We start from the raw sequence: 57671 nt of genomic DNA on the forward strand, positions 1-57671 counted from the left end.
ATAGGCAAATCCGTCACACATTGAGTCTGAGACCTGATGCCGAGCCGATTGTGGTGAAGTGGATGATCCTATGCTGTCGAGAAAAGCCTCTAGCGAGTTTCATGGCGGCCCGTACCCTAAACCGACTCAGGTGGTCAGGTAGAGAATACCGAGGCGTTCGGGTGAACTATGGTTAAGGAACTCGGCAAAATGCCCCCGTAACTTCGGGAGAAGGGGGGCCATCTTAGGTGATCACTCTTGCAGTGTGAGCTTGGGGTGGCCGCAGAGACCAGCGAGAAGCGACTGTTTACTAAAAACACAGGTCCGTGCGAAGCCGTAAGGCGATGTATACGGACTGACGCCTGCCCGGTGCTGGAACGTTAAGGGGACCGGTTAGTCACATTTCGGTGTGGCGAAGCTGAGAACTTAAGCGCCAGTAAACGGCGGTGGTAACTATAACCATCCTAAGGTAGCGAAATTCCTTGTCGGGTAAGTTCCGACCTGCACGAATGGCGTAACGACTTCTCGACTGTCTCAACCATAGGCCCGGTGAAATTGCACTACGAGTAAAGATGCTCGTTTCGCGCAGCAGGACGGAAAGACCCCGGGACCTTTACTATAGTTTGATATTGGTGTTCGGTTCGGCTTGTGTAGGATAGGTGGGAGACTGTGAAGCTTGGACGCCAGTTCAGGTGGAGTCGTCGTTGAAATACCACTCTGGTCGTGCTGGATGTCTAACCTGGGTCCGTGATCCGGATCAGGGACAGTGTCTGATGGGTAGTTTAACTGGGGCGGTTGCCTCCTAAAGAGTAACGGAGGCGCCCAAAGGTTCCCTCAGCCTGGTTGGTAATCAGGTGTTGAGTGTAAGTGCACAAGGGAGCTTGACTGTGAGACCGACGGGTCGAGCAGGGACGAAAGTCGGGACTAGTGATCCGGCGGTGGCTTGTGGAAGCGCCGTCGCTCAACGGATAAAAGGTACCCCGGGGATAACAGGCTGATCTTCCCCAAGAGTCCATATCGACGGGATGGTTTGGCACCTCGATGTCGGCTCGTCGCATCCTGGGGCTGGAGTCGGTCCCAAGGGTTGGGCTGTTCGCCCATTAAAGCGGTACGCGAGCTGGGTTTAGAACGTCGTGAGACAGTTCGGTCCCTATCCGCTGTGCGCGTAGGAGTTTTGAGAAGGGCTGTCCCTAGTACGAGAGGACCGGGACGGACGAACCTCTGGTGTGCCAGTTGTTCTGCCAAGGGCATGGCTGGTTGGCTACGTTCGGGAGGGATAACCGCTGAAAGCATCTAAGCGGGAAGCCTGCTTCGAGATGAGAACTCCCACCCCCATGAGGGGTTAAGGCTCCCAGTAGACGACTGGGTTGATAGGCCAGATGTGGAAGACCGGTAACGGTTGAAGCTGACTGGTACTAATAGGCCGAGGGCTTGTCCTCAGTTGCTCGCGTCCACTGTGTTAGTTCTGAAGTAACGAAGAGCCGTGTTGTCATCCAGCTTTTCTGTTGTCTTCATAGTGTTTCGGTGGTCATTGCGCGAGGGAAACGCCCGGTTACATTCCGAACCCGGAAGCTAAGCCTCGTAGCGCCGATGGTACTGCAGGGGGGACCCTGTGGGAGAGTAGGACGCCGCCGAACAATCTTTGATCGTGAGAATGCCCTGTACCTTTTGGTACAGGGCATTCTTGCGTTCCGGGCCAATATGATCGGTGCATGAACGACGTGATACGAGCGGTACGGGCCGACGAATGGGCCGAGGTCAGGGAACTGCGGCTGGTCGCGCTCCAGGATCCTGCGGCGTCGATCGCCTTCCTGGACACGTACGAGGAGGCCTCTCAGCGCCCCGACTCCTTCTGGCAGGAGCGCGCGGCGGGAGTGGTCGCGGGGAGCGGGGCCCAGATGTTCGTCGCCGAGGCGCCTGACGGATCCTGGTCGGGGAATGTGGCGCTGCTGGTCGAGCCCGCCGGCACGGCCGATTTCCACGGCACCGCCATCGAGCGGGCCCAGGGGCACCTCGTCGGGGTCTTCGTGCGTCCCGGGCAGCGCGGCGGCGGGCTCATCGACGGGCTGGTCGAAGCGGCGCTCGACTGGGCCTGGGCACTGGAGGAACCGCGGCTGGAACGCGTCAGGCTCCATGTCCACGAGAGCAACAGCCGGGCGCGTGCGGTGTACCGGCGGCTGGGCTTCGAACCGACCGGCGTGCTGGTGCCGTTCGCGCCCGATCCGTCCGCGAAGGAGCTGGAGATGGCGGTGGGCCGTCCCGCCGCCGGCTGACGCCGGCGCCGTACGGTCAGGCGGGAAGGTCCTGGTGCGGCCAGCGGTCCCGCGCCTGTTCCCTGGAGCGCAGGAGCGCGAGCGTCGGCAGGCCCCGGTCCTGGCCCGTGGAGAGCAGCTCGGGCAGCAGTGGCAGGGGCGCGACCGCCGCCACGTCGTCCAGGACCAGCGACATTGGTGGGTCGAGCCGACCGTCAGATGACCGTGCGGCCATGCGGCGGCCGTGCTCGACCACGTGTGTGGTGAGTGCGGTGAGCAGAGGCATCGCGCCCGGGCGGGAGCGGGGGTCCTCGATGGGCTCACCCACCACGTAGAGCGTGCCCCCCTCGTCGGCGAAGGAATCCAACGTGAGGGAATCGGTTCGGTTGGGTGTGCAGGCCTCGCGGATGTGGACCGAGGAGAGGGCCGCGAGCGTACGGGCCGTCAGCTGCTGGGCCATCTCGCGGCGTTCGGGGTGCGAGGTGAGGGCGGACTCCAGCAGTCCCGCGAGGCCGGAAGCCGCTTTGGGGTGCGTACGGAGGATGCGTACGGCCTCGTGGGCGCCGGTGCCCTGGGCCCAGCGGTGCACCTGCTTGAACGGCCGGTTGTCCACGGCCGCGGCGTGCAGCCAGCAGCGCAGGAGGGTCTCGGCGGTGTCCGCCATGGCGGTGTCGAGGAGGGCGCGGGGGCGGACGGGGGCGAGGAGGGCGGCCGCGCGGGCGGTGGCGGTGTCGGCGTTCTCGCAGCCGGCCGCCGGGGACCAGTGGAGGCGGGCCGGGGTGTCGCAGACGTGGCCGGGGTCGTAGACGAGGACGGGGCCGAGCTTGGCGCGCGCGTCCTTGGTCTCGGCCCAGACGTTGGGGTCGGAGGTGACCACGAGCGCGGGGCCCTCGGCGTCGAGGACGGCCTGGACGGCGGTGGGGCGGCGGGTGCGGGAGGTGCCGTACACGACCCGCGGTGATGTGCCGGGCACGGGGACAGGGACGGACAGGGACCCCGGCGCGGGCACCGGTACGGACCCTGAGGTGGGAGCAGGCACCGATTCCGTCGGCGTGAGCGGGCGCGTGTCCTCGACCGCCTGCGCGGGTGGTTGGGGGTGATGGGCCCCGGCGGGGCCGTACATCGCCGCTACAGGCGCTTCCGCGTTCCTGCCCGGCCCGTACGGCGCCCCGTTCCCGGGGAGCGGCTGGTGCGGCAGCGGGGGGTGTTCGCGCCCCTGTGCCGCCGCGGTCTGCGCCGCCTCCCGCTCGTACCGCAGCTGTTCGCGGCGCCGGGACCGTACCGCCCGCCAGCGGGTCACGACGCCCAGCACGAACACCGTCAGGACGGTCAGGACCATCAGCTGGCTGATCAACAGGCCCCAGAACAGCCCGTATCCGGAGAGCTGGCCCGGCGGGGTGTCGGGCCAGGCCGCCGGCAGGTCGTGCGGCGCGGTCGCCAACTGCCGTAGGGCCAGGGGCGTACGGGCGAAGGTGACGTGGTCCGGCCAGCCGCCGTGGGCGAACAGCCCGGCGAAGCCGGTCGCCGACCAGGTCAGCAGCGAGAAGCCGAGCAGGAAGGCCAGCAGGCCCACCAACAGCCCGTCGGGGACGCCTCCTTGGCGGCCGCCCCCCTGCCTGTCCTGGCCCTGGTGGCGCTCCATGTCACGCCACCGTCGACTCGGAGGACTCGTTCAACCGCCGTTGCCGCTCCAGGAGTGCCGCGCGCTGTTCCGCCTCCCAGTCCGCGGCCCGTACGTCCTCGGGCAGTCCGGCCGCCTCCAGGGCGTCGGCGGCGTCCGAGGCCTGGGAGTTCTCCGTCATCGCGCGGTCGGTGAAGACGAGGGGCCGTTCGGCCTCCGTCACCAGGTGCTTGACGACCTGGACGTTGCCGTTCACGTCCCAGACCGCGATGCCGGGGGTGAGGGTGGGGATGATCTCCACCGCCCACCGCGGCAGTCCGAGGACCCGGCCCGTCGCTCTCGCCTCGTCGGCCTTCTGTGCGTAGATCGTGCGGGTGGAGGCCATCTTGAGGATGGCGGCCGCCTCGCGGGCCGCCGCGCCGTCCACGACGTCCGAGAGGTGGTGGACCACCGCCACGAACGACAGGCCGAGCCGGCGGCCGAACTTCAGGAGGCGCTGGAACAGCTGAGCCACGAAGGGCGAGTTGATGATGTGCCAGGCCTCCTCGACCAGGAAGATGCGCTTCCTGCGGTCGGGGCGGATCCAGGTGTGCTCCAGCCAGACGCCGACGATCGCCATCAGGATGGGCATGGCGATCGAGTTGCGGTCGATGTGCGAGAGGTCGAAGACGATCAGGGGCGCGTCGAGGTCGATGCCGATGGACGTCGGGCCGTCGAACATGCCGCGCAGGTCACCGTCGACCAGCCGGTCGAGGACCAGGGCGACGTCCAGGCCCCAGGCCCGTACGTCGTCTATGTCGACGTTCATCGCCTCCGCCGACTCCGGTTCGGGGTGGCGCAGCTGCTCGACGATGTCCATCAGGACGGGCTGGCGGTCGGTGATCGTCTCGTTGACGTAGGCGTGGGCGACCTTGAGGGCGAAGCCGGAGCGTTCGTCCAGGCCGTGGCCCATGGCGACTTCGATGATCGTGCGGAGCAGGGCGAGCTGCCCGGTCGTGGTGATGGCCGGGTCGAGCGGGTTGAGGCGGATGCCGTCGTCGAGGGCCGCCATCGCGTCAAGACGGATGGGGGTTATGCCCAGCTCCTGGGCGATGAGGTTCCATTCGCCGGCGCCGTCCTCGCCCTGGGCGTCGAGGACGACGACCTGGCGGTCGCGGAAGCGCAGCTGGCGCAGGACGTACGTCTTCTCCAGGGCGGACTTGCCGTTGCCGGACTCGCCGAGGACCAGCCAGTGGGGGGCGGGGAGCTGTTGCCCGTACAGCTGGAAGGGGTCGTAGATGTAGCCCTTGCCGCTGTAGACCTCGCGGCCGATGATCACGCCGGAGTCGCCGAGGCCGGGGGCGGCGGTGGGCAGGTAGACGGCCTGGGCCTGGCCCGTCGAGGTGCGGACCGGCAAGCGGGTCGTCTCCACCGCCCCGAAGAGGAAACTGGTGAAGGCTTCCGTGAGGATGGACAGCGGATCTCGCACCACAGGCCCCTTTCTGTTCGGCGGCTACGGGCTTACGGGTGGTACGGCGGGAGGGCTTGCGGCCCGGCGCCGGTCAGCGGCGGATGCCGGTCGCGAACGGGAGGGTGTTCACGAAGGCACGGTGGTGCTCGCGGTCGCACCACTCCAGCTTGAGGTACGACTTGCCGGCCGAGGCCCTGATGGTCCGCTTGTCCCTGGCCAGGGCCTCGGGCGACCTGGACGACACTGTGATGTACCCGACGAGGTTCACCCCGGCCGCACCGCTGGCGAGATCTTCACCCCGCTGGTCGAGCCGGCCGTGCGCGGCGATGTCGCGCGGGTCGACGGTGCGGTTCATCTTGGCGGCGCGGCTGGCCTCCGCGTCGTCGTTGGTCTTCTCCGTCAGCATCCGCTCGATGGCGATCTCGGTCGGTTCGAGGTCCATGGTCACCGAGACGGTGCGGATGACGTCCGGGGTGTGGACGAGGAGCGGGGCGAGGAAGTTCACGCCGACCGGGGTCATGGGCCATTCCTTCACCCAGGCGGTGGAGTGGCACCAAGGGGCGCGGGTGGAGGACTCGCGGGTCTTGGCCTGGAGGTACGTCGGCTCCATCGCGTCGAGCTCGGCCGGCCAGGCGTTGCGCTTGGTCATGGCCTGGATGTGGTCGATGGGGTGGTCGGGGTCGTACATGGAGTGCACGAGGGAGGCGAGCCGGCCCTGGCCGAGGGGCTGGCGTACCCGGATGTCGGCCTCGGCGAGGCGGGCGCAGATGTCGGTGAGCTCGCGGGCCATGACCACGGCGAGGCCGGCGTCCTTGTCGAGCTTCCTCGTGCCGGAGGCGTGGCGGGCGGCGCGGGCCATGGCCTGGGCCTCGGCGGCCAGTTCGCGGGTGAAGTGCATGCAGGCGACGAGGTAGGCGCGGTGCTGCTCGCTGGAGGTGGAGACCATGGACTGGAGCTGGTCGTACGACTCCTGGAGCCAGCCGGGGGACGCGTGGTCGCCGCGCTGGGCGACGTCCTTGGCGTGGGCGTCGGGGTCGGCGGGGAGCGTACGGGCGAGCATCTGGATGCGGGTGACGAAGCCGTCGCCGTTGGCGACGTGCTTGAGGAGGGTGCCGAAGCGGTCGACGAGGGCTTCCTGGTCCTCGCTGTCGCGCAGGCCGACGCCGGGGCCCTCGATCTCGATGGCGGCGGTGACCGTACGGCGGTCGGCGTGGAGGAGGACGGCGATCTCGTCGGGGCCGAAGGGGGCGGCGAGCCAGTTGATGCGGCCGATGCCGGGGGGCGGGCCGATCTCGACCTCGCGGCCGTCGAGGCTCGTACCGGACTCCATGGCGCCCGAGCGGTAGGTGGTGCCGTTGCGCAGGGTGCGTTTGAAGCTGCGGTTGATCTCGAACCACTTGTAGAACGTACGGTGCTTGTACGGCACGTAGACGGCGGCCAGGGCGATGAGCGGGAAGCCCATGAGCGTCACGATCCGCAGGGACAGGACCGGGACGAGCAGGCCGCACATCATGCCGAGGAACGCGCCGCCGATGATGAGCGCGATCTCGCCTGTCTCGCGGTTCTTGCCGACGATCGCGTTGGGCCGGGCGCGGCCGATGAGATACGTGCGGCGCGGTGCGATCGGGTGGGCCTGGGTCGTCAACGCCCTCCCCCTCCAGTGCTGTTGTTACCGGTATTGCGTGAGCTGTGCGGGGTGCCGGTGGTGGGGCCGCCGGTACGGGGCGGGGGTGCGGCGGAGGGGACATGTCCGCCGCCGCCCCCGCCGCCGCCCCCGCCTCCGCCGCCGCCTCCGGAGGAGGGGCGGGTGCTGTGCGCGGCGACGCCGCCGGAGATGGAGCTCTGCGACCTGCCGCCGCCTCCGCCCCCTCCTCCGCCGCCTTCTCCGTTGTTGCGGCTGCTGTGGGTCTTGATGCCCTGGGAGACGAGGGCGGCGGGGGAGCTGATGGCGGCGGCGGCGCGGGAGCCGTCGGTGGCCTGCTTGCGGCTGTCGCGGGAGGCGGCGATCTCGTCGCCGAAGCCGGGGACGAAGCGGTAGATCATGGCGGACGCGAAGATCGCGAGCAGGATGATCGCCAGGCCGGTGACGACGGCGGAGAAGGAGTCGGGGCCGCTCTCGGAGGAGAGGGCGCCGGCGAGGCTGAGGACGATCACGATGACGGGTTTGACGAGGATGACGGCGATCATGATGCCGGCCCAGCGGCGGACGTGGCCCCACATGTTCTTGTCGACGAGTCCGGCGTAGACGATGACGCCGAGGAGGGCGCCGACGTAGAGCAGGACGGCGCGGATGAACAGCTCCATGAAGAGGACGCCGGCGGCGAGGATCGTCACGAGGGAGACGACGATGAGCATGATGGGGCCGCCGCCGATGTCGGTGCCCTTGGTGAGGGCCTCGGAGAACGAGCCGAAGAACACGTCGGTCTGCTTGCCGGTGCCGGCGGCGATGACCTCGGTGACGCCGTCGGTCGCGGAGACGACGGTGTAGAGGATCAGGGGTGTGAAGGCGGAGGCGAGGACGGCGAGCCAGAGGAAGCCGACGGCCTCGGAGATGGCGGTGGTGAAGGGCACGCCCCGGATGGCGCGTTTGGCGACGGCGAAGAGCCACAGGACGAGCGTGAGGACGCTGGCGGCGGCGAAGACGATGGCGTAGCGGGCGAGGAAGGCCGGGTTGGTGAAGTCGACGTTGGCGGTTTCCTCGACGGCTTGGGAGAGCTTCTCGACGACCCAGGCGGCGGATTCGGCGCAGCCGTGGGCCAGGGAGGAGAGGGGGTCTAGGGCGTCGGCGGGGTTGTTGGGCAGTCCTCCGGAACGGGCGGAGTCGCCGGACTCGCAGTAGCTCTTGGACAGGCCCTTGAGCAGACTGCAATCGACCTTGTCGCTGCTCGGGGAGGGCGTGGGCGTCGGGGTGGGCGCCGCGGTGGCACGCGCGGCGAAGAGGAACAGCGAGGCGGGGACGCCCGCCAGTACGGCGCCGATCCACCGGCCTCGGACGAGGGGGCGGGAGTGGGGTCGGGAGCTACCTGGCATACGTGAAGCCTCCGTACTGCTCGACAGCCTTGCTGATCTCGTCCGCACCGGAGGTCGCGACATCGCCGGGGACAGGGGCCGGCCCGGTCTTCTGGGTGTCGGTCACGATCTTCCAGTCGTCGCCCTGCCACCGGAGATCGAAGGTTCCGGTCTGCCAGGTCGTCTTGACGGGGTCGGTGGAGCCGGGTCCGGCCATTCCGATCAGGCCCGTGTACCAGACGGAGACCCGGGCGGTGTCGCCGCTGATGCTCTCGACCTTCGTACCCACGGGGATCGCCCGGGAGACGAAGAGACTGTCGGGAGGGGGGTTCCCCTCGGCGTCGAGGCCGAGCCTCTGCAACTCGGCCGGAGCGTAGGCGGGGTCGAGCGCGGTCTTGAGCTTGGTCGCCGACGCGGGCACGTAGATGGCGTCCAGGATGGCGTACCGGCTCACGCGGTTGAACATCCCGTCCGAGCCCAGGGCCACCGCGTAGTTCGTTGCCGCGCTTGCCGCGCCCTGTTCGTCTTTTGCGAAGCCTGACGGGATGGTGCCGTTCTTGCCCGTCACCGGCTTCACGCCCGACGCCGCCGTCGGGTTTCCCGCGCCGTCGGGGGCGTTCGCGCCGGTGGCCGGGTCGTCGTTGCCGCCGCGGTTCGCGAAGGCGATGGCGGCGAGCAGGAGGACCACGACGCCCACCACCATGATGAGGGAGCGGGAACCGCGCGCGGGGCGTCTGCCGCCGCCGTACCCGTCGCCGCCGCGTGCGTCGGGCAGCCGGGTGCGGGTCTGGCCCGTACCGCCGAAGCCGTCGTCGTTACGGGCGGGACGCGCGGGGTCGCCGTAACCGTGCTCGTCACCGAAGCTCATGCCGCGAAAGCCCCCTCAGCCGTGCGCGGGTCCGCGTGGTCCGCGTAGTACGACGGTAGCCGTGCTGGTTCCCGCGCGGGCGCGGTGTGGTGACTCGACATCAGGGAGACGCAACCTCAGCCGGTGGGTGCGACGGACGGGTGGTGTTGAGGGCGTACCGGGCGCGCGCCCGGGTACGGACCGGGAGGGAAGGGCGGGAACAGGTCCGTCGGAACGGCCGAACGGGTGGGACCGAGCGCGCTCGGCCGTCCGGGTCGGCCGGCGGGAGCGCCGGCCGGGACAACGGCCGGGATCAGACGGCCATCCCGTACACGATCGTGAAGAGCGTGCCCAGCGACCCGATGATGAAGACGCCGGTCAACCCCGCGACGATCAGGCCCTTGCCCTGTTCCGCGCTGAACGTGTCCCTGAGCGCCGTCGCCCCGATGCGCTGCTTGGCCGCGCCCCAGATCGCGATGCCGAGACAGAGCAGGATGGCCACCGCCATCACGACCTCGATCATCACCCGGGCCTCGTTCCCGAGTGTCCCGAAGGGTCCCCAGTCGGGGGCGATACCACCGATGATGGTGGTGATGTCGCCCTTTTCAGCCGCCAGGTACATGTAAGTCACCGCCCCTGTTGGGTTGTTCGGCGCCCGGGCCCCATGGCACGGGTCACGCTCTATCTTCGCTGATGGAACCGCCCTCGTATGCCGGTTGGCGGCTCTCTTTACCCGATGCCCGCACATATGACCGGTCCGGGTCGCCTGACCTGGACCGGACCGGTTGTGCGCGTATGCATTTGGTTACTCTGTGTATCACGGGGCGTGACTCCGGGCAATGACTGTCGTTGGTACACCTTTGCGGGACGCGGGGCCGTGAAAGGCCTGTGCGGGAGCTGTGGGGAGATGCGGGGAGCTGAGGCGGGCTCAGGGCTGTTGCGCGGGCACCCGGTTGGACTAGGAAGACCTGTGTGACCCAAGACGAATCGCGCACCGACGCCGGCTCCTCCCTGTCCGCCTCCGACGGCGACTCCTCCTCGGCGTCGCTCGCCGACACCCAGCGAATTCTGGCCAGGATCGACACGACCCGGCCCCATACCGCCCGTATCTGGAACTACTGGACCGGCGGCAAGGACAACTACATCGTCGACCGTGAGGCCGGCGACCAGATCAGGAAGCTGCACCCGGGCATCGGGGACTACGCGCTGGCGGACCGCCAGTTCCTCGGGCGTTCCGTCGAACATCTGACCAGGGACGTGGGCATCAGGCAGTTCCTGGACGTCGGCACCGGCCTGCCGAGCGCCGACAACACCCACGAGGTCGCCCAGCGCGTGGCCCCGGAGTCCCGGATCGTGTACGTCGACAACGACCCGCTCGTCCTCGCCCACGCGCGGGCGCTGCTGACCAGCTCGCCGGAAGGGCGGACGGACTACCTCGACGCCGATCTCCGGGACGTCGACGCCATCCTGGAGCGCGCCGCGCGGACCCTCGACTTCAGCGAGCCCGTCGCGCTGATGCTGCTGGGCGTCGTCATCTTCATCGAGGACGACGAGGAGTCGTACGGCCTGGTGCGCCGCCTCATGGACGCGCTGCCCGCCGGGAGCCACCTGGTGCTGTCCCACACCATCACGAGCCCGTCGATGCCGGACGTGGACAAGGCGGTCGCCTTCTGGAACGAGAACGGCACGCCCCGGCTGACGCAGCGCACGCCCGAGCAGCTGCTGCGGTACTTCGACGGGCTGGAGATGCTGGAGCCGGGAGTGGTGTCGTGCTCGCGGTGGCGGCCGGTGGCGGGGGCTGCGGGCGGGGCCGGGGCCGGTGCGGGTGACGGGCTGCCGGACGAGGTGGCGATGTTCGGGGGAGTGGGGCGGAAGGGGTAGGCGCGCGCGTCGCCTTCTTGGCGCTGCTTGTTCCGTACGGGTGAACTTGGCCGGGCTGTCGGGGTGTCCGTCCGCCCGGCCGATGCCCGTGCCCGCAGGCGCCTCCGCCGTACGTACGGGTCCCCCGCCGCCGTCCTGACGGGCGGTTGCCCCGCGTCCCGCTTTGGGAAAGTGCCGTCGATATCCCTCGATATCCGCCTGCTTCCCGGACCTGGGGCGGGCGCGGGAAGCGGCACTGCGGGACAGGGGCGAGCGGGATGGCGGGGACGGCGGGGGCTGGTGGGGGTGCGGGCGTCGGCGGGGGCGTCGGGGTCGGCGGGGGTGCTGGTGCTGGCGGGGGCGCCGGTAGCGGTGGTGCGGCGGATGTACGGCACAGCGCGGGGCCCTGGAGCAGGGCGGCGGGCGCGGCCGAGGCGCTGCGTACGCACCTGGGGCAGGTCCGCCCGGAACTCGCCTCGGCGCACGCGGGGTTGGCGGGCGGTACGGAGGGGCTGGCGGTCGCGGAGGTGCTGCGGACGGTCCGTACCTCGTGGGAGCGGCGGATCGACGCGGCAGCGGGGGAGTGCGGGAGCCTCGCGGGGAGCTTGCGGGCGGTCGCGAAGGACCTGGGCGAGAGCGATACGGCGGTGAGGTCGGCGCTCGCGCGGGTGGGGGCGGGGACGGGCGCGGGCCCGGGAGCGGAGGCGGGTCCGGGCTTCGGCTCGGGACTCGGCTCGGGACTCGGTGGGGGGTCCGGCCCAGCTCTTGGTCCCGCTGTCGGTGGTGGTCGGTGAGTGGGGGGCTGACCTGGGGGCAGTTACGGGCCGTGCGGTGTTCCGGGTGGGAGGACGCCGCCGACGGCTGGGGGCGGGCGAGCAATCGTGCCGACGCGGCGCGCGACAGGATCGACCGCCAACTGCTCCCCGGCATCGAGGACTCACAGCGGGGCGAGGCGGCGCGGGCGGCGGTCGTACGGCTGCGGGACCTGAGCCGGGACTTCCAGTACGTCTACGCCGAGTGCGGCCTTGTCCGGACGACGCTCAACAGCCTGGCCCACGAACTGCGCGCTTCGCAGGGGGCGTTGCGGGAGGCGTTGGAGGACGCGCGGGCGCTGGGGTTCACGGTGCACCCGGACGGCGGGGTGAGCTTTCCCCCGGCGGGCGAGAGCTGGACGACGGGCAGGCCGTTGCCGGGCGGGCGGATCGCGGGGAGCGGGGCGGAGCCGGTCCCGGTGGTGCCGGCGGCGTACGGGAACGTGAACCCGAACGAGGCGAAGGCCCAGGACGTCGTGGACCGCATCGCGCGGGCGCTGCGGGAGGCGCGGGGCATCGACGAGCGGTACGCGGCCACGCTGCGCAGGCTGACGGCGCCCGAGGGCGTCAAGGTCTCGGGGGCGATGTGGACGGACGCGTACGGCGACGCGACGGCGGTACGGGGCGCCGCGGACGGCTACCTCCGGGACGCGATCCCGCTGGACGCGTCGCCGGCGGAACGCAAGGCGTGGTGGGACGGCCTGACGCGGGAGCGGCAGGAGGAGTACCTGGCGGTCTACCCGGACGTGATCGGGAACCTGGACGGGATCCCGGCGGTGGTGCGGGACGCGGCGAACCGGGACAACCTGCGGTTGCTGATCGGGAAGTTGGAGGGGGTGGAGGGGGAGGGGGTGGGGGCTCGGTTGGCGGGGTTGCGGGAGATCGAGCGGCAGTTGCGGTTTCCCGATCCCGATCGGCCCCCGATGTATTTGCTCGGCATCGGCGACGAGGGGAACGGCCGGGCCGTCGTCGCGTACGGGAATCCGGACACGGCGCGGAACGTGTCGGCGTATGTGCCGGGACTCGGGGCCGCGTTGGACGAGGATTTCGCGACGAACGATCTGCGGCGTGCGGCGGACACGGCCTTGGCGGCCCGCGAGTACGACTCGTCGAGCGCGGCGATCGTATGGCTCGGCTATGACGCGCCGCAGTTGTCCGGGGACGACATCGCGGGGAACACGGACGTCATGTTCGCCGACCGGGCGGAGGCCGGGGCCGTCGCGTACAACTCGTTCATGGCCGGTGTCTCGGCGACGAACGAACACGAGAATCCGCACGTGACCGCGATCGGCCATTCGTACGGTTCGCTGACCGTGGGACAGGCCGCGCAGCGGCCGGGAGGGGTGCCGGGCGCCGAGGACATCGTGCTGCTCGGCAGCCCCGGGACCGGTGCGCGGTCCGCCGACGAGCTGGGTGTGGGCAGGGACCACGTGTACGTCGGCGCGGCCGAGAACGACCCGGTGACGGCCATGCCCGCCAAGATCGAGGCGCGCGGGATGGCGACGGGGGCGATGAGCGGGGCCGTCGTGGGCGGGGCGGTGGGTGGCCCGGTGGGGGCGGTGGTCGGGGGCGTCGGGGGTGGTGCGGCGGCGTACTTCGCGCAGGACGCCCAGGCGGACGACCGGGAGATCTGGTACGGCACGGACCCGGCCCACGAGGCGTTCGGCGCGCGGCGGTTCCGGGTGGCGGACGGGCCGCGGCCGATCGCGGACATGGGCGGAGTGGACGCGCATACGCGGTACTTCAACGACGGGGAGGAGTCGGCCCAGAACATCGCGAAGGTGGTTGCGGGTCAAGGTCACAAGATCAGTGTTCAGGAGCCCCGGTGAAATCTGTGCGTCTATGGACGACATTACTTCTGGCCGTCGTCACGGCCGGATGCGGTTCTTCGGCGGAGGACCGCAAGCCCGAAAGGAAACCGTCCGACGTGAACATGCGGCAAGCGGCCGAGAAGGCCGATGCGGTGATGCAGCAGACGTTGTCCGATGTCACGCCGCGACTGCGGTGGAATCATGGGCCGTCGAACGACCACATCTGCGCGGACTTCAAGTACGACGCGACCGGTACGGGCAGGGTGCGGCGTCGGATCGCGATCATGACCGTGGTCTCCGCGGAGCGGCGGGGAAGTCTGCTCGGTGTGGTGGAGCGCAGCTGGAAAGCGCGCGGATACCGGATCACGAGCGTCGACACCGACCCCGACCTCCCCGCGATCTTCGCCTCCACCCCCGACAACTTCCAGATGCGCGTCGCCGTCGGGAACGCCGGGCAGTTCTTCCTCTCCATCACCACCCCCTGCTTCCCCGAATCCCCCGTCCCCGCCCCGGCCCCCGTGCCGAACACGCCGCACCGCGCCGGGGGCTACCCCCAGCCCCCCGACATCCACGACCACTTCTGGTCATCCCGAGATCCTCTTCCGGCCCCTTCGCCGTCCACCCCCTGATCCGGCCCCTCCCCGCCTACACTGGTCCGGACAGCGGCCCTGACGCGAAGGGTGTTTTGACGGTGCGTAAGGCATGGCTCGTCGCGTCGGCCGTCGGGGGGTCCGGGATGGCCTTCGTCGCGTTGGTCGTCGTCGGGACCTACTCCGCCGCCGCCGGGCTCGCCGGGGGGAAGGGTGGGGCTGTCGGGCTCGCCAAGGGGGCCGTGCCCGCCGCGTACAAGCCGCTCGTCGAGCAGTGGGGCAACCTCTGCCCCGCCATCAATCCCGCCCTCCTCGCCGCGCAGCTCTACCAGGAGAGCGGCTGGAACCCGTCCGCCCAGAGTCCGGCCGACGCCCGGGGCATCGGGCAGTTCATCCCCGGTACGTGGGCCGCGCACGGCATCGACGGGGACAAGGACGGGGATCGGGACATCTGGGACCCGAAGGACGCGATTCCGTCCGCCGCCTCGTACGACTGTGAATTGGCCGAATACGTCAAGGACGTGCCCGGCGACGCGACCAACAACATGCTTGCCTCGTACAACGCGGGCGCGTACGCCGTCATCCGGTACAAGGGCGTGCCGCCGTACCGGGAGACGCAGAACTACGTCAAGATCATCCGGACTCTGGAGAAGAGCTTCGCGGCGCCCGTGGGGCGGGTCGCGCCGTCCCGGCAGGCCGCCGCGGCGATCTACTTCGCCCAGCAGAAGCTGGGTACGCCCTACCTCTGGGGCGGGAACGGGACGGCCGCCCAGGGAGGGCGCTTCGACTGCTCCGGGTTGACGCAGGCCGCGTACCGGACGGTCGGGATCGAGCTGCCGCGGGTGGCCAACGACCAGTACAACGCGGGGGAGCACCCCGCCCGCAACGAGCTGCTCCCCGGGGATCTGGTCTTCTTCTCCGAGGATCTGACCAACTCGCGGGCCATTCACCACGTCGGGCTGTACGTCGGCGGCGGTTACATGATCAACGCGCCGTACACCGGGGCCGTGATCCGGTTCGACAAGATCGACAAGCCCGACTACTTCGGCGCGACCCGGGTCACCGAGGACGGCGCCAAGTCCCTGCCCCTCGATCTGCCGCCCGACCGACCCTCCGTCTGAGGGGCGGGTTCCGCGGCGGACGAGGGGGACGGTCCGGGGGAGCCGAGGACGTTCCGGCGGTCCCGGCGGAATGCCCCGCAGGGCCATTCGGCGGTCGCCGAATGGCCGGAACTATCCGTCCCGTCACCCTCCTGAACTGCGACGACGTGTCACTCTTCGATAACGTCATGGTGATCGTTCGGTGGAGAGTGGAACGTACTGCCTGCACAGGCCGTTCCATGGGCGACAGCTGCGCAGTTGATCACGCAGCATGTTCCTTACCGACCACGGGGACCGACCACGGAGGTCGGTGGAGTCGGCGCGCGGTCTGGCGCGCCGCGGCAGGTATCACGGCGAACAAGGCAAGGGGCCGCAGCAGATGGCTGGACTCGTACTGGATGGGTCGAACCCAGACGTCAGCCTGCTCTACGACATCAACGGACTGGCCAAGGACGCCCCGTCGTGGTTCGACCGCGTCATGGAGTTCGTCGGCGAGTACGGGATCATGCTCGCCCTCGTCCTGGTGGTCGTCGCCTGCTGGTGGAGCGTCCGCAAGCGCGGCTCCGCCGAGGACTCGGTGACCGCGGTCGCCGGGCTGGTCTGGGCGCCGCTCGCGGCCGGCTTCGCGCTGCTCGTCAACATCCCGATCCGGGGGTTCGTCGAACGGCCGCGCCCGTTCCTCGACCACAAGGGCCTGGACGTCCTGGTCGCCGGCAAGACCGACTACTCGTTCGTCAGCGACCACGCCACCATGGCGATGGCCATCGGCGCGGCCGTCTTCGTCGCCCACCGGGGCTTCGGGTTCGCCGCGCTCGGCCTCGCGCTGCTCGAAGGCTTCTGCCGGGTCTACATGGGGGTCCACTACCCCACGGACGTCATCGGCGGTTTCGCGCTCGGTACGGCTGTCGCGCTCCTGCTCACCCCCCTCGCCCTCGCGCTGCTGACCCCGCTCCTGTCGGCGGTCTCGCGCTCCCGGCACGTCGGTTGGGTGGTACGGGCGCGCTCCGCGCGGGAGGCCGACCTGATCTCCGGCGCGGGCACCGTCGGCGGGACCCGGCCGCTCGGGATGCCCGAGCCGCGGCCCGACGACAACAACCTGGCGGCCTGACGCCCAGGTCTTCGGCCCACGGGGGTCAGCGCGCCGCCACCGCGCTGACCACCACGTTCGAGTCCCAGTGGCCGTTCGCGTCGATGACGCCCCCGCAGGTGATCAGCCGCAGCTCGGGGCCCGGCACCGGGCCGTAGACGCGGGCGGTCGGGAACTTCGCCGTCCGGTACGTGTCCACCGCCGTCACCCGGAACCGCACCCGCCGCCCGTCGCCCAACTCCGCCTCCACCCGGTCTCCGGCGCGCAGCCGCCCCAGCTTGGCGAAGACGGCGTTACGGATGTTGTCGCGGCCGTTGCGTACCGGGACGGTCCCGGGGTTCGCCGGGGCGTCCCGGTGGCCCACCAGCACGGCCGGGCCGCGTTCGCCGGGGCGCGGGCCCAGCGCGTACCAGCCGACCTTCATCGCGTGGCGGAAGCTCGGCGCGTCCAGCGTCCTGCCCTCGTCGAGGGAGAGCGGCATGACCGCCGCGCTGACCCGCAGCGCCGGGATGCGCAGCCGTACGGGAGCCGAGTGCGGGTCCGCGACCCGGACCGCGCGCGGTTCCGCGGCCGCCACCGGGGGCCGGCGGGCGGGCGCCTGGCGCGGGGGCAGGACCGTCAGCACGACGGCGGCCACCGCGCCCAGGGCCGCCACCCCGAACAGCACCTTGACCGTCACGTCCGCCGCCCGCCCCGGCGCGGCGGTCCGGCCGGTCCCGTTTCCGGTCAGTGCCGGCCGTCCCTCGACCGGCGCCGGCCGCGCATCACCAGGACCGTGCTCGCGGCGGCGGCCACCAGGGTGGTGCCGACGGCGAGGGACAGCGAGGCCGCCCTCGACGGGCCCTGCGCGGCCGCGGAGTCCACGGGGTGCTGCGCGCCGCCGCGTGCCCCGCCCGACGGGGTGACCTGGAGGGCGCCGACGGACGACGAGGCGGTACGGGTGGTCACCGGGGCGGGCGGGACCACGGCCGGCGCGGTCGTGGCGGGCCGCGCCGGGGCCGCGGTGCGGGAGCGGGTGGCCGGGGGCGGCACGGCCGTCCGGCGCGGGGCCGGGGGCGTGGCGGCCGGCTTGCGGGCCGCCGTCCTCGCCGGCTTCGGCTTCGGCTTCGTCGTGGTGTCCTTCGGCTTGGCCGTCGTGTTCTTCGGCACCGTCAGCGGCGGTCTCGGGTGCGCGGGCGGGGCCGTCCTGGCCGGCGCGGGCACGCGGGACGTCGCGTCCGAGATGACGCCCGTGGACTTCGCCGGGGAGGAGGACCTGCGGGGCTTCGCGGACCCGCTGGGCTTCGCGGTGCGGGCGGGTTTCGCGGTGTGGGTCGGGGAGGTCTTCACCTGGGACAGCGGTCTGCCGTCGCCCGCGATCAGGCTGAAGCCCGGGACGTTCTGGCCCCGCGGCCGGTTGGGCATGTCGTTCTTGAAGTAGTACAGCGGGTGCGTGTTCAGGATGACCTGCGGTTTGTCGCTGCCCGGCGCGTCCTTCTTCGTCTGGGACGTCTGCGCGGTCACGCCCTTGGCCTTCTTCGGGAAGCCGACCGCCGCCGGCCAGGACTTGGTGCACGCGCCCGTGCAGCCCGACACGTCGCGCTTGTCCGCCTCGCGGACGTACAGCGGATTGCCCTTCTTGTCCGCCACCACGTCACCGACCGCCGTCTTGATGAGCGTGAGCTGCCCCGGCTCCGTCGGCTTGTCCACGGCGACGGCGGCGCTCGCGCCGAGCGCGAGGAGGAGAGCGGCGGCCGTGACGAGAGCGGCCGAGCGGGGTCCGTATCGATCCATGGGTACAGGCCACCTCCCTGACGCCCGGTCGGCCACCTCGGTGGTCCGTACGGGCTAGGAGGTGTCCGCCCGGGTGTCCCCGGGGGTACCTGGTGTCCCCGGGCGTCGGGGCGGCGGCGGCCCTACAGCGCCTGCGGGAAGTCGAACAGCCGGTCCGGGTCGTACGTCGCCTTCAGCCGCGTCAGCCTGTCCGCCGCCCCGCCGTAGTAGGCCGAGCGCCAGTCCGTCAGCGTCGGGTCGACGTAGTTCTGGTAGGCCGCGCCCGACGCGTACCGCCGCATCGACGCATGGGTGCTTTTCAGCCACGCCTGCTGGGCCGTGCCGGCGGTCCCCGGCCGCCAGGCCCCGATGTACTGCGCCAGCACCCGCGAACGCCGGTGCACGAACGCCGTCGCGAGCGGGCTCACCCGGTTGACCGCCCCGCCGAGCGCGGTCAGGGCTATGGAACCGCCGCCCCCGCCCTGGGAGGCCGGGATCCTGGTGAAGCGCTCCGTCGCGGAGACCAGGGCCCGCAGGCCGGCCGGGGACAGCGCGCGGTCGTAGAAGTCGGAGGCCGCCGCGTACGTCTCGCGCTGGAGCGCGCCCTGCGTGCTGCGCCCCGGGGTGGTGCCCGGCAGGTGGCACTGCTCCTCGGTGAAGCCCGAGCAGCCCGCGTACACGAGCATCGCCTCCTCGTACCCCCGGCGCCGCGTCGAGAACGAGGTCGCCGGGCCCGGGCCGCCGGGGCCGTCGGCGAGCCGGTCGAGGGCGTTCTTGAGGTCCGACTCGGTGCCGAGGGAGAACGCGGACAGCGAGAGGGTCGGCGTGCCGCCGCCGGGACCCGCGGCCAGGTGGAGGGACGACCAGATCTCGTCGGGCTGGTCGGGGCCCCACTTCTGCCAGGCGTTCAGCAGCGCCTCGGCCTTCGACCACGGCCAGCTCACGAACGCGGCGACGGTCGCGGGCGCCGGGTGCGTACGGAAACGAAGCTCGGTGACCACCCCGAAGTTGCCGTTCCCGGCGCCGCGCAGCGCCCAGAAGAGGTCCTTGTTCTGCGTGGCGTCGGCGGTGAGCCGCCGGCCGGCCGCCGTGATGACCGTGGCGGAGACGAGGCTGTCGCAGGTCAGGCCGTACGCGCGGGCCGCGACGCCGTGCCCGCCGCCGAGCGTGAGGCCGGCGACGCCGACGGTCGGGCAGGAACCGGCGGGGATCGTACGGCCCCGGGCGGCGAGGGTCCGGTAGACGTCCGCGAGCCGGGCGCCGGCGCCGACCACGCCGTCCGAGGCGTGCCGGAGCGAGTCGAGCTTCGAGACGTCGATGACGAGCCGGCCGTTGCCGCTGGACCAGCCCGCGTAGGAGTGGCCGCCGCCGCGGATGGAGACGGGCGTGCGGTGGGTGCGGGCGAAGGCGAGGCATTCCTTGATGTCGTCCTCGCCGGAGACGTAGGCGACGGCCGCGGGCTTCAGGGTGTCGAAGCGGGTGTTGTAGAGCTGGCGCGCGGTCGCGTACGCCGCGTCGCCCGGCCGTACGAGATCCCCGTCGAGCCCCTTGGCCAGCGCGCCCCAGCTGGGCGCGCCGGGGGCGGCGCCCTTGGTGGGCGTGCCCGCCGCGGTGGTGGTCGCGGTGCCGGCGGGCGGCCCGCTCGGGTCCGTACCGGGGCCTTCGGCGCCGGCGGGTGAGGTGCCGCCGCCGGAGCAGGCGGCCGTGACGCCGGCCGTGGCGAGGGCGGCCGCGGCCGTGAGCAGTGTGCGCCGTTCCATCTGACGTCCTCCTGAGGGTGACCCCGGGATCGCGTGGACGGCGTCCCGCTGAACGGGACGGTTGTAGGGGCCACCGGGTTCCGCGACTCCGGTCCGTTTTCCCCCAAGGGGTCAGGTCAATCCGGAGGACGGGGCGATTCGGAGGTCGGCTCGATCGCGGGGGAGGGGCCCGTCGGCGCGCCCGCCGCACGTCAGCCCGGTGTCGCGTGGGTCCGCGCGTCCGTCCTGGCCAGGTCGCGGGAGCGCCGGGCCGGGCCGGACCAGCCGCACGTGCAGCGGGCCAGGCAGAACGAGCCGCGTTCGACGGTGGAGGTGGTGTGGACGGAGGCGGTGGGGGGACCGGAAGAGTCTTGCTCGCACACCCCTCCACCGTACTGGCGTGACGGGGGACGCGGGGCGTCGTTATGCGGGTGGGGGCGGACTTCGGACAAGCGGCGGTAAGGCGTTGGGGGTTGGCGGGCGATGGTGGCGCAGCAGCACGGACGCAGAGGAGCGGCGTTCGCCGCCGTGACCATGGCGGGTGCCGTGGCCGGTGTGGTGGCCACGACCGGCTGTTCCGGCGAGGTGGGAGCCACGGCCGACGACCGGCCGGCCGGCGGGCCCCGGGTGGTGCGTGAGGCCGCCGACGTCCTGCTCGCGTCGGGGAGTTCCAAGGCCCGTACGTCCATGGAGATGGCGGCCGGCGGGACCCGGGTGACCATCAGGGGCGAGGGCGGCTACAACTTCGCCGAGCGGATCGGGCGGCTCAAGGTTGTCCTGCCGAGGGACCCGGCGGGCGCGAGCGAGCACCGCCCCATCACCGAACTGGTCGCGCCCGCCGCGCTCTACATGAAGAACCGCGGGGCGGGTGTGCCCGCGGACAAGTGGGTCAGGGTCGACGCGACGACGCTGGAGGACGGGAATCTGGTCACCGGCGGGGCGACCGATCCGCTGGCGGCCGCCGAACTGCTGCGCGCGGCCCGGAACGTGACCTTTGTCGGCTCGCAGGATCTGGCCGGGACTCGTGTGTGGCACTACCGGGGGGTCACCGACATCGGCGAGGCGGCGAAGGTGGCGTCGCCGTTCGCGCGGGGCGCGCTGAACGCCGCGGCGAAAGGGTTCGCCAAGGATGTCGTCCCGTTCGACGCGTACCTGGACGACGAGGGGCGGTTGCGCAAGGTCAGGCATCGGTTCAGCTACCTCAACCAGGGCCGGACGGTCGACGTCGCCTCGACGACGCTGCTGTACGCCTTCGGCTCGGCGGTCTCCGTACAGCTGCCGCCGGCCGCCGACATCTTCGCCGGGAAGATCGGGACCTAGGCAGGGGGTGCGCGCGGCCGTCGGCGCGGGACTAGTTACCGGGACGTAGTTCCGGGGGATCACGCGGCCTCGGGGGAGACCAGGGCGGAAATGGTCCGGACGTGCCATGCGCGTGGAGGGTCCCGGTCCTTACGCTGGAGGGACACGACTCGGGAAGTCGGCGCCCGCGGGAAGAGGTGACAGCACGTGGCTTCGTTGCGTACGACGACCGTCCAGGACCACGTGGCCCTCGCCGAGATCGAGTTGTGCGGAGAGCTGATGATCGCGGCGTCCGCCGCGGACGGGGAGCGGCTCAGCCCGGACCGTATCGACGAAGTGCTGAAGGTGGCCCGCGCCGCCCGCCCGGTCCTGCCGCGGCAGGCGGAGGCCAGGGCCGCCGGCCGCCGCCGGGACTGAGCGCGTGCCGGCGGCGCCGGGCCGTGAGGTACGGCGTCGGGTGGTCGGGTACGGAGCGGGCGGTCAGGTACAGGGCAGGCCGTCAGGTACGGAGCAGGCGGGCGATCGCCTTGGTCGCCTCCGCCACCTTCGCGTCGACCTCGTCGCCGCCCTTGACCGCCGCGTCCGCCACGCAGTGCCGCAGGTGCTCCTCCAGCAGTTGGAGGGCGAAGGACTGGAGGGCCTTGGTCGAGGCCGAGACCTGGGTCAGTATGTCGATGCAGTAGACGTCCTCGTCCACCAGCCGCTGGAGGCCGCGGATCTGGCCCTCGATCCTGCGCAGCCGCTTGAGGTGCTCGGCCTTCTGGTGGTGGTACCCGTGGATCCCCCGGTCGTGGTCGGTGACGGGTGCCCCGGCCGGGGTGGGGGTGGGGGGCGTGGCCGGCTCGGAGGGCGCTTCGCTCGTCGCGGCGCCGGCCGCCTCGGTGGTCGTCATCGCGTCCTCCCGTAGGGATGTCCGGAGGTCGTCCGGTGGGTTGTCGGGTGGGTGGTCCGATGTGGGATCGGCGTGGGATCGATGTGAGATCGGTGTGATGTCCGATACGGGGTTATATACCCCACGTGGGTATATGGTACCCCTCCGTGAGCCTTGGGGCAGGGCCCTGTGCCGACCGCGGTGCCGCATGGGCGACACTGGGACGGATTGCCGGTTAGCCGTGGCCGGATGTTGCGCCTAGCATCACCCTGACCGAATTCCATGTAACCCGAGGATCCCAGGTGCGCTTTCGTCTGACCCCCAGGGAGACGAGCTTCTACGACATGTTCGCCGCGTCCGCGGACAACATCGTCACGGGCTCCAAGCTCCTGATGGAACTCCTCGGGGCGGATTCCTCCGCCCGAGCCGAGATCGCGGAGCGCATGAGGGCGGCGGAGCACGCGGGGGACGACGCCACCCACGCGATCTTCCACCAGCTCAACTCCTCCTTCATCACGCCGTTCGACCGCGAGGACATCTACAGCCTCGCGTCCCAGCTCGACGACATCATGGACTTCATGGAAGAGGCGGTCGACCTCGTCGTCCTCTACAACATCGAGGAACTGCCCAAGGGGGTCGAGCAGCAGATCGAGGTCCTCAACCGGGCCGCCGAGCTGACCGCCGAGGCGATGCCGCACCTGCGGACGATGAACAACCTCACCGAGTACTGGATCGAGGTCAACCGCCTGGAGAACCAGGCCGACCAGATCCACCGCAAACTGCTGGCCCACCTCTTCAACGGCAAGTACGACGCGATGGAGGTGCTCAAGCTCAAGCAGATCGTCGACGTGCTTGAAGAGGCCGCCGACGCGTTCGAGCACGTCGCGAACACCGTGGAGACCATCACGGTCAAGGAGTCCTGACCCCCGTGGACACCTTCGCACTGATCATGACCATCGGTGTCGCGCTCGGATTCACGTACACGAACGGTTTCCACGACTCCGCGAACGCCATCGCGACCTCGGTGTCCACCCGGGCCCTGACGCCCCGCGCCGCCCTCGCCATGGCCGCCGTGATGAACCTCGCCGGCGCGTTCCTCGGGCAGGGCATCGCCAAGACCGTCAGCGAGGGCCTGATCGCCACGCCGCACGGCGACCGCGGGATGGGCATCCTCTTCGCCGCGCTCGTCGGCGCGATCGTCTGGAACCTGGTCACCTGGTACTTCGGCCTGCCGTCCTCCTCGTCCCACGCGCTGTTCGGCGGCCTGGTGGGCGCCGCCCTCGCCGGGGGTACGGAGGTGATCTGGTCCGGGGTCGTGGAGAAGATCGTCATCCCGATGTTCGTGTCGCCGGTGGTCGGCCTGGTGGTCGGCTACCTGGTGATGGTCGCGATCATGTGGATGTTCCGCGGGTCGAACCCGCACAAGGCCAAGCGCGGATTCCGGATAGCCCAGACCGTCTCTGCGGCCGCGATGGCGCTCGGGCACGGGCTCCAGGACGCGCAGAAGACGATGGGAATCGTGGTGATGGCCCTGGTCATCGCCGATGTGGAGGGCCCCGGGGACCCGATCCCGGTGTGGGTCAAGATTGTCTGCGCGCTGATGCTGTCCCTCGGTACGTACGCGGGTGGCTGGCGCATCATGCGAACGCTGGGCCGCAAGATCATCGAGCTGGACCCGCCGCAGGGATTCGCGGCGGAGACGACCGGCGCGTCGATCATGTTCGGCTCGGCGTTCCTGTTTCACGCCCCGATCTCCACGACGCACGTGATCACGTCGGCCATCATGGGCGTGGGCGCCACGAAGCGGGTGAACGCGGTGCGCTGGGGGGTCGCGAAGAACATCATCCTGGGGTGGTTCATCACGATGCCGGCGGCGGGGCTGGTCGCCGCGGTCAGCTTCTGGATCGTGAACCTGGCCTTCGGCTGAGCTTCCCGTACCGACGTGGACCTTCCCGTACAGACGTGAATGGGCCCGCCCCCTGAGGGGGCGGGCCCTTCGTCTTGCGGTGGCACCGCCATGCAGCACCGCAGGACGGCTTATCCGAAGCGGCCCGAGATGTAGTCCTCGGTGGCCTGCACGGACGGGTTGGAGAAGATCCGCTCGGTCTCGTCTATCTCGATGAGCTTGCCGGGCTGACCCACGGCCGCGAGGTTGAAGAAGGCCGTACGGTCCGAGACGCGGGCCGCCTGCTGCATGTTGTGCGTCACGATCACGATCGTGAAGCGCTCCTTCAGCTCGCCGATCAGGTCCTCGATCGCGAGCGTCGAGATCGGGTCGAGGGCCGAGCACGGCTCGTCCATCAGCAGGACCTCCGGCTCGACCGCGATCGCGCGGGCGATGCACAGACGCTGCTGCTGGCCGCCGGAGAGGCCGGAACCGGGCTTGTTCAGGCGGTCCTTGACCTCGTTCCAGAGGTTCGCGCCCTTGAGGGACTTCTCGACGACGTCCGCCAGCTCCTTCTTCCCGTACCTGCTGTTCAGGCGCAGGCCGGCCGCGACGTTGTCGAAGATCGACATCGTCGGGAAGGGGTTGGGGCGCTGGAAGACCATGCCGACCGTACGGCGCACGGCGACCGGGTCGACGTTCGAGGCGTACAGGTTCTCGTCGTCCAGCAGCACCTTGCCCTCGACGCGGCCGCCGGGGGTGACCTCGTGCATGCGGTTCAGGGTGCGCAGGAAGGTGGACTTGCCGCAGCCGGACGGGCCGATGAAGGCCGTCACGGAGCGGGGCTCGACGGTCATGGAGATGTCGTCGATCGCGCGGTGGGAGCCGTAGTAGGCGGAGAGCCCGCTGACGTCGATTCGCTTGGCCATGTGGATCACTGCTTCTTTCCGAGCCGAGGCCCCGTGCGGCGGAGCCGGATGGCGGGCCTCATCGGCCGGTCTTCGGTGCCTTCCAGCGGGCGATCCCGCGAGCCACCAGGTTGAGGAGCATGACAAAGATGATCAGCACCAGCGCCGCCGCCCAGGCCCGGTCGTACGACGCGTCGCTGCCGACCTTGTACTGCTCGTAGATGTAGAAGGGCAGCGAGGACTGAGCACCCTCGAACGGGTTCGAGTTGATCAGCTGGTTGCCGAAGACGAGCAGGATGATCGGGGCGGTCTCACCGGCGATACGGGCCACGGCCAGCATCACACCGGTGGTGATCCCGCCGATCGCGGTCGGCAGGACCACCTTGAGGATCACGCGCCACTTCGGTACGCCGAGCGCCAGCGCGGCCTCGCGCAGCTCGTTCGGGACGAGCTTGAGCATCTCCTCCGTGGAACGGACCACGACGGGGAGCATCAGGATCGTCAGGGCGAGCGAGCCGAGGTAGCCCGCGGGCTGGAGCTGCGCCATCAGCATGATCGAGAGGATGAACAGACCGGCGACGATGGACGGGATACCCGTCATGACGTCCACGAAGAACGTGACGGCCTTGGCCAGCGCGCCCTTGCCGTACTCCACCAGGTAGACGGCGGTCAGCAGGCCGAGCGGGACGGCGATGACCGTGGCGATCCCGACCTGCTCCAGCGTGCCGATGATGGCGTGGTAGACACCGCCGCCCTTCTCGAAGCTGGGGACCCCGGCCATGGAGTGGGTCAGGAAGTAGACGTCGAGGACCTTCACGCCACGGCTGATGGTGGTCCAGAGCAGCGAGACGAGCGGCACCATGGCGAGGACGAAGCACACCCACACCACGCTGGTGGCGAGGCGGTCCTTGGCCTGGCGCTTGTTCTCGACCGTCGTGGTGACGGTGTAGGAGATGACCACGAAGGCCACCGCGGCGATCAGGCCCCACTGGATCTTGCTGTCGAGGCCCGCGCCGGCGCCGACGGCGACACCGATGACGATCGCGGCGGCGGCGAAGCCGGCCGGCGCCCAGCGGGGGAGGGAACGCCCGGCGAGGCTGCCCTTGTTCTCCGGAGGCGGCACGGGGGTCGGCTTCTCCTGTACGGCTGCGTGGCTCATGCGTTGGCCCCCGAGTACTCCTTGCGGCGCGCGATGATCAGGCGGGCCGCGCCGTTGACCAGCAGGGTGAGGATGAACAGGACGAGGCCGGAGGCGATCAGGGCGTCGCGCCCGAACTCGTTGGCCTCGCCGAACTTGGCGACGATGTTCTGGGCGAAGGTGCCGCCGCCCGGGTCGAGCAGGTGCAGCGAGACGAGGAAGTTCGGGGAGAGGACCGTGGCGACGGCGATGGTCTCGCCGAGCGCGCGCCCGAGGCCGAGCATCGACGCGGAGATCACACCGGAGCGTCCGAACGGCAGGACCGACAGCCGGATGACCTCCCAGCGGGTGGCGCCCAGGGCGAGGGCGGCCTCCTCGTTCATCCGCGGGACCTGGAGGAAGACCTCGCGGCTGACGCTGGTCACGATCGGCAGGATCATGATCGCCAGCAGGATCCCGACGGTGAGCATGTTCCTCGCGACACCGGGCTGCGTCTGGTCGAAGAGGTACGTCCAGGCGAAGTAGTGGTCGAGCCAGAGGTTCAGCCCGTCGAGGTACGGCACGAGGAAGAGGGCGCCCCAGATGCCGTAGATGATCGAGGGGACCGCGGCGAGCAGGTCCACGAGGTACGCGAGGGGCGCGGCCAGCTTGCGCGGCGCGTAGTGCGAGATGAACAGCGCGATGCCGACGGCGATCGGGACGGCGATGACCATCGCGATGATCGAGCTGACGATCGTCCCGACGAGCAGGACGGCGATCCCGAAGACCGGCGGATTCGCCGAGGGGGTCCACTCGAAGGTGGTGAAGAAGTTCCCCTCGTCCTTCGAGATGGCGAGGACGGCGCGGTACGTGAGGAATCCCGCGATCGCCGCCATGACGACGAGCAGCAGGATGCCCGAGCCCTTCGAGAGGCCCGAGAAGATCTTGTCGCCCGCGCGGCCGGTGGAGGTGCCCGAGGGGCTCTTGACCGGCGGGGCGGGCGGGGGAACGTCTATCGGTGTGGTGGAAGCCATGTCTTTCCGGTCTGTGTGGGGGAGTCGCGGGTGCGGCTCCCCTGGCGGCGGTGCACCGGATGGGTGGGCAGGTGGCCGGCCCGGAGGGGTGCGCCGGGCCGGCCACCGCCACCTGTGAAGCGTGGGACTGGGTGGGGCTGGGTGGTACTAGGAGAGCGAGGCGATCGCGGCGCGGACCTTGGTGTTGATCTCGGTCGGGATCGGCGCGTAGCCGGCGCCCGAGAGCACCTTCTGGCCCTCGTCGCTCGCGGTGTAGTTCAGGAAGGCCTTGACCGCGGGGAGAGTGGCGGCCTTGTTGCCCTTGTCGCAGGCGATCTCGTACGTGACCAGGACGATCGGGTAGGCGCCGTCGGCCTTGGTGGTGTAGTCGAGGCTGAGCGCGAGGTCGTTGCCGGTGCCGGCGATCTTGGCGGCGGCGATGGCCTTCGACGCGTTCTCCGAGGTGGCCTCGACGGGGGCGCTGGCGCCCGTGTCGATCTTCACGGTGGAGATGGACTGGGCGGTGGCGTACGAGAGCTCGAAGTAACCGATGGAGCCGTCGACCTGCTTGACCTGGGCGGCGACACCCGCGGAGCCGGACGCGGCCTGGCCACCGGGGGCGGGCCAGGTCTTCTCGGCCTCGTACTTCCAGTCGGCCTTGGCCGTGGCGCCCAGGTACTTGCCGAGGTTCTGCGTGGTGCCGGAGTCCTCGGAGCGGTGGAAGGCCTGGATCGGCTTGTTCGGGAGCTTCACGCCCGGGTTGAGCGCCTTGATGGCCGCGTCGTCCCAGTTCTTGATCTTCGAGTTGAAGATCTTGGCCAGCGTGGGGGCGTCGAGGACGAGGCTGTCCACACCCTCCAGGTGGTAGCCGATCGCGATCGGGCCACCGACCATGGGCAGGTTGATGCCCTGGCCGCCGGCGCAGATCTTCTTGGAGTCGGTGACCTCTTCGGGCTTCAGCGGCGAGTCCGAACCGGCGAAGCCGACGGTGCCCTGGTTGAAGGCGACGATGCCCTCACCGGAGGAGGAGGACTGGTAGTTGAGCTGGACGTCGGGGCAGGCGGCCATGAAGCCCTTGACCCACAGGTCCATGGCGTTCTTCTGCGCGCTCGAACCGGACGCGAGCAGCTGGCCCTTGGCGTCGCCGCAGGCGGCGTTCGAGGCGGCGGCGGTGGTCTTCGCCGACGGAGAGGAGGAGGCGCTGCCGCTGTTGTCGTCCGATCCGCACGCCGTGAGAACCAGGGCGCCGGAGACGGCGAGGGCACCGAGCGCGGTGGCGCGCAGCCCGTTCTTGCGCAAAAGCTTCACTTCGGGTGATTCCTTCCAAGAGCCGCCGGCCCGATGGTCGTGTGACGGCGGCGTGCGTCGGGGTGGTGGTGCGGCCTGGGCCGGTCACCGTGTAAGGCCGAAAGTAGGCAGATCAGGTGAAGCCGCCGACGGGGGAGGGTGAACGGAAGGTGAACCATGGCGGGCGGCCCGGTGCGGGGGGCTTCACGCGGCGCAAAGAAGGGCCTACCGCCCATTACGGGGGCAGCGGGGACGACAGGGACAGCCGGGCCGGCCGGTCCGGACGCGCCCGCGTGCGCCCCTCGGCAGACCCTCAGTAGCCCCTCGCCAGATTCGTCGGCCGCTCTTCGGCCGTCCCTCAGACGACCGCGTCGAGCAGCGCGTCGACCAGGAGGCGGTCGCGTGGCTGGGTCAGCCGGCCCCGGGCCGCCGCCGGGGTGAGCCAGAGGACGCGGTCGACCTCGTCGTTCGGCGCGAACGTGCCGCCGGTGGCCTCGGCCGCCCAGTAGTCGACGCGCTTGGGGCGCCCGTTCACCAGGTAGCGGACCGTACCGAGCCGCTCCCCCGGGGCGCAGTGGTGGCCCGTCTCCTCCAGGACCTCGCGCAGGGCCGCAGCCAAGGGCTCCTCGGCGTGCTTGAGCTTGCCCTTCGGGTGGGACCAGTCGTCGTACTTGGGGCGGTGGACCAGGCAGATCTCCGTACCGCCGTCCCCGTACGACACCCGGCGCCAGAGCACGCAGCCCGCCGCGCGGATGAGGTCCCGCGGCTCGCCGTCGCCGCTCGTGATGCCGCTCATCCCACTGCCCCCGCTTCCGTGCCCGTGCCCGTTCATCGTCACTCCGTCCTCTCGTGCGTGCCGCTCAGGACGCGTGGTGCCCGCTCTCAGGACGCCGGCAGCGCCGCCGCCCCCTGCCACACCTGCTGGAAGGCGAAGCGCGAGGCCTCGACCTCGTGGCGCTGGTCGGCGTGCAGGACACCGAGGGCGTACGCCGTCGCGGGGGCGATACGGGGCGTGCGCGCCGCGTTCGCCGCCGCGGCCGCCGCCTCCGCCGCGTCGCGGTGCCGGTCCAGGGCCCGCCCGGCCGCCGACAGGGCCGGGTCGGGGGCGCCGGCCGCGCACCACACCTCCTGGGCGTACCGGTGCAGGCGCAGCAGTTGGCGCACCTGGTGCCAGGGGGCGTCCTGCGCCTCGCCCTCGGACGCCGTCGCCAGACCGTGCACCAGGGCCTCCGCGTTGTACGGGTGCGCCGCGCGCGCCAGCGGCAGCGCGGCCACCGCGTCCAGCAGGTGCCGTTCGGTGGCCTCGCCCGGTCCCGCGAGCACCTCCACGGCCGGCGCGGAGGCCAGCGGCGCGAGGGGCGCCTCGGACGCCAGTACGGCGACGGCGTCGGCGACCGCGTGGAAGCGCGACGAGCCGAGCGCCTGGAGCGCCGCCGAGTGGGAGCGGGTCCGGGCGAGCGTCAGCTGGCGTTCCAGCAGGGCGCCCGCGCGGGACGCCCCGACGGTGAGCGGTCCCGTCGGGCGGGCCGCCGGGCCGGGGTCGTCCGCGCGCCCGGCGGTCACGGTGGCCGCGCCGGACAGCCGGCCCAGCGCCGTGAGGAGCCGGTGCAGGCGGGCCGTGCAGGCGTGTTCCTGGGCGAGGGTGCCGGACAGCCAGACCAGCTCCGTCCGCAGCTGGTCGGCCCAGGCCGGGTCCAGCAGCGGCCGGAACGTGTGCAGGCTGCCGCCGATCCGCCGGGCGGAGCCGCGCAGCGCCGCCGCGGCCTGCTCGGCCGCGGCGGTGTCCGAGCCGCTCTCGCTGTAGAGCCGCAGGCTGCGCAGGAAGTCACCTGCCCGGGTGTGGAGGTACCCGGCCAGGATCTCGCCCGCCGTCAGCCGGTCCGCGGTCCGGTCAGGGCCCCGTCCGGGGCCCGGGGCCGTACCGGGAACCGTGTCGACTTCATGGTGCTGCACGCCGGCGCCTCCGGGCGTCTATGAGCGTTTCCTGTACGTGCCGCAGCGGCTGGCCGTCGGCGTCCGTGGCGTGCCGGGTCCAGTTGCCGTCCGCGCCCAGGTGCCAGGAGGAGGTGGTGTCGGACATCCCGGTCTCCAGCAGCCGGGTGATGGACGCGCGGTGGGCCGGGTCGGTGACCCGTACCAGCGCTTCGATACGGCGGTCGAGGTTGCGGTGCATCATGTCCGCGCTGCCGAGCCAGACCTCGGGCTCGCCCCCGTTGCCGAAGGTGAAGACGCGGGAGTGCTCCAGGAACCGGCCGAGGATCGAGCGGACCCGGATGTTCTCCGAGAGCCCGGGGACCCCGGGGCGGATGGCACAGATGCCCCGCACCCAGACGTCGACCGGGACCCCGGCCTGGGACGCCCGGTAGCAGGCGTCGATGATCGCTTCGTCGACCAGCGAGTTGACCTTGATGCGGACGTGCGCGGGGCGGCCGGCGCGGTGGTGCGCGGCCTCCTTGTTGATGCGGGTGACCAGCCCGTCGCGCAGGGACTTCGGGGCGACCAGCAGCCGCCGGTAGGTCTCCCGGCGGGAGTAGCCGGACAGCCGGTTGAAGAGGTCGGAGAGGTCCGCCCCGACCTGGGGGTCGGCCGTGAGCAGGCCGAGGTCCTCGTACAGCCGGGCCGTCTTCGGGTGGTAGTTGCCGGTGCCGACGTGGCTGTAGCGGCGCAGGGTCTCGCCCTCCTGCCGTACCACCAGGGAGAGCTTGCAGTGCGTCTTGAGCCCGACCAGGCCGTACACGACGTGGCAGCCGGCCTCTTCGAGCTTGCGCGCCCACTTGATGTTGGCCTGCTCGTCGAAGCGGGCCTTGATCTCGACGAGGACCAGGACCTGCTTGCCCGACTCGGCGGCGTCGATCAGGGCGTCGACTATCGGGGAGTCGCCGGACGTCCGGTAGAGCGTCTGCTTGATCGCGAGGACGTCCGGGTCGGCCGCGGCCTGCTCCAGGAAGGCCTGGACGGAGGTCGAGAACGAGTCGTACGGGTGGTGCAGCAGGACGTCGCGCTCGCGCAGGGCGGCGAAGATGTCCGGCGCGGAGGCGGACTCCACCTCGGCGAGGTCGCGGTGCGTGCCCGCGATGAACTTGGGGAACTTCAGTTCGGGCCGGTCCAGCGCCGAGATCCCGAAGAGCGCGGTCAGGTCCAGCGGCCCGGGCAGCGGGTAGACCTCGGAGTCCTGCACCTTCAGCTCGCGGACGAGCAGGTCCATGACGTACGGGTCGATGGACTCCTCGACCTCCAGGCGCACCGGCGGGCCGAAGCGGCGCCGCATGAGCTCCTTCTCCAGCGCCTTGAGGAGGTTCTCGGCGTCGTCCTCCTCGACCTCCAGGTCCTCGTTGCGGGTGACCCGGAACATGTGGTGCGCCAGCACCTCCATCCCGGGGAACAGCTCCTCCAGGTGGGCGGCGATCACGTCCTCCAGCGGTACGTACCGCGAGGGTGAGGCCTCCAGGAAGCGGGCCAGCAGCGGGGGCACCTTGACCCGGGCGAAGTGGCGGTGGCCGCTGACCGGGTTCCGGACGACCACGGCGAGGTTCAGCGACAGGCCGGAGATGTACGGGAAGGGGTGGGCCGGGTCCACGGCGAGCGGGGTGAGGACCGGGAAGATCTGCTGGCGGAAGAGCGTGAAGAGGCGGGCCTGCTCCTTCTCGGTCAGCTCGGGCCAGCGGATGACGTGGATGCCCTCGTCGGCGAGGGCCGGGGCTATGTCCTGCTGGTAGCAGGCGGCGTGCCGGGCCATCAGCTCGCGCGAGCGGGTCCAGATCAGGTCGAGCACCTCGCGCGGCTGGAGGCCGGACGCGGAGCGGGTGGCGACGCCGGTGGCGATGCGCCGCTTCAGGCCGGCGACCCTGACCATGAAGAACTCGTCCAGGTTCGACGCGAAAATGGCGAGGAAGTTAGCCCGTTCGAGGAGGGGCGTCGCCGGATCCTCGGCGAGCTCCAGGACACGTTCGTTGAAGGCCAGCCAGCTGCGCTCGCGGTCGAGGAACCGGCCCTGGGGCAGCTCGGCCCCGTCGGGGTCGCGGTCCTCCTCGTACGCGTCGAGATCCGCGTCGAGATCGGGCTCCAGATCGGACACGTTGGCGGCGACGGTGTGGGGCCGGTGGGCGGCTAGGAAGCCGACCGACGGCTGGGGGTGCTGGACCGGGACCTCGGGCTGCTCGCTCATGTCCCCATTCTTCCGCGCGGAAGGGGTGACGGGCGCGTCGGAGAGCGCGGGGGCGAGGTGGATCCTGCCGTTCGGCGTGGGGGGTACAGCGGGCTGCATTGCAAGAGCGTCGCAAGCACGTCTGAATGGGCGGTAACGGCGACATGACGTGCAGGGAAGCGGGACGGGGCTCCCCGGGGGCGGTGGGGGCCGCTCCGGGGGCCTTCCCGGCTGCTCCGGTCACGCGTGGGGGCGGCGAGGCGCCCGGGAGGCGACGGCGGCGCCCGGCAGCGGGACGATTCCGCTTTCTACCAGCTGGAGGGGCCCGAAGGGGGAGGCGGGGTGGTGGTCGCCGCGGGCGAGGATGCCGTGGCGCGCGTCGGGCCCGGGGATTCCGCGGTGTGCGGGATCCCCGGGCCCTCGGAACGCCTGTCCTCTCAGATCACAGGACAGATCACAGGATGTCCTTCGTGGAGCCCCAGTCCGTGGCGGCGGCCATCTTCGACGGGGTGCCGAAGGCGCCGCTTCCGTTGCCGGGCCACCACCACAGCTGGCCGGCGGCATCGACGCCGGCCATGTCCCCCCGGCGGTCGCCGTTGAAGTCGCCCGCGAACACCTTGGTCACCCTGCCGAAACCGTTGGGCGGCCAGCTGGTCAGCGTGCCCGTGCCGTAGTTGGCGTTGAGCGCGCCCGGGCCCGACTTCAGATGCAGACTCGTGGCCGAGAACATCTCCGAGATGTCCATGCGGCCGTCACCGGTGATGTCCAGCGGCGAGACCTTGGTCTGCGTGCGCGAGACGGCGGCGTACTCGAAGCCGAGACTGCCGTTGATCTTGCTGTTGATCCCGCCGTCGCCGTCCCCGGGCCACCACCAGAGGCTGTCGTCGGCGTAGTTTCCCTGCTCCGAGCCCTGGCCGCAGCCGGCCATGATGTCGGTCTTGCCGTCACCGTTGAAGTCCGCCGAGAAGGCGAAGCGGCACACCTCGTGCAGGCCCGGATTGAGGTAAGCCTGGGTCTTGTACCGGTTGTCCATCAACGGCTGGCGTTCGCCGACTCCTCCGTTGCCGTCTCCGGGCCACCACCAGATGACGTGGTCGGGCCAGGTGCCGTCGGCGTCGAAGCCCGCCACGTCGGTCTTGCCGTCCGCGTTGAAGTCACCGGTGAAGATGCTCTTGTAGCCGTTGGCCCTGCCGTCGGTCCAGAGCATCCGCCTGGTGCCGAGGGTGCCGTTGCCGTTGCCCGGGTGGAGGACGAGGTTTCCGTCCGACTGAAGGGCCAGGACATCGAACAGGCCGTCCGAGTTGAAGTCCTGCGGAGGGACCACGCCGGGCGTGACCTCGTAGACGTTGCAGGCCGGCAGGCCGGGATACGGCTCCGAACCCGCGCCGGGGATCTTGTCGGCCGGTACGTAGCCCCAGCCTCCCCATTTCGTCCACCCCGAGGCCGAGTCCCCCTTGACGTAGTACCAGATGCGGTTGCCCGCGGCGTTCATGTCACCGCTGCGCCAGCACACGAAGCCGTGCGGGCCCGCCACGATCTGCCCGGTCGTCTGGGAGGTTTTGTAAGGCTCGATCCTGGTCTCGGACGCCTGGCTCGTGCAGTTCATCTCCTTGGTGAACGCCGAACCGTCGGGGTCCTGGTAACTCACCCGGTCCACCAGGAAGCACTGGCCGTTGTAGGCGTACTCCACACTGAGGGTCGCGGTGGGTGCCTCGACCCATCGCCAGTCGGTCCTTCTGCTCTCCTCGACCGCGGCCGTGGTCCTGAAGCCGAAGTCGACCAGGGACGATCCCGTCTGGGCGACCGCCTGCACCACGCTGCGGACGTCCACGGTGATGATTTCCGAGGTGCAGTTGTAGGTGGCGATCTTCGTGTTCCAGGTGGGCTGGTTGTTCCACGAGGTCGCGGAGGAGATATGGCCGGTATGCCAGACCTCCAGGGGAATGGAGGAGCATGTGCCGAAGCTCTGGTCCTTGAAGCTCAGGCTGGCCTTCGTCACGACGCGGCCCGGCGCCAGATTCGGCACATCCATCTGGAGGAATCCGCGATTGCCGTTGGGCACATTGTTGTAGAACCGCGCGCCTATGCTGAGATCGATGTCGTCGCGGTTGTTCCACCCCGCTGTCGCGTTGGGGAAAAGCTTGTCGACGCTCGTGTAGTTGGACGTACCCAACGTGAAAGTGGGGTCCACGTACACCGGATAGGTGACGCCGGGACCGGTGAGCAGTTTCGGATTCGGGAGAACCGCGAGGCTTTTCCCGGTCACCTCGGTCTTCATGACCGCCTGCTTCTTCTTCTCGCCCTTCGCGCTGTCCCACATTTGGGGCGGAGGGGCGGAGAAGACCGCCTTGCCCTTGGCATCGACCGCTTTCAGGCCGCGCTTCTCGTCACCGGTCACCTTGAGATCGTCCGACGACAGGTTGAAAGCGACCTTCCGCAGCTTCGGGTTCTTCGCCGCCTTCGCGTTCTTGACCACGAGCAGTTGTGAGAAGCCGTCCGCCTGGGCGGTGACTTGCAGGTCCACGCCCGGAAGCACTTCCGGGTACGTGGCCGTCGGCCCGTCGAGCGCCGGCTTCGGGAGCTTGCCGGGCCAGCTCAGCTGCATCACGTGCTGACCGTCGTTCAGCCGCACCAGCGGGCCGTTGCCACCGTCGGAGAGTTCCAGGCCCGCCGCCGTCGCCTTGGGCGCCACCCGGTCATCGAGGAACCGCAGATCGGTGTCGATGGCCACCCACTTGTCACCGAGGCGCGTGCGCACCGGTGTCATGTGTGTCGTCACCGTCACCGTGCCCGACGGGTTCGCGTACATCTCGGACGACTCGGTCCGGTGCTCCGGCATCTCCACCGGTTTCCCCGACGCCTTCGCCTTCGCCATCGGCGACACCGCGGCGCCGGCTGCCGCGTCGGCCGCGGTGCTGCCGGGATCCGGATCGGTCGCGGCCACTCCCAGCCCCGTACCCACGGCCGAGAGCATCACGATCAGACTGAGGGCGATCATCGGTTTCCGCGCGCGCAGTCCGGGTCTGTTGCCCACGTTCATGCTCTGCTCCATCTCCGTCAGTACCACGGGCACCGGGGAAGTCCGGGATAGGGATGCGTGATTCCGCTCGGCACGAGCAGCGCGCTGGACGGCATCGCCCCCCAGCCCTCGAACGCGGCGAACGGAGGGAGGGCCTGGTCGCCCTTGGTGTAGTACCAGACCGTGTCGCCGCCCGCGTGGGGCTGGCCCCGGGTCCAGCAGACGAAGGTGCTCAGGGTCGAGGTCTTCACACCGGTCAGCGGGCTGTCGAACGACGCGCGGCCGTAGACGTCGCCCGTGGTGTTGTCGCACTTGACGTCGGTACGGAAGGTGTTGCCGAGCTTGTCCGCGTGGAGGACGTTCTCCTGCAGGTTGCAGGTGGCGGCGCTCGCGGTCCCCGTGGACATCCCCCCGGCCAGGAGCGGCACCAGCAGGGCCGCGCCGGCCAGGGCGCGGCCGAACCGCCGGAACCGGGCCACCGGGCGCTTCCCGGTCGTCTCGTTCGTCGTACTCATCGGCTCAACCACCCCTATCCCCATGAACACTTGCGCAACCCCGGGAAGGGCGCCTTGGTGGTGCCCAGAGCGACCGCCGGCATGTAACCCCATGCGTTCTGACCGGGGTTGTTCACGACCGCGTCACCCTGCGTGTAGTACCAGACGCTGTTCTTGCCGGCGTGCGGGGCGCCGATCTTCCAGCAGACGTACCAGCTCGTCGTCTTGGTCATGCGACCGGTGACCGGGCTGCCGTAGAAGGACTGCGACGTCACATCGCCCGGTGTGTTGGTGCAGTACAGGTCGACGGGGAAGGACATTCCTCCCCAGTCCGTGTGCGGTGAGTTCTCGCGGATCGCACATCCGACGTCGGCGGACGCGGAGGAAGTGCTTCCCACCGCGCCCGTCGCGAGAATCAGGATGGTCACGGGCAACAGCGCCCGAAGTCTTGTCAATTTCCTCATGGTCCGGCCCTCTCGGTGAGGCACTTCGCCCAGAGTGCCTCACCGCTCTGACGGCGGACTGACGTGCGCCTGCCGGGGCGGCGCTCCGGCCCCAGGATCAGTCCGGCGTCAGGAGGGAGTCAGGGCGGGCTGCCACTATCGGATTACCCCAGGCAGAGAAGCGGTCGGCCCCGCATTGGGCCGACGTGCGACGGATTTCCGCGAATTCCCGTTCGGCGCCTTGTTCCCGTGTGTCGGAAAGCGCTGGGACCGAACCCCGAAAGGCCACTCATGCTCTCGGACGGAACAACAGAGGAGACGTCCTCGAAAGAGGAGACATCCTCGAAACGTTCTGCACCCTCTGACAGCGCGGCGGACGAACGCCGGGCGCCCCTGCGCAGCTACAAGCTCTACGTCGCCGGCAAGGACATCGAGGGCGAGGGCTGGGTCTACACCATGAGTGGCAGATCCCTCCTGGAGGACGTGTTCACCAGCGTGACGCTCAAGCGCACCCTGGAGCGGGACGCCGACGCGGAAGCGGCCCGACACCCGTACGTCGTGGGCCGCTGCGCCATCGCCGGCGACGCCGCGCTGGACCTGGCGAGCGAGGCCGCGGCGAGCGCCGCGCCCGGCTGGGCCGCCGTCCCGCTGGAGCGCCGCATGCTCCTGGGACACCGCTTCCGCGAAGAACTCGACCGCCGCCGCGACGAGTTCATCGACATGCTGATCACCGAGTCGCACCCGGCCAAGCTCGCCCGGTGGGAACACAGCTCCCTGCTCCAGATCTTCAGCGAGGAGAGCCTCGGCTGGTACCAGCGGCAGATGCACACCGAGTTCCGGCACGGCGACCGCCGGCTGATCGTGCGCAGGCAGCCCGACGGGGTCGTCGCCTTCAACCCCCCGCAGAACGCACCGCTTCCCAGCGCCGCTCTCGGCGTGCTGTGCCTCATGTCCGGCAACAGCCTCATCATGCGGGCCCCGCGCAGCATCGCGCTCAGCACCATGTGGCTGATGCGGGAAGTCGTCGCGCCGATCCTCGACGAGCTGGGAGCCCCGCCCGGCACACTCAACGCCCTGTGCGCCAACCCCAAGCAGACGCTGGACCGCTGGGTCGCCAGCCCGCTGATCGACGACATCTTCTACATCGGCGGCAGCCAGGAAGGGCTGCGCTTCGAGCAGCAGTGCGTGGCCAACGGGAAGAAGGCCATCCTCGAACTGGCCGGCAACGACAGCGTCGTCGTCTGGTCCGACGCCGACATCCCCAAGGCCGTCGAGGCCATCACGGAGGCCTTCTACGGCTCCGGTCAGATCTGCATGGTGCCCAACGGCGTCCTGGTGCACCCCGCCGTCGCCGACGAACTGCTGGCCGAGCTCAAGGAGCAGGTCAAGCGGATCCGGCCCGGCTACCCGGAGGAGGAGGACGTCCTGCTCTCCCCGGTCCGGCGCAGCGAGCGCTTCTTCCGCCTCCTCGACCAGGCCCTGGGCCAGGGCGGCGAACTTGTCATCGGGGGGCGCCGCACGGAGGTCGACGGCACCCCCTCGGACACCGGCGTCTTTCTCCAGCCCACCGTGGTCCGGGTCGACGGACTGGCCCGGGCCCGTGAGTACGACATCGTTCGCGAGGAGACGTTCTTCCCGCTGATACCGGTCGTCGTCGCCGAGCCCGCCTCCGACCAGGAGTTGCTGTCGCGCTTCGTGGACTTCACCAACTCCAACCTGTACGGACTGCGCAACTCGCTGTGGGCCCGCTCCGAGGACGTCATCGACACCTTCGTCCAGCAGGTCACCAACGGCGGACTGCTGAAGATCAACGACTCGCACATGGGCTGTGTCCCCTACCTGCCCACACACGGCGGAACCGGCCTGACCGGCGGAGTCTTCGGTGAGGCCAACTATCCGATGCTCAAGACCTCCCATCTGCAGGGCGTGAGCATCGCCCGCGATGTCAGCCCCTACGAGGCGGTCTTCGGCGCCTGAGCACCTGTAGCGAATCGCACTCATCCATCGGAGGAAGCCTTGTCCCTGCGGTCTCTCGACCAAGCCCGCGCCGTGTGCGACCGGTACCACCCGGGGCTGCTCAAAGCCCTGGAGGAGATCCCGTACGACGACCGCGAGAAGCCGGGCGGCACGGCCCTCGACCTGTTCCGCTCCCACGGCGGCCCCGGCCTGCTGATACCGGCCGAGTTCGGCGGCCACGGCGCGAGCCCCCTGGAAGCCGTACGGGTGCAGGAAGCCCTCGGCGCGGTCTCCCCGTCGCTCGCCGCCGCCACGACCATGCACCACTTCACCGCCGCCATGCTCTACGCACTGGCCGACCGGCGGAACCGGCTGACACCGGCGCAGGTGGAGCTGCTGCACCGGATCGTGCCCGAGCGGAAGCTGATGGCCTCCGGCTGGGCCGAGGGCCGCACCCAGCAGAACATACTCGCGCCGACCGTGGCCGCGCGGCCCGTCGAAGGCGGCTACCGGCTGTCCGGTGCCAAGAAGCCGTGCAGCCTGTCGTCCTCGATGGATCTGCTGACGGCCAGCATCTCCGTACCGGGCGCCGACGGTACGCCCGAGCTCGCCCTCGCGATCGTGCCGGCCGACTCGGCCGGCCTGACCGTCCACCCCTTCTGGGGCAGCGACCTGCTCGCCGCCGCCGAGAGCGAAGAGGTGCGCCTGGAGGACGTGTTCGTACCGGAGGAGCTGGTGGTCCGTACCTCCGCCGACGACCCGAACCGGCTGGACGACCTCCAGACGGCCGGCTTCATCTGGTTCGTCCTGCTCATCGCGGCCGGATACACCGGAGCGTCGGCCGCCCTCGTGGAAGAGGTCGTCACGCACGAGCGGGGCAACCCCACCGAGCGCGCGGCCCTCGCCCTCCACCACGAGGCGGCCGTGGCGCTGCTGGAGGGCGCCGCACGCGCCGTACAGACCGGCGTCGGGGGCGAGGAAGCGGTGGCCGGCGCCCTCGTCGCCCGCTACACCGTGCAGGAGGCGCTGGTCGCCAACGCCAACCGCGCCCTGGAACTCCTCGGTGGCATGGACTTCATCAAGGGCTCCCCGCACTTCCGGCTGGCCGCGTCGGTGCGCCCGCTCGCCTTCCACCCGCCGGCCAGGCCCGCGGCCGCCGAGCCGCTGCTGCGCTACTTCGGCGGCGAGTCGCTTGAACTGGCCTGACGCGTGTCGGGCACGGCAACCGACGCCGTGCGCCCGGCCCACCGGGGACGACGGGGCCGCCCCCGGCCCGACCGTCCCCGTCCCCCACGATTCCCGCGCCCTCCGCACGTCCCCTTGGAGTGACATCTCGTGACCGTGATCCAGGACGCCCGGCCCGGTACCGGGCCGGCGCGCGGCGCCGGAGCACCGAGCCCGGAGGAGGAGATCCTCCGGCTCTACCGGGCCCACCTCAGCAAGGGCCGGGCGACGCTCGCCGAGCTGTTCGGCAGCCACATGGAGGTCGAGTCCTCCGGCGCGTGGCTGACCACGAGCGACGGGGAGCGCTTCCTCAACGCGGGCGGGTACGGGGTGTTCATCATGGGCGCCCGCCACCCCCGCGTGATCGGGGCCGTCGAGCGCCAGTTGCGTACCCACCCCACCGCGTCCCGCATCCTGCTCGAACCGACGGCCGCCCGCGCCGCCGAGGCACTGGTCTCGGTCATGCCCGAGGGCCTGGACCGGGTGCACTTCGGGTTGTCGGGCTCCGAGGCGGTGGAGACCGGGCTCAAGCTCGCCCGCGCCAACGGCTTCAAACGCACCGTCTCCATGAGCGGCGGCTACCACGGCAAGACGCTGGGAGCCCTCTCGGCCACCGCCAACAACGTCTACCAGCAGCCCTTCCGGCCGCTCGTACCCGACTTCCTGAACCTGCCGTTCGGGGACGCGGACGCCCTGGAGGCCGAACTGTCGGCCCACCCCGGCGAGGTCTGCGTCATCCTCGAACCCGTCCAGGGCGAGGGCGGGGTGATCATCCCGCCCAAGGGTTACCTGAAGCGGGTCGAGGAACTGGTCCGCGCGTACGAGGGGTTCCTCATCCTCGACGAGATCCAGTCGGGCCTGGGCAGGCTGGGCGAGTGGTGGGGAGCCGACGTCGACGGCGTCGTCCCCGACGTCATGCTGACCGGCAAGGCCCTGGGCGGCGGCGTACTTCCCGTCTCGGCGGCGGTCGCCACCCGCAAGGCGTTCCGGCCCTTCGACAAGGACCCCTTCCTCCACACCGCGACCTTCTCCGGACAGCCGCTGCTCATGGCCGCCGTCCAGGCGTCCATCGAGACGATCAAGGAGGAGCGGCTGGTCACCAAGGCCGTGGACCTCGGCGGCACCCTGCTGCCGAAGCTCACCGAGATCGCCCGCCGCAACATCCCCGACCTCGTGGTGGAGGTGCGCGGCCGCGGCCTGATGATCGGCGTCGAGCTGGTCGAGGCCGGCCTGGCCGGTGAGCTGCTGATCGAGCTCTTCAACCACGGTGTTGTCGCCAACCACTCCATGAACGGCAGCGCGGTGGTGCGGTTCACCCCGCCCGCCACCCTGACCGGCGCCGAAGTGCGCTTCCTCCTCGACTCGTTCGACAAGGCGACCCGCGAACTCGTGCGGGGCGCGGCCAAGATGCCGGAAGGCGGTAACTGATCGTGCGGCATGTCGAACTGAAGGCGCTCGTCCCCTCCGAGGACGCGCGGAGCGTCTTCGACGCGGTGATCAAGTGGGAGCGGTATCCCGAGCTGGCTCCGCACGTGCACACCACCGTCGTGCACGCCACGCTGCCGGCCGCGGAATGCGGCTCCAGCTGGGAACTGAACTTCCGCAGCGGGCTGCTGCGCTGGACCGAGCGGGACGAATTCTCGGTCGAGGACCTGACGGCCCGTTTCGAACAGACCGACGGCGACTTCGACAGCTTCACCGGGCTGTGGACGCTACGGCAGGAAGGAGCCGACGTCGCCGTCGACTTCGAGGCCGACTTCGACTTCGGCATCCCCAGCCTGCAGGGAATCCTCGATCCGATCGCCGAGCGCGTCATCAAGGAAAGCGTCGCCTGGGCCGTGACCGGCCTCTACCCGCAGAGTCGGCTGCTCGGCGACGCGAACCTCAGTGACGCCCGTCCGGGAATCGCCGCAGCGTGACCCGCTGCCCTCACAGGAGCTGAGCCCGTGGATCAGGCCAATCCGTTCGAAACCCCCCGTACGTACTCCCTGCACCGAGCCGAGTACCTCGTCGGCCTGGCCGTCACGACCGGACTGATGATCGCCCACCTGGGCGACATCCGCTGGGTACCGGCCGTCGCGCTGTTCTTGTACATCGACCTCATCGGGTACATCCCCGGCGCCATCGCCTTCCGGCGCAGCGGCGGCCGCCCGATCTCCAAGGTCTACTACGTGCTCTACAACGTCATGCACAGCCTCATCACGCAGGGCGCGGTCGCGGCCCTGTGGTGCTGGCTGATCGGGCCGGAGTGGGCGCTGCTGGTGCTGCCCTTCCATCTCTTCGGGGACCGGGGCCTGTTCGGCAACTTCCTGAAGCCCTTCGCGCTGCCCTTCGAACCGGTACGCCAGCCCGGCTACCTGCGGCTCCTGGACGACCTGGGGGTCAAGCACCCCAAGCCGGTCGGGCACGCGACCGATCCCGTCCCGGTGGGCCATGTCCCCGCGGCGCGGCCCGGCCCCGCCGAGCGCGCTCAGCGGGAGGCCGTGCGATGAACACCGCGCTGCGGCCCCGCACCGGGACGACCCGCGGGCACCGCACCCCCGACGACCGCCTCCGGCGGCGCCGGGCCCTGTACCACCTGACCTCCCCGGTGGCCGTGCTGACGGTCAGCCACGAAGGGCAGCTGCACGGCACCACGGTCAGCATGGTGACCACGGTGTCCCGGGAGCCGCTGCTGCTCGGGACCTGCCTCAGGCGCGGGTCGCACTTCGCCGGACTCGCGGCCGCCTCGGGCCGCTACGTCATCAACGTGCTGACGGCCGACCAGGTCGAGCTGGCCCGGTACTTCGCCGACAGCTCGCGGCCCGAGGGCGGAGCCCAGTTCGCCGGCCTGGGGTGGGAGACGGGACCGTACGCCCACGCACCCCTGCTGGACGGCGCGCTGGCCCACTACACCTGCCGGCTCGTCGGCTCCCCCGAGGTCGGGGACCACGACGTACTGATCGGCTACGTGACGCATGCCGCCGTGGGCGCGGGCGACCCCCTGGTCAGCTACGCCGGCGGACTGTTCACCGGCCCGCTCACCCCTGCCCGGGACCCCGGGCAGGCCCCTCAGAGCAGCGAGGAGACCGGATCATGACCGCGCCTGTGGCGCCCGAGGCCGACTGGGACAAGGCACCCGGTCTGCTCGACGGCGCGAAGGAACTCACGCTCGGCCCCGAGGAGTGCGACCTCTCCTACTGGATCACCTCCGTCGCGCAGGGAACCCTGCGGGACCGCGGCGACACCGGCCACCACGCCGACGCCGTCGTACCGCAGTTCCTCAAGGACCCCGGCCCGCTGCGGGACGCCCTCACCCTGGAGTTCGGCTTCCGGGCCCTGTCCGAAGAGATGGCCACCCGCATCCTGGGCCACTACGTGACCCTCGCGCCGGGCATCCCGGAGATGGAGTTCTACGCCACCCAGCTCCTCGACGAGGCCCGGCACGCCCGGGTCTTCCGCAACCACCTCGTCGAACTGGGACACCCGGCCGACAGCCTGCTGCGGGACATCGACGAGATGGCCGCCGACTACCGGCGCCGCGTGCTGGAGCCGGTGAAGGAGTTCACCGACGAGATCGTCACGAAGCAGGCCGACTTCATCGGCGGCGTCGCCGTCTTCGCCATCGTCATCGAGGGCGTACTCGCGCCCGCCGCCGAGCTGAGCGAGCGCAAGTGGACCCCGCTCTCGCCCGCCACCGGGGAGATCTCCCGCGGCACCGCCATCGACGAGATCCGGCACCTGACCGTGGCCAGCACCATCCTGCGCGACCACGTCGCCGAACACCCCGACTCCAAGCCGAGGCTGCTGGAGATCCTCCGGCGCGGCGTCCGGCTCTGGGACGAACTCCCCGACCGCGAGTACGTCCTGCCCCGCGAGGAGATGTTCCAGAAGGGCATGTACGAGCACGCCGACAAGATCGGCGACTACGAGTTGTGGCCCGGGGTGCGGATGCTCGACACCACCCCCGAGCAGCGCTACGCCATGGCCGAGCAGTGGACCGACGAGATGGCCGAGGTGCGCATGGCCTACATGGGCCTCCCCGTCGAGGTGCTGGCCGGCGGCCAGGAGAGCACCGGATGAGCACGGAGCCCGGCGGGAAGCGGGCTCCCGTGACGAGGGCCGCCGTGATAGCGGGCATCGGGTCGTACGTACCACCCGGTGTGGTGACCAACGACGACCTGACGGCCCGGCTGGACACCTCGGACGAGTGGATCCGCAGCCGCACCGGAATCGCCACGCGCCACGTGGTCTCCCCCGGCACGGCCACCTCCGACCTCGCCGTCGAGGCCGGGCAGCGGGCCATGAAATCGGCCGGCAGCGCGGACATCGACGCGGTGGTGCTCGTCACCACCACGCCGGACCACCTGTGCCCGGCCACCGCCCCGGCCGTGGCCGCCCGGCTCGGTCTGACCGGCGTACCGGCCTTCGACGTGGCCGCCGTGTGCACCGGCTTCCTCTACGGCCTGGCGACCGCGTCCGGGCTGATCGCGGCGGGCATCGCGGAGCGCGTGCTGCTCGTCGCGGCCGACGCGTTCACCACCCTCATCGACCCCGACGACCGCACCACCGCCGTGATCTTCGCGGACGGGGCGGGCGCGGTGGTGCTGCGCGCCGGGGAGCCGGGCGAACCGGGCGCGGTGGGACCCCTGGTCCTGGGCAGTGACGGCGCCCTCGCCCACCTCATCGAGGTGCCGGCCGGCGGCTCGCGGCAGCGCTCCTCGGGCCGCGTCGCACCCCCGGAGGACCACTTCTTCCGGATGCGGGGCCGCGACACGTACCGTCACGCCGTGGAGCGCATGACCGCCGCCTCGGCGGAGGCGGTCCGGCGCCGCGGCTGGCGGCTCCCCGACATCGATCGGCTTGCCGCGCACCAGGCGAACGCCCGCATCCTCACCGCGGTCGCGGACCGGTTGGAGATCCCGGCCGGACGCCGGCTGTCCAACATCGAGAGCGTCGGCAACACCGGCGGCGCCTCGATCCCGCTGCTGCTGTCCCAGGCGGCGCGGGACGGCCGGCTGACCGGCGGACAGAAAGTGCTGCTCACCGCGTTCGGCGGCGGGCTGACCTGGGGCGCGACCGCCCTCACCTGGCCGGACCTCACCCCGTCCTGAGCCCTCGCGCCACCGCTCCGTCGCGCTCCACCCGTACATCCGCGTCCACGCACCGGCGAACGACGCCCAGCCATCAGGACAACTGTCGAAAGGTTTCGCCATGTTCGAGCAATTCAAGAGCCTCCTCGTCGACAAGCTGAAGGTCGCGCCCGACCTGATCACGCCCGAGGCCACCCGGGAGGACATCGAACTCGACTCCCTCGACGTCGTGGAGCTGTCCCTGATGCTCAACTCCGAGCTGGGCCTCACCATCAGCGACGACGAACTGCTGGAGGCGGCCACCGTCGGCGACATGGTGGCGCTCATGGAGGAGCGAGGCGCGAAGATCTGATGGCCGGTATCGATGTCGCCGTCACCGGGGTCGGTATGGTCACGCCCGGTGGCGTGGGGGTGGTGCCCACCTGGGCAGCCGTCCGTTCGGGGCGTTCCCCGGCCGCCTTCGACCCCGTGCTGGAGTCGAATCCGGTACGGATCTCCTGCCGGGTCCCCGGGTTCGACCCGGATGCCCTGCTGGGCGCCCGGCGCGCACTGCGCCTCGACCGTTTTGTGCAGTTCGCTCTGGTTGCCGCGCGCGAGGCGCTGGCCGACGCCGGGCTGGACACGAAGACCTGGGACGGGGCCCGCGTCGGCGTCGTGCTGGGCAACGGTGACGGGGGGCCCGAAACCGTGGAGGCCCAGCACCGGGTCATGCTCCGGGACGGCCCCGGCCGGGTGTCGTCGCTGCTGCTGCCCATGCAGCTCCCCAACATGCTCGCCGGCCAGGCGGCCATCGAGTTCGGGGCCACCGGCCCCAACCTCGTGGTGTCGACGGCGTGCGCCTCCGGTACGACCGCCATCGGCGTCGCCCGCGATCTCCTGGCCCTCGACCGCTGCGACGTGGTCCTGACCGGCGGGAGCGAGGCGCTGATCACGCCGCTGGCGATGGCCGGGTTCGCCCAGATGGGCGCCCTTTCCCGGCGCGAGGACGACCCCGCGGCCGCCTCGCGTCCCTTCGACGCGGACCGGGACGGATTTGTCGCCGGCGAGGGCGCCGGCATCCTGATCCTCGAACGGCTCCGGGACGCCCGCGCCCGCGGGGCCCGGGTCCGGGGGCGGATCGTGGGGTACGGGGCCTCGGCCGACGCCCACCACATGACCTCGCCCCATCCGACGGGCGCCGGGATCGAGTCGGCCGTGCGGGCCGCCCTCGCCGACGCGGGCGCCGGCCCGGGCGACGTGCAGCACGTCAACGCGCACGGTACGTCCACGCCCCTCAACGACCTGGCGGAGGCGAGGATGCTGAAGCGGACGCTCACCGGCGATCCGCTCGTCACCTCCACCAAGGGCGTGACGGGACACCTGCTGGGCGCGGCGGGTGCGGTGGAGGCCATCCTCACGGTGCTGTCGGTGGACCAGGCACTGGTACCGCCCACGGCCAACCTGACCCACCCGGATCCCGGCATCGACATCAAGATCGCCGTTTCGGAGACGTCCATGCCGATCGATCTGGCCCTCAGCAACTCCTCGGGCTTCGGAGGACAGAACGCGGTACTGGCGATCGCCGCCGCCTGAACCGCCGCCTGCCGCCTGAGCCGCCGCCCCGCGGCCGGACCGGGGCAGCCGACCCTCCACCGGGTCGGCTGCTCCTTCCGGTCTGTCCGCGGCGTCAGGGTCTTCGGGCGCCGGTCAGGTCGGACTCGAGCCGGCCGCGGCCGCTTCCCAGGGAGAGGGCCGGGTCGTGGGACAGGATCGCGCGCTCCACGCGGCGCAACGAGGGAGAGGGCTGTACACCGATCTCCTCGGAAAGGTGCTGCCACATGCGGCGGTACGTGTCCAAGGCGTCGGCCTGGCGCCCGGACCGGTAGAGCGCGAGCATGAGTTGCTCACAGAACCGTTCCCGCAGCGGGTTGCTGATGTGCGTCTCGTGGAGTTCCGCGAGGATGCGCGAGTGGTGTCCCGCGTCGAGTTCGGCATCGAACAGGAGCTCCCGCGCGCGCAACCTGTGCTCCTCGAAACGAGCGCCGGCGAGCCGGCACACGGTGCCACCCGGGAGCTGACCGAAGACGGGCCCGCGCCACATGGCCAGCGCGGACCGCAGCAGGTCCGCCGCCTCGGCCGGGTGAGTGAGCATCGCCATCTCGGCCTGCTGGACCTTGCGGAAGAACTGGGCCGCGTCGAGCTCGTCGTCCTCCACCGCCAGCCGGTAGCCCGAGGGATGGATCGTCAGGCGGGATAAAGAGCGTTCGGGCTCCAGGGCTCTCAGCCGGCGGCGTAGTCGACTGACGTGTGCCTGAAGTGCGTTGGTCTGGTTGTCGGGGGCCGAATCCCCCCACATCTCATTGATCAGAACTTCCCCACCGACGGCCTGCCGTTCACTGATGAGCAGCACCTGGACAAGAGTCCGCTGCAGGTCGCCGGGTATTTCTACTTGGCCTGCCTCCGTATAGATCTCTAGCGCTCCGAGAATCGAAAAGCTAAGCACATCGTGCTCCCTTGCCGTTTGAGGTGTGGTAAGGAATACGGACGTGATCTTGCCTTCAGGATCGATGGCGTGGAGATGCGGAGCGGACCGTCACAAATGTTTCGGCCTGCAGAATACCCAATCCCCGATTTTTTCATCGATATGGTCAGTATCGATGTGAACGCCGCATCAGTTGCGGCGCGGTCCGACGTGGCGTTGCACGTGGATCTTGCCATACTATCATTCGCGCGGGAAGGTCATATTTGTGCTGTGGGCATCGAAGTAACCCGTGCCGCGCACGTGCCGGCGCAATGTCTCGTGGGTCGATATCTGGACTGGCCGAAAGCTTTCGCCCGGTCGCGGGCATGCGCTCACGCAATCAGTACCGCTGGGACCGGGTGTGCGCGCCGGCTGGGGACAGCGGCCGCGGCCAGGGTCGCATTGAGGTGAGTTATGGGGTCATTCTGATCGTTCGTGTGCAGATGGCGCAATCCGCACCGAATCCGGAAGGCCCTCAATCATTCAAGATCGCGGCGGCGTGCGATCCGTCAGTGATTTGCGTGGACAGAACATCCAGATCACCCGAGGTGCACCGAACCGTTCCGCCGGACCTGTCCCTCGGGCGGGCCGAACCTGAGCCCGGTCGGCGCGTGAAGCGCGAATTTGCGGAGAGGGCAGGATTCGAACCTGCGCGGATCCATAAGACCCGACCGTCGAGCCGAAGCTCAGGTCCCCGATAAGCCGCTCCGGGCACCTCTCCAGAACCAGTACCAGAACCGGATCCGGTTTCGTTTTCGGTCCGGACCGTTCATGAGAACAACGATGACACGTACCTCTGATGCGATCCTGACGTAGGCCTGACGTGCCTCCGACATCCCCGCGTTCCCCCCTTCCGGTGTTCCGTCGTTCGGTGCTCTACTTTCCTCGTTCATTCTTCGGAGAAGGAGGACCACGTGTCCGCGACCGAAACAGACAGTCTGGTTCTCCGGGCCGTCCAGAGATACACCCACGCCGAGAACCCCAGTTCTTTCCTCGCCCTGAACGAGGGAAACACCATATTCAGCGTCTCGGATATCGACGGGGTGATCTCCTATCGCCGGGCCGGCCGCTACGCCGTTCAGTTCGGCGGCCCCTTCGTCGACCCGGCCTCCTACGACGCACTGCTCGAACGCTTCGTCGCCCACGTACACGAAGAGGGCCTCGGCCTCGTCGGCGTACAGCTCCAGCGCGACGACGCCGAGGCGTACGCCCGTCGCGGCTTCACGGTCAACCAGATCGGCGCCTCCTGGGCCGTGCGCATCCCCGAACTCACCCTGCGCGGCACCCGCTTCATGCAACTGCGCAACAAGATCTCCCGGGCGCACCGCAACGGCCTCGAGATCCAGGAGGTGCCGGCCTCGGAGTGGCAGGACGGCCTGACCGCGATCGATCGCGCCTGGCTCGGGTCCAAGGGCGAGGGCGCCCGGCCCCTGGAGTTCCTGGTGGGCCAGATCGGTGGTGAGATGCAGCCGCTCCGCCGCCTCTTCGTCGGCACCATCGGAGGCGCGCCGGTGGCGTACATCTCGTACTCTCCCGTGTTCGGTTCGCGCTCCGGCTGGATGCACGACCTGAGCCGCCGGATCCCGGACGGTTCCCCCGGCCTCATGGAAGCCATCAACGCGCACGCCATCGAGGTCTTCCGCGCGGAGAAGGTGGAGTGGCTGCACTTCGGCTTCACGCCCTTCACGGGCCTGGACGCCGGCCATGAAGTCCCCGGCCACAGTCCCGCCTTCCAGTGGCTGATGGCGTTCCTGTGGGCCGAGGGCGCCGCGCTCTACCCCGCGCGGACCCAGCTGGCCTACAAGCAGAAGTGGGCCGCGGACGTCGTCATCCCCGAGTACGTCGCCTTCGAGGGCCACGCCGATCTCGCCGGCTTCGCCCACATCTTCCGGGCCAGCAACGCCTTCTGACCCGCGGCCGCGCGAACGGTGCCCCTCCCACGTCACCATCCCGAGGAAGGAAGACCATGCCCGACGATTCCCGGACCACGGACGAGCTGCGCCACTTGATGGTCGAGCAGCTGATGCGCGTCATGGGGCTCCCCGACGACGAGTCGGTGGCCCACGAGGCCGACCGGGTCCTCCTGGCCCTGGACGACCGGCTGCGCGAGGACACGGCAGCGGCCTGACCTCCGCTGTCCCCGACCGGGTCAGCCCAGCATCAGGATCGCGTCAGCGCGGTAGGCAAGGCTGGGGCGCACATGAGCTCGCGGAGCGCGCGGCCCACCGCATTCCCGCGGTACGAGCGCGGGCAAGGTCGCGACGACCATGCGGTTTCCCTTGCCGTCGTCGCGCAGCCTCCTGATCCTGGGCGGCTGCCGAATCAACGCCTCACCACCAGGCGTACAAGCCCAAGGAGTCACCGTATGTCGTCGTCGTACGTCCCCCACCAGAACGACCTACCCGAATCACAAGGCACGCGCCGGTCGTCCCCGGCCGAACGGAACGCGGGCGCCTCCGCGACGTTCTCCGACCTTCTGAAGCGCGTGAAGGCCGAAGGCCTGATGGACTTCGACCCGCGCTACTACGTGGGCCGGCTCACGGTCAACGCCCTGCTCCTCGCCGCGGGTTTCACGGCGTTCTTCCTCCTGGGCGACTCCTGGTGGCAGTTACTCGTCGCCGCGTGGATGGGGCTGTGCGGGACACAGTGCGCGTACATGTTCCACGACGCCGGCCACAAGGCGATGTTCCGCGACAAGCGGGTGGCCACGGTCATCGGATACGTCCACGCCAACCTGATCAACGGGGCGAGTTACGGCTGGTGGGTCAACCACCACAACCGCCATCACAGCAACCCGAACCATCTGGACATGGACCCGGACATCGGGCGTCGGACCGCGATCTTCGACATCAAGCAGTACGCCGCCCGCCGCGGCGTCGCGCGGTTCATCGTGCGCTACCAGAGTGTGCTGTTCTTCGTGCTGCTGGTGCTGGAATCGCTCAAGATGAGCAAGACGGCCGTGAAGGCGATCGCGGGGGGCCAGACCAAGCGTCCGCTGCTGGAGGCCACGCTCATCCTGCTCCGCGCGGTGATCTACCTGACCCTGTTGTTCACCGTGCTCTCCCCGCTGCTCGCCGTCACCTTCCTCGTCGTCCAGCAGTTCGTCCAGGGCCTCTACTTCGGCATGATCTTCGCCCCCAACCACAAGGGCATGGAGGTCCGTGACGGCGAGGCCGAGAGCCTGGACTGGCTGGAGCGGCAGGTCCTGACCTCCCGCAACATCCGGCCGTCGTGGATCGTCGACTTCATGTACGGCGGTCTCAACTACCAGGTGGAGCACCACCTTTTCCCGTCCATGCCGCAGAAGAACCTGCCCCGTGCCCGGGAACTGACGCGTGAGTACTGCGCGGAGCACGGCGTGCCGTACCACGAGGTCGGTTTCTGGGCCTCGTACCGGGAGGTCGCCGGCTTCCTGCACAAGGTGAGCGCGCCGGTACGCCGGGGCGAGGCCGAGTTGGCCGTGCAGCGCCGCGCGGGCTGAGACCGGCATCCGTGAGGCCTTCCGGCCGGCGGCATCGAAACGAAGATCAGCGAAATCGACCAACGAAAGGGAAATGACCATGCCCTCGGCCCAGTACGCCGGATCGGCCGCGTCAGTTCGGAACAGCGGCTCCGAGAGTGTCGTCCGCCTCGCGCTCAAGGCGGACGTGATCCTCACCGGTGCCAACGGCATCGGCTACCTCGCGCTCGCCACCGTGCTCGACAGCGTCCTCGGGGTCTCGACCTCGGCCCAGCTCCCCATCGGTGCGTTCCTGACCGTCTACGCGCTGGGCGTGCTGTTCGTCACGACCCGGAGGACGATCAGCAAGCCCGCGGTGGTGGCGATCATCGTGCTGAACCTGTTGTGGACGGTGGTCAGTGTGGTGGTCGCCGTGACCGGGGTGTTCTCGCCGACCGGCATCGGTACGTTCTGGACCGTCGCGCAGGGTCTGGTGGTCGGCGCGATCGCCGTCTTCCAGTACGTCGGGCTGAAACGAATGTGACCGGGCGGGGGCGGGCGCGCCGACGCGCCCGCGCCACCGACGGCCACGGCCACCGCCGGCGTAACCGCCGACTCTTGATTCTGGAGACGAGGAGCTGCCATGTCAGATCTGGGCCAGTCCGCTTTACCGGGGCTATCCGCCGCCGAGGTTTCCGCGGTCTATGACCTGCTTCTGCGCTTTCCGGGAGTGGCTCGCGCCCAGTTGGTCCGGAGCGATTCAGGACACCTCGAGGCCCGGGTCCTGGGATGGGACCGAATGGAAGATCCCCCCACGGGCGGGCCGCTCTGCCAACTCGCCCAGATCAACCCGCACGAGACGCGTTTCCTGCACGACGAGATCTTCGGCGCCGAGTCCTATCTGCAAGGAGGCATCATCCTCCGCGAGGATTCCGTCGTCTTCGACGTGGGCGCCAATATCGGCATGTTCAGCCTGTTCGTCGGCGCGCGCTGCCCGTCGGCCGAGGTCTTCGCCTTCGAGCCGGTCGCCGACGTCTTCGACCCGCTGCGGCGCAACCTGGAACAGCACGGCGTCTCGGCCCGGGTGTTCCACCTGGGTCTGTCCGACGTCGACCAGGACATCACGTTCAACTTCTACCCCGGCATCTCGATCATGTCGTGCCAGAGCGACTACGCCGACCTGGAGAACGAGGTCGGCCTGATCAAGAGGTACGTCGAGAATGCCCGGGAGAACGGCCCCTCCGGCCGGGACGCCCACCTGGCTGAGGTCGAGAGCCTGGTGTCCGAGCGCTTCGAGCTGACCGAGCGCCGATGCACCCTGCGTCGTTTCTCCACGGTGATCGACGAGTCCGCGGTGTCGCGTGTGGACCTGCTCAAGATCGACGTCCAGCGGGCCGAACTCGACGTTCTCCACGGCATCGACGACCGGCACTGGCCGCTGGTGCAGCAGATCAGCATGGAAGTGCACGACGAGGAGGGCACCCCGACCGAGGGGCGGGTGCGGCAGGTCCGGAGTCTGCTGTCCGGACAGGGCTTTCGCGTCGCGGTGGCCGAGGAGGACCTGCTGAAGGGCACCGGCCGGTACGCCGTGCAGGCGGTCCGGCCCGAGTACGCGAACGACCCGCGCCCCGTGGCCGCCGCCGCGGGATCCGGCCGGCGGCTGGACGCGGGACCGGTGCGTGACTGGCTGGCCGAGTGGCTGCCGGAGCACCAGGTGCCGCACCGCGTCGTCGTGGTCGACTCGCTCGCTCCGTGAACTGACCTCCGCGGCAAGCACATCAGCCGGAGACGGAGGAGCGGGCGGGGCACGGCCGACGGCCGTGCCCCGCCAGGCGCGAGAAAGGCGTACGGCACGGCACGGCGATCTCGGTGATCATCGGAATCTCCGGCATTACGCCATGAGAAGCAGCATCGAAAAGGGCTGACACCGCGCCCTCAGGCTCGGTGTCAGCTCAATACCCAGGCTCAATACCCAGGATATCCGTGGGATTCACGCGGAGGCGGAGAGGGCAGGATTCGAACCTGCGTAGGCCGGTGAGGGCCTGATATGGGCGTGAGCCCCGATCCCCGATAAACCACTCCGGGCACCTCTCCCTGTTCCCGTCCCGGTTTCCCGTTCCGTTCACAAGGAAGATACTGCCAGACACCGCTGACATTCCCCTGATGGCTTCCTGACGTGCCTCGAAGCGCCAATCGTCCGGCGGGATGCCCCGCGGTCAGGACTCCGTGCGGTACATCAGGTCCACCTCGTGCGTGACGAAGCCCAGCCGCTCGTACACCGTCACCGCCGCCGTGTTGTCCGCGTCCACGTACAGCATCGCCGTCGGCAGCCCCGCCGCCGCGAGATGCCGCAGGCCGATCGCCGTCAGCGCCTTGCCGAGGCCGCCGCCCTGCGCGTCCGGCCTGATGCCGACCACGTACACCTCACCGAGGCGCTCCTCGTCGTGCACCTTCGTCCAGTGGAAGCCGACCAACTCCCCGTCCCGCTCGGCCAGGAAGAAGCCCGCCGGGTCGAACCACGGCTCCGCCTTCCGGTCGTCCAGGTCCCGTTGCGTCAGCCCGCCCTGCTCCGGGTGGTGGGCGAACGCGGCCGCGTTCACCGCCAGCCAGGCGGAGTCGTCCCGCCCCGGCACGAACGTACGGACCGTGACCCCGGCGGGCAGGACCGCCTCCGGGATGTCCAGGGGCTCCAACGGCCGCCGCAACTGGCGCAGTTCACGGAACAGCGACAGGCCGAGCACCTGGGCCAGGTGCCGGGCGGCCGACTTGCCGCCGTGCGCCCACACCCGCAGCCGCTTCCCCGACGCCGCCAGCAACGCCGTCCCCAGCGCCCTGCCGTGCCCCCGGCCCCGGCGCTCCGGGTGGACGACCAGCTCGGCGGCCGGCGCCTCGACCGGATCGGTGTCCTCCAACTGCGCGTACCCGACCAGCTCGTCGCCGACGGTGAGCAGGAAGTGCCGGACCCCCTCGCGGTGCCCGCCGCGCAACTGGAGCCTGCCCTGCTCCGAAACGGCCTGCACCGCGTCCGAGGCGGCCGCCGCCGCGAGCAGGGCGAGGACGTCCTCGGCCTGCCCGGGGGTGAGGGCGTCAAGGGTCTGGATCTGCCGGCCGGGCTCGCGAGCTGCTGCTTCAGTCATGCGTCGAGGGTACGGCGAGGCCGCGCGCGTCACCGGTATCCGTACCCGCAACCTGCTCGTAACCCCCGGACCCCTGTCGCGCTACGCGCGTAAATCGTAGGCTGCGCCTCGCAATCACCCACAGGTTTCTCATGCAGGACTCACAAGGGGAGCGATGTCAACGACACCGCAGAAGAACCGTGCGGCCCGGCGGGCTCTCGCCGCCGCCGCAGGCCTGGCCACCGTCGCCGCGCTGATCGCCGCGACGCCGGCCGCCGCCACGTCCCACGGTCACGGGCACGGCGGGCACGGCGGCCACGGCCACCACAAGCCCAGCACGGTGGACCTCCAACTGCTGTCCTTCAACGACCTGCACGGGAACCTGGAACCGCCGAGCTCCTCGGCCACCGTCAACGAGAAGCAGGCCGACGGTACGGTCAAGCCGATCCTCGCCGGCGGTGTCGAGTACCTGGCGACGTCGCTGCGCACCGCGCGCAAGGGTCACCCCTACTCCATCACCGCCGCGGGCGGCGACCTGGTCGGCGCGAGCCCGCTGCTGTCCGGGCTCTTCCACGACGAGCCGACCATCGAGGCGCTCAACAAGATCGACCTCGACGTGACGACCGTCGGGAACCACGAGTTCGACGAGGGCGCGGTCGAGCTGGCCCGCCTCCAGAACGGCGGCTGCCACCCGACCGCGGGCTGTTACGAGAAGGGGCGGAAGTTCAAGGGCGCGGACTTCCCCTACCTCGCGGCGAACGTCACGTCGGAGAAGACCGGCAAGCCGATCCTCAAGCCGTACACGGTCTGGAAGAAGAACGGCGTCAAGGTCGGCTTCATCGGCGTGACCCTGGAGGGCACCCCGAACGTCGTGACCGCCGAGGGCGTCAAGGGACTCAAGTTCCACGACGAGATCGAGACGGTCAACAAGTACGCCAAGGAACTGGACCGGCAGGGCGTCAAGTCCATCGTCGCGCTGATCCACGAGGGCGGGCTGCCCGCGTCCTCGTCGTACAACTACGACTGCGACAGCCCGGCCGCGGGCGGCGGGCTCTCCGGCCCGATCGTCGACATCGCCAAGGGCATCTCGCCCAAGGTCGACGCGCTGGTCACCGGTCACACCCACAACGCGTACGTCTGCACGATCCCCGACCCGGCGGGGCAGCCGCGCCTGGTGACGTCGGCGTCCTCGTTCGGCAAGCTCTACACGGACACCACGCTCACGTACGACCGCCGTACGAACGACATCGTCCGTACGGCCGTCGACTCGGCGAACCACATCGTCCGCCGGGACCAGCCCAAGGCGCAGGACCTGACGGACCTCATCACCTACTGGAACAGGCTGGCGGGCCCGGTCGCGGGCACCCCGCAGGGCTTCATCTCGGCGGACATCGACGGGCGCAGCGCCACGACGTCGGAGTCCCCGCTCGGTGACGTCATCGCGGACGCCCAGCTCGCCGGGACGGCGGCGCCCGAGAAGGGCGGCGCGCAGGTCGCGTTCATGAACCCGGGCGGCATCCGCGGCGACCTCGTGTACAAGGCGTCGGCCCTGGAGGGCGACGGGGTGGTGACGTACGGGGAGGCCTTCACGGTCCAGCCGTTCACCAACCTGATGAACGTGGTGGACCTGACCGGCACGCAGCTCGTGACCGCGCTCCAGCAGCAGGTCAGCGGCCTGAACGAGGCCTCGCCGAAGATCCTCCAGGTGTCGCACAACCTCGCGTACACGCTGGACATGACGAAGACCGGCGCGGCGAGGGTCGTCACCGACTCGATCCGGCTGAACGGCGCGGCGATCGACCCGGCGAAGACCTACCGGGTCGCGATGAACGAGTTCCTGGGCGGCGGCGGAGACGGCTTCGCGGCCCTGGGCCAGGGCACGAACAAGCTGGTGGGCCCGTCGGACCTGGAGCTGTTCAACGCGTACCTGGCGGCGAACTCGACGGCGACGGCACCGCTGGCCCCGCCGGCGGCGAACCGGATCACGATCATCAAGTAGCGCGCGGAGCGGGCAGAGGAGGGGCGACAGGCCGAGAGGCCTGTCGCCCCCTTTCGGCCGGTCGCGCTCATTCCTCGGCTACGGAGGCACCCCCCACATGAGCACTCACTTCGGTACGCGCCGGGCGTTTCTCGCCGGTGCCCTCGCCCTGTCCGGTACCGCCCTCGTCGGAGCCGGCGGTACCGCCGGGGCCGCAGTCGCCTCGCCCGCCCTTGCTCCGCAGGACTGGATGGGTGGCTTCCCCGACGCCACCCGGTTCCCGGCTCTCACCATTCCCGGCACCCACAACTCCGGCGCCCGCGTGGGTGGTTTGTACGTCGCCTGCCAAACCACCGGCATCGCCGAGCAGTTGGCCAGTGGTGTCCGGTTCCTCGACATCCGCTGCCGGGCGTTCCAGGGCTCCTTCACCATCCACCACGCCGCCTACTACCAGAACCTGAACTTCGACGACATCCTCGCGCCCTGCCGGGACTTCCTCCGCGCGCACCCCTCCGAGACCGTCCTCATGCGGGTCAAGCAGGAGTACTCCGAGGAGAGCGACGAGACCTTCCGGCGCATCTTCGACACCTACCTCGACGACAAGGGCTGGCGTTCCCTCTTCCGCATCGGCGACGGGCTGCCCACGCTCGGGGAGGCGCGCGGCCGCGTCGTCCTGCTCGCGGACAACGCGGGGCTGCCCGGACTCCGGTACGCCGACAGCGCGTTGTTCGACGTCCAGGACGACTACGGGGCCGAGCCCATCGCCAAGTACTCCCGGATCGAGGCGCAGTTCCGCAAGGCCGTCCAGCAGCCCGGCAAGCTGTTCGTCAACTACGTCAGCACCGCGGCCCTGCTGCCGCCCCGCTGGAACGCCGACCGCCTCAATCCGCAGGTCCACACGCTCCTGGACAGCGCGGGCGCGGCCGGCTGGCGCGGGCTCGGGATCGTACCGCTGGACTTCCCCGCCACCCGGCCGGGGCTGGTCGAGGCCCTCCTCCGGCACAACGGCTGATCGGCGAGGCTCGCTACCGCGTCTCGCTACCGCATCTCGGGTGGCGGAGTCCCCGCCCCCGGGATGCGGATCGTCGCCACCGTCCCGCCGCCCGTCGCCGGGCGCAGCGTGATCTCGCCGCCCGTCTGCTGCACCGTACGCGCCACGATCGACAGACCCAGCCCCGAACCCGGCATCGCCCGCGCCGACGGGGAGCGCCAGAAGCGTTCGAAGACGTGCGGCAGGTCCTCGGCCGGGATGCCGGGGCCGTGGTCGCGTACGGTCAGCGCGCCCCGCTCGTCCAGCGAGACCTCGACGGCCCCGCCCGGCGGGCTGAACTTCACCGCGTTGTCGAGGACGTTGACCACCGCCCGCTCCAGCGCCGCCGGTTCGGCCCGTACGTACCAGGACGACAGCTCCGCGTCGATCGTCAGGTCGGGGCCGCGCAGCCGGGCGCGGTCGAGCGCGCTCTGCACGACGTCGTGCAGCGCGACGACCTGGAGCGGCCCCGGGTCCGTGGCGTCCGGCCGCGAGAGCTCCTGGAGGTCCCCGATGAGCGAGGCCAGTTCGGTCATCTGCGCCTTCACCGACACCATCAGCGCCCGGCGGTCGTCCGGCGGGATCGCCCGGCCCGTCTCGTCGCTGCGCGCGAGGAGTTCGATGTTCGTACGGAGCGAGGTGAGCGGCGTCCGCAGCTCGTGGCCCGCGTCGGCGATCAGCTGGGACTGCCGTTCGCGGGACGACGCGAGCGCCGCCGTCATGGAGTTGAACGCCCCCGACAGCCGGGCGATCTCGTCGTCGCCCTCCACCGGGATACGGACGGTGAGGTCCTCGGTCTGGGCGATGTGCTCGACCGTCCCGATCAGCCCGTCGACGGGCCGCAGCCCCGCGCGCGCCACCCACAGCCCGGCCGCGCCCGCGCCGACCACGCCGATGCCGGCGACGGCGGCGAGGAGGAGGGCGAGGCGGTTGAGGGAGTTGTCGATCTCGCTGAGGGGGCGGGACA

52 protein-coding genes, 2 tRNA genes and 2 rRNA genes (2 of these 56 running past the window's edge) are annotated in these 57671 nt (G+C 70.2%); 30 read left to right on the forward strand and 26 right to left on the reverse strand.

The genetic code is table 11. The annotated features are described in order from the left end of the window. The 3 genes from HA039_RS18345 to HA039_RS18355 all read left to right on the forward strand — a co-directional run. Positions 1-1418: ribosomal RNA gene (locus HA039_RS18345) — 23S ribosomal RNA — on the forward strand (it extends 1706 nt beyond the left edge of the window). An 81-nt stretch (positions 1419-1499) separates the two neighbouring features. Further along, positions 1500-1616, forward strand: a 5S ribosomal RNA gene (gene rrf, locus HA039_RS18350). A gap of 75 nt (positions 1617-1691) precedes the next feature. Continuing rightward, complete coding sequence (locus HA039_RS18355) at positions 1692-2252, forward strand: GNAT family N-acetyltransferase (protein WP_167030958.1); 561 nt, start codon at positions 1692-1694, stop codon at positions 2250-2252. 16 nt (positions 2253-2268) lie between these two features. Here the strand turns inward: HA039_RS18355 and HA039_RS18360 are convergent, their stop codons facing one another. The 6 genes from HA039_RS18360 to HA039_RS18385 all read right to left on the reverse strand — a co-directional run bounded on the left by HA039_RS18360 (position 2269) and on the right by HA039_RS18385 (position 9780). Continuing rightward, positions 2269-3873, reverse strand: coding sequence for a type VI secretion protein (locus tag HA039_RS18360; RefSeq protein WP_167030961.1), 1605 nt, complete (start codon positions 3871-3873; stop codon positions 2269-2271). Between the two features lies 1 nt (position 3874). Beyond that, on the reverse strand, positions 3875-5320 hold the full coding sequence (locus HA039_RS18365) for an ATP-binding protein (RefSeq protein ID WP_167030964.1): 1446 nt from the start codon (positions 5318-5320) through the stop codon (positions 3875-3877). Between the two features lie 73 nt (positions 5321-5393). Further along, a complete protein-coding gene (locus HA039_RS18370; protein ID WP_167030967.1) occupies positions 5394-6947 on the reverse strand; it encodes an SCO6880 family protein in 1554 nt (517 codons plus the stop codon). Beyond that, positions 6944-8332 carry a hypothetical protein gene (locus HA039_RS33605; protein ID WP_208298645.1) on the reverse strand — a complete coding sequence of 463 codons (1389 nt, stop codon included), beginning with the start codon at positions 8330-8332 and terminating at the stop codon, positions 6944-6946. Before HA039_RS33605 ends, HA039_RS18370 begins: the two co-directional genes overlap by 4 nt. Beyond that, complete coding sequence (locus HA039_RS18380) at positions 8322-9179, reverse strand: DUF8175 domain-containg protein (RefSeq protein WP_167030969.1); 858 nt, start codon at positions 9177-9179, stop codon at positions 8322-8324. The genes HA039_RS33605 and HA039_RS18380 overlap by 11 nt, the downstream gene beginning before the upstream one ends. A gap of 292 nt (positions 9180-9471) precedes the next feature. After that, positions 9472-9780 (reverse strand): hypothetical protein, encoded by a 309-nt coding sequence (locus HA039_RS18385; RefSeq protein ID WP_161312217.1) that lies wholly within the window; start codon positions 9778-9780, stop codon positions 9472-9474. Positions 9781-10223: 443 nt separating this feature from the next. Here HA039_RS18385 and HA039_RS18390 point away from each other — a divergent pair, with 443 nt between their 5' ends. From HA039_RS18390 to HA039_RS18415, 6 genes are all read left to right on the forward strand, one after another. Then, positions 10224-11039 (forward strand): SAM-dependent methyltransferase, encoded by an 816-nt coding sequence (locus tag HA039_RS18390; protein ID WP_243870159.1) that lies wholly within the window; start codon positions 10224-10226, stop codon positions 11037-11039. A 257-nt stretch (positions 11040-11296) separates the two neighbouring features. Further along, entirely contained in the window at positions 11297-11812 is a 516-nt protein-coding gene (locus HA039_RS33610; protein WP_208298646.1) for a hypothetical protein, read from the forward strand. Then, positions 11809-13659, forward strand: coding sequence for an alpha/beta hydrolase (locus HA039_RS18400; protein ID WP_167030972.1), 1851 nt, complete (start codon positions 11809-11811; stop codon positions 13657-13659). The genes HA039_RS33610 and HA039_RS18400 overlap by 4 nt, the downstream gene beginning before the upstream one ends. A 98-nt stretch (positions 13660-13757) precedes the next feature. After that, entirely contained in the window at positions 13758-14270 is a 513-nt protein-coding gene (locus HA039_RS18405) for a hypothetical protein (RefSeq protein WP_167030975.1), read from the forward strand. A gap of 107 nt (positions 14271-14377) precedes the next feature. After that, on the forward strand, positions 14378-15352 hold the full coding sequence (locus HA039_RS18410; protein WP_167037063.1) for a C40 family peptidase: 975 nt from the start codon (positions 14378-14380) through the stop codon (positions 15350-15352). A gap of 358 nt (positions 15353-15710) precedes the next feature. Continuing rightward, on the forward strand, positions 15711-16439 hold the full coding sequence (locus HA039_RS18415) for a phosphatase PAP2 family protein (protein ID WP_167030978.1): 729 nt from the start codon (positions 15711-15713) through the stop codon (positions 16437-16439). Between the two features lie 25 nt (positions 16440-16464). Here HA039_RS18415 and HA039_RS18420 read toward each other — a convergent pair whose 3' ends face one another. The 4 genes from HA039_RS18420 to HA039_RS18435 form a co-directional block, all read right to left on the reverse strand. Then, positions 16465-17097, reverse strand: coding sequence for a sortase domain-containing protein (locus HA039_RS18420; protein ID WP_167030981.1), 633 nt, complete (start codon positions 17095-17097; stop codon positions 16465-16467). A 47-nt stretch (positions 17098-17144) separates the two neighbouring features. Beyond that, the gene (locus tag HA039_RS18425; protein WP_167030984.1) at positions 17145-18191 is read right to left on the reverse strand and encodes a COG4315 family predicted lipoprotein; all 1047 of its coding nucleotides are present in this window, start codon (positions 18189-18191) and stop codon (positions 17145-17147) included. 122 nt (positions 18192-18313) lie between these two features. Further along, complete coding sequence (locus tag HA039_RS18430) at positions 18314-19930, reverse strand: FAD-binding oxidoreductase (RefSeq protein WP_167030987.1); 1617 nt, start codon at positions 19928-19930, stop codon at positions 18314-18316. A gap of 191 nt (positions 19931-20121) precedes the next feature. Then, on the reverse strand, positions 20122-20292 hold the full coding sequence (locus HA039_RS18435) for a hypothetical protein (RefSeq protein WP_167030990.1): 171 nt from the start codon (positions 20290-20292) through the stop codon (positions 20122-20124). A 100-nt stretch (positions 20293-20392) separates the two neighbouring features. Here HA039_RS18435 and HA039_RS18440 point away from each other — a divergent pair, with 100 nt between their 5' ends. Continuing rightward, a complete protein-coding gene (locus HA039_RS18440; protein WP_167030993.1) occupies positions 20393-21229 on the forward strand; it encodes an SCO4651 family lipoprotein in 837 nt (278 codons plus the stop codon). Positions 21230-21415: 186 nt separating this feature from the next. After that, positions 21416-21625, forward strand: a complete 210-nt coding sequence (locus HA039_RS18445) for a hypothetical protein (RefSeq protein WP_167030996.1) — start codon at positions 21416-21418, stop codon at positions 21623-21625. An 82-nt stretch (positions 21626-21707) separates the two neighbouring features. Here the strand turns inward: HA039_RS18445 and HA039_RS18450 are convergent, their stop codons facing one another. After that, positions 21708-22100, reverse strand: a complete 393-nt coding sequence (locus HA039_RS18450) for a metal-sensitive transcriptional regulator (RefSeq protein ID WP_167030999.1) — start codon at positions 22098-22100, stop codon at positions 21708-21710. Between the two features lie 281 nt (positions 22101-22381). On the opposite strand from HA039_RS18450, the gene HA039_RS18455 reads away from it, so the two are divergent. Together HA039_RS18455 and HA039_RS18460 are read left to right on the forward strand one after the other, a co-directional pair. Beyond that, positions 22382-23002 (forward strand): DUF47 domain-containing protein, encoded by a 621-nt coding sequence (locus HA039_RS18455; protein WP_161309204.1) that lies wholly within the window; start codon positions 22382-22384, stop codon positions 23000-23002. A 5-nt stretch (positions 23003-23007) separates the two neighbouring features. Further along, complete coding sequence (locus HA039_RS18460) at positions 23008-24006, forward strand: inorganic phosphate transporter (RefSeq protein WP_167031002.1); 999 nt, start codon at positions 23008-23010, stop codon at positions 24004-24006. 110 nt (positions 24007-24116) lie between these two features. Here the strand turns inward: HA039_RS18460 and pstB are convergent, their stop codons facing one another. From pstB to HA039_RS18510, 10 genes are all read right to left on the reverse strand, one after another. Further along, positions 24117-24893 carry a phosphate ABC transporter ATP-binding protein PstB gene (gene pstB / locus HA039_RS18465; RefSeq protein ID WP_161309202.1) on the reverse strand — a complete coding sequence of 259 codons (777 nt, stop codon included), beginning with the start codon at positions 24891-24893 and terminating at the stop codon, positions 24117-24119. Positions 24894-24951: 58 nt separating this feature from the next. After that, the gene (gene pstA, locus HA039_RS18470; protein ID WP_167031006.1) at positions 24952-26031 is read right to left on the reverse strand and encodes a phosphate ABC transporter permease PstA; all 1080 of its coding nucleotides are present in this window, start codon (positions 26029-26031) and stop codon (positions 24952-24954) included. Next, a complete protein-coding gene (pstC, locus tag HA039_RS18475) occupies positions 26028-27023 on the reverse strand; it encodes a phosphate ABC transporter permease subunit PstC (protein WP_167031010.1) in 996 nt (331 codons plus the stop codon). Before pstC ends, pstA begins: the two co-directional genes overlap by 4 nt. Positions 27024-27170: 147 nt before the next feature. Further along, the gene (gene pstS, locus HA039_RS18480) at positions 27171-28310 is read right to left on the reverse strand and encodes a phosphate ABC transporter substrate-binding protein PstS (protein WP_167031013.1); all 1140 of its coding nucleotides are present in this window, start codon (positions 28308-28310) and stop codon (positions 27171-27173) included. A 337-nt stretch (positions 28311-28647) separates the two neighbouring features. Then, the gene (locus HA039_RS18485; protein WP_167031016.1) at positions 28648-29085 is read right to left on the reverse strand and encodes an NUDIX hydrolase; all 438 of its coding nucleotides are present in this window, start codon (positions 29083-29085) and stop codon (positions 28648-28650) included. Between the two features lie 86 nt (positions 29086-29171). Then, on the reverse strand, positions 29172-30242 hold the full coding sequence (locus HA039_RS18490) for a CHAD domain-containing protein (protein ID WP_167031019.1): 1071 nt from the start codon (positions 30240-30242) through the stop codon (positions 29172-29174). Further along, the gene (locus tag HA039_RS18495; protein ID WP_167031022.1) at positions 30229-32454 is read right to left on the reverse strand and encodes an RNA degradosome polyphosphate kinase; all 2226 of its coding nucleotides are present in this window, start codon (positions 32452-32454) and stop codon (positions 30229-30231) included. The genes HA039_RS18490 and HA039_RS18495 overlap by 14 nt, the downstream gene beginning before the upstream one ends. Before the next feature lie 433 nt (positions 32455-32887). Beyond that, positions 32888-35473 carry an FG-GAP-like repeat-containing protein gene (locus tag HA039_RS18500; RefSeq protein ID WP_167031024.1) on the reverse strand — a complete coding sequence of 862 codons (2586 nt, stop codon included), beginning with the start codon at positions 35471-35473 and terminating at the stop codon, positions 32888-32890. 17 nt (positions 35474-35490) lie between these two features. Continuing rightward, positions 35491-35967, reverse strand: a complete 477-nt coding sequence (locus HA039_RS18505) for a hypothetical protein (RefSeq protein ID WP_167031027.1) — start codon at positions 35965-35967, stop codon at positions 35491-35493. Positions 35968-35981: 14 nt separating this feature from the next. Then, positions 35982-36374 (reverse strand): hypothetical protein, encoded by a 393-nt coding sequence (locus HA039_RS18510; RefSeq protein ID WP_167031030.1) that lies wholly within the window; start codon positions 36372-36374, stop codon positions 35982-35984. A 471-nt stretch (positions 36375-36845) separates the two neighbouring features. Between HA039_RS18510 and HA039_RS18515 the strand changes: the two genes are divergently transcribed. From HA039_RS18515 to HA039_RS18560, 10 genes are all read left to right on the forward strand, one after another. After that, positions 36846-38366 (forward strand): aldehyde dehydrogenase family protein, encoded by a 1521-nt coding sequence (locus tag HA039_RS18515; protein ID WP_425086417.1) that lies wholly within the window; start codon positions 36846-36848, stop codon positions 38364-38366. A 45-nt stretch (positions 38367-38411) separates the two neighbouring features. Next, complete coding sequence (locus tag HA039_RS18520; RefSeq protein WP_167037066.1) at positions 38412-39551, forward strand: acyl-CoA dehydrogenase family protein; 1140 nt, start codon at positions 38412-38414, stop codon at positions 39549-39551. Between the two features lie 129 nt (positions 39552-39680). After that, on the forward strand, positions 39681-40997 hold the full coding sequence (locus HA039_RS18525; RefSeq protein WP_167031036.1) for an aspartate aminotransferase family protein: 1317 nt from the start codon (positions 39681-39683) through the stop codon (positions 40995-40997). Between the two features lie 2 nt (positions 40998-40999). Further along, positions 41000-41488: a type II toxin-antitoxin system RatA family toxin gene (locus HA039_RS18530; RefSeq protein WP_167031038.1), complete on the forward strand. Its 489-nt coding sequence runs from the start codon at positions 41000-41002 to the stop codon at positions 41486-41488. Positions 41489-41515: 27 nt separating this feature from the next. Next, complete coding sequence (locus HA039_RS18535) at positions 41516-42061, forward strand: hypothetical protein (RefSeq protein ID WP_167031042.1); 546 nt, start codon at positions 41516-41518, stop codon at positions 42059-42061. Beyond that, a complete protein-coding gene (locus HA039_RS18540) occupies positions 42058-42648 on the forward strand; it encodes a flavin reductase family protein (RefSeq protein WP_167031045.1) in 591 nt (196 codons plus the stop codon). Before HA039_RS18535 ends, HA039_RS18540 begins: the two co-directional genes overlap by 4 nt. After that, complete coding sequence (locus tag HA039_RS18545) at positions 42645-43631, forward strand: ferritin family protein (protein WP_167031048.1); 987 nt, start codon at positions 42645-42647, stop codon at positions 43629-43631. Before HA039_RS18540 ends, HA039_RS18545 begins: the two co-directional genes overlap by 4 nt. Continuing rightward, positions 43628-44662 carry a beta-ketoacyl-ACP synthase III gene (locus HA039_RS18550; RefSeq protein WP_167031051.1) on the forward strand — a complete coding sequence of 345 codons (1035 nt, stop codon included), beginning with the start codon at positions 43628-43630 and terminating at the stop codon, positions 44660-44662. Before HA039_RS18545 ends, HA039_RS18550 begins: the two co-directional genes overlap by 4 nt. A gap of 100 nt (positions 44663-44762) precedes the next feature. Next, positions 44763-44993 (forward strand): acyl carrier protein, encoded by a 231-nt coding sequence (locus HA039_RS18555; protein WP_167031054.1) that lies wholly within the window; start codon positions 44763-44765, stop codon positions 44991-44993. After that, positions 44993-46213 carry a beta-ketoacyl-[acyl-carrier-protein] synthase family protein gene (locus HA039_RS18560; protein WP_167031057.1) on the forward strand — a complete coding sequence of 407 codons (1221 nt, stop codon included), beginning with the start codon at positions 44993-44995 and terminating at the stop codon, positions 46211-46213. Before HA039_RS18555 ends, HA039_RS18560 begins: the two co-directional genes overlap by 1 nt. A gap of 94 nt (positions 46214-46307) precedes the next feature. Here HA039_RS18560 and HA039_RS18565 read toward each other — a convergent pair whose 3' ends face one another. Further along, positions 46308-47030 (reverse strand): AfsR/SARP family transcriptional regulator, encoded by a 723-nt coding sequence (locus HA039_RS18565; RefSeq protein ID WP_243869547.1) that lies wholly within the window; start codon positions 47028-47030, stop codon positions 46308-46310. Positions 47031-47768: 738 nt separating this feature from the next. Further along, positions 47769-47862, reverse strand: a tRNA-OTHER gene (locus HA039_RS18570). A gap of 193 nt (positions 47863-48055) precedes the next feature. On the opposite strand from HA039_RS18570, the gene HA039_RS18575 reads away from it, so the two are divergent. From HA039_RS18575 to HA039_RS18595, 5 genes are all read left to right on the forward strand, one after another. Continuing rightward, positions 48056-49051, forward strand: a complete 996-nt coding sequence (locus HA039_RS18575; RefSeq protein WP_167031063.1) for a DUF2156 domain-containing protein — start codon at positions 48056-48058, stop codon at positions 49049-49051. 56 nt (positions 49052-49107) lie between these two features. Then, positions 49108-49269: a hypothetical protein gene (locus HA039_RS18580; protein ID WP_167031066.1), complete on the forward strand. Its 162-nt coding sequence runs from the start codon at positions 49108-49110 to the stop codon at positions 49267-49269. A 237-nt stretch (positions 49270-49506) separates the two neighbouring features. After that, positions 49507-50622, forward strand: coding sequence for a fatty acid desaturase family protein (locus HA039_RS18585; protein WP_167031069.1), 1116 nt, complete (start codon positions 49507-49509; stop codon positions 50620-50622). Positions 50623-50695: 73 nt separating this feature from the next. After that, positions 50696-51124: a hypothetical protein gene (locus tag HA039_RS18590; RefSeq protein WP_243869549.1), complete on the forward strand. Its 429-nt coding sequence runs from the start codon at positions 50696-50698 to the stop codon at positions 51122-51124. 255 nt (positions 51125-51379) lie between these two features. Next, positions 51380-52336 carry an FkbM family methyltransferase gene (locus HA039_RS18595; protein ID WP_243869551.1) on the forward strand — a complete coding sequence of 319 codons (957 nt, stop codon included), beginning with the start codon at positions 51380-51382 and terminating at the stop codon, positions 52334-52336. A 245-nt stretch (positions 52337-52581) separates the two neighbouring features. Here HA039_RS18595 and HA039_RS18600 read toward each other — a convergent pair. Both HA039_RS18600 and mshD read right to left on the reverse strand, forming a co-directional pair. After that, positions 52582-52674, reverse strand: a tRNA-Val gene (locus HA039_RS18600). Between the two features lie 122 nt (positions 52675-52796). After that, the gene (gene mshD, locus HA039_RS18605; protein WP_167031075.1) at positions 52797-53717 is read right to left on the reverse strand and encodes a mycothiol synthase; all 921 of its coding nucleotides are present in this window, start codon (positions 53715-53717) and stop codon (positions 52797-52799) included. A 154-nt stretch (positions 53718-53871) separates the two neighbouring features. Here mshD and HA039_RS18610 point away from each other — a divergent pair, with 154 nt between their 5' ends. Then, entirely contained in the window at positions 53872-55695 is a 1824-nt protein-coding gene (locus HA039_RS18610; protein ID WP_167031078.1) for a bifunctional metallophosphatase/5'-nucleotidase, read from the forward strand. Between the two features lie 97 nt (positions 55696-55792). Then, entirely contained in the window at positions 55793-56686 is an 894-nt protein-coding gene (locus HA039_RS18615) for a phosphatidylinositol-specific phospholipase C (RefSeq protein ID WP_167031081.1), read from the forward strand. Between the two features lie 26 nt (positions 56687-56712). Here HA039_RS18615 and HA039_RS18620 read toward each other — a convergent pair whose 3' ends face one another. Continuing rightward, a protein-coding gene (locus HA039_RS18620) for a sensor histidine kinase (RefSeq protein WP_425086360.1) crosses the window boundary here: on the reverse strand, positions 56713-57671 show its 3' portion. The gene runs 490 nt beyond the window's last position; 959 of the gene's 1449 nt are visible here — the last part of the coding sequence; the start codon falls outside the window, past its right edge; the stop codon is at positions 56713-56715.

Source organism: Streptomyces liangshanensis (assembly GCF_011694815.1).
Taxonomy (GTDB): domain Bacteria; phylum Actinomycetota; class Actinomycetes; order Streptomycetales; family Streptomycetaceae; genus Streptomyces; species Streptomyces liangshanensis.

Coding starts and splice junctions, on each gene's coding strand:
- HA039_RS18360 (WP_167030961.1), bottom strand. CDS start 3,873: ATGGAGCGCCACCAGGGCCAGGACAGGCAGGGGGGCGGCCGCCAAGGA.
- pstA (WP_167031006.1), bottom strand. CDS start 26,031: ATGAGCCACGCAGCCGTACAGGAGAAGCCGACCCCCGTGCCGCCTCCG.
- HA039_RS18425 (WP_167030984.1), bottom strand. CDS start 18,191: ATGGATCGATACGGACCCCGCTCGGCCGCTCTCGTCACGGCCGCCGCT.
- HA039_RS18550 (WP_167031051.1), top strand. CDS start 43,628: ATGAGCACGGAGCCCGGCGGGAAGCGGGCTCCCGTGACGAGGGCCGCC.
- HA039_RS18610 (WP_167031078.1), top strand. CDS start 53,872: ATGTCAACGACACCGCAGAAGAACCGTGCGGCCCGGCGGGCTCTCGCC.
- HA039_RS18385 (WP_161312217.1), bottom strand. CDS start 9,780: ATGTACCTGGCGGCTGAAAAGGGCGACATCACCACCATCATCGGTGGT.
- HA039_RS18450 (WP_167030999.1), bottom strand. CDS start 22,100: ATGACGACCACCGAGGCGGCCGGCGCCGCGACGAGCGAAGCGCCCTCC.
- HA039_RS18505 (WP_167031027.1), bottom strand. CDS start 35,967: ATGAGTACGACGAACGAGACGACCGGGAAGCGCCCGGTGGCCCGGTTC.
- HA039_RS18355 (WP_167030958.1), top strand. CDS start 1,692: ATGAACGACGTGATACGAGCGGTACGGGCCGACGAATGGGCCGAGGTC.
- HA039_RS18380 (WP_167030969.1), bottom strand. CDS start 9,179: ATGAGCTTCGGTGACGAGCACGGTTACGGCGACCCCGCGCGTCCCGCC.
- pstB (WP_161309202.1), bottom strand. CDS start 24,893: ATGGCCAAGCGAATCGACGTCAGCGGGCTCTCCGCCTACTACGGCTCC.
- HA039_RS18540 (WP_167031045.1), top strand. CDS start 42,058: ATGAACACCGCGCTGCGGCCCCGCACCGGGACGACCCGCGGGCACCGC.
- HA039_RS18585 (WP_167031069.1), top strand. CDS start 49,507: ATGTCGTCGTCGTACGTCCCCCACCAGAACGACCTACCCGAATCACAA.
- HA039_RS33605 (WP_208298645.1), bottom strand. CDS start 8,332: ATGCCAGGTAGCTCCCGACCCCACTCCCGCCCCCTCGTCCGAGGCCGG.
- HA039_RS18485 (WP_167031016.1), bottom strand. CDS start 29,085: ATGAGCGGCATCACGAGCGGCGACGGCGAGCCGCGGGACCTCATCCGC.
- HA039_RS18580 (WP_167031066.1), top strand. CDS start 49,108: ATGCCCGACGATTCCCGGACCACGGACGAGCTGCGCCACTTGATGGTC.
- HA039_RS18595 (WP_243869551.1), top strand. CDS start 51,380: ATGGAAGATCCCCCCACGGGCGGGCCGCTCTGCCAACTCGCCCAGATC.
- HA039_RS18430 (WP_167030987.1), bottom strand. CDS start 19,930: ATGGAACGGCGCACACTGCTCACGGCCGCGGCCGCCCTCGCCACGGCC.
- HA039_RS18590 (WP_243869549.1), top strand. CDS start 50,696: ATGACCATGCCCTCGGCCCAGTACGCCGGATCGGCCGCGTCAGTTCGG.
- pstC (WP_167031010.1), bottom strand. CDS start 27,023: ATGGCTTCCACCACACCGATAGACGTTCCCCCGCCCGCCCCGCCGGTC.
- HA039_RS33610 (WP_208298646.1), top strand. CDS start 11,297: ATGGCGGGGACGGCGGGGGCTGGTGGGGGTGCGGGCGTCGGCGGGGGC.
- HA039_RS18560 (WP_167031057.1), top strand. CDS start 44,993: ATGGCCGGTATCGATGTCGCCGTCACCGGGGTCGGTATGGTCACGCCC.
- mshD (WP_167031075.1), bottom strand. CDS start 53,717: ATGACTGAAGCAGCAGCTCGCGAGCCCGGCCGGCAGATCCAGACCCTT.
- HA039_RS18615 (WP_167031081.1), top strand. CDS start 55,793: ATGAGCACTCACTTCGGTACGCGCCGGGCGTTTCTCGCCGGTGCCCTC.
- HA039_RS18515 (WP_425086417.1), top strand. CDS start 36,846: ATGAGTGGCAGATCCCTCCTGGAGGACGTGTTCACCAGCGTGACGCTC.
- HA039_RS18415 (WP_167030978.1), top strand. CDS start 15,711: ATGGCTGGACTCGTACTGGATGGGTCGAACCCAGACGTCAGCCTGCTC.
- HA039_RS18440 (WP_167030993.1), top strand. CDS start 20,393: ATGGTGGCGCAGCAGCACGGACGCAGAGGAGCGGCGTTCGCCGCCGTG.
- HA039_RS18500 (WP_167031024.1), bottom strand. CDS start 35,473: ATGAACGTGGGCAACAGACCCGGACTGCGCGCGCGGAAACCGATGATC.
- HA039_RS18495 (WP_167031022.1), bottom strand. CDS start 32,454: ATGAGCGAGCAGCCCGAGGTCCCGGTCCAGCACCCCCAGCCGTCGGTC.
- HA039_RS18410 (WP_167037063.1), top strand. CDS start 14,378: ATGGCCTTCGTCGCGTTGGTCGTCGTCGGGACCTACTCCGCCGCCGCC.
- HA039_RS18545 (WP_167031048.1), top strand. CDS start 42,645: ATGACCGCGCCTGTGGCGCCCGAGGCCGACTGGGACAAGGCACCCGGT.
- HA039_RS18555 (WP_167031054.1), top strand. CDS start 44,763: ATGTTCGAGCAATTCAAGAGCCTCCTCGTCGACAAGCTGAAGGTCGCG.